This is a genomic window from Rhodococcus sp. 14-1411-2a (assembly GCF_002259485.1).
GTDB lineage: Bacteria > Actinomycetota > Actinomycetes > Mycobacteriales > Mycobacteriaceae > Rhodococcoides.
This window is the reverse complement of the sequence record NZ_NPGA01000009.1, coordinates 457,896-514,604: the sequence shown is the minus strand read 5'-3', so window position 1 is coordinate 514,604 and position 56,709 is coordinate 457,896. Positions and strand designations below refer to the sequence as shown.

Genomic DNA, 56,709 nt, shown 5'->3' with positions numbered 1-56,709 from the left:
TGCATGTTCACACCGCGGTGATCATCGGCAGCGGTTTCGGTGGCCAGTGCGCCGCGAAAGCACTGCTCGATCGGGGAATCGACGACCTCGTGATTCTCGAAAGGCGTCCCTTCCTCGGTGGCACGTGGAAGCAGAACCGCTACCCGGGTGCAGCCGTCGATGTGCAGAGTCCGCTCTACTCGATTGCGTCGGAGCCGTTCGAGTGGACGCGGATGTTCGCCGAACGTGAGGAACTCGATCGGTACACCCAGCACGTGCTCGATTCCAACGGGTTGCCTGCTCGAACACATGCGAACACGGATGTGCAGAAGATCGAATGGGTCGGTGATCACTGGGCAATTTCCACCTCGCGCGGCGAGTATGCGGCGAAGTTCGTGGTCAATGCCTCGGGACCCCTCAGCACTCCCGTCGTGCCACCGTTCCCTGGCCGAGAGAAGTTTCAGGGCAAGCAGTTTCACACGAACGACTGGGACACCGAGTACGGCCACGCCGGCAAGCGGGTGGCCATCGTCGGCAGCGGTGCCAGTGCCGCACAGGTGATTCCTGCGATCCAACCCGACGTGGAACAGCTGCACGTTTTCCAGCGCACCCCGCACTGGGTGATGCCCCGTCACGATCGCGAATTCACGCCGTGGCAGCGCAGGTTGCTGAAGTTGGAACCGATCCGCAGGCTGGTCCGCGCGGGGATCTACTGGAGTCTCGAAACTCGCATCATCGGCTTCAAGTACTCGCGGACTATGTTGAAGGCGGTGGCGCAGCGAACTGCGTTGAAACACATCGAGTCTCAGGTGCCGGATTCCGAGCTTCGAGCGAAGGTCACCCCTGACTACGTCATCGGGTGCAAGAGGGTTCTGCTGTCCAACACGCTCTATCCCGCGCTGGGGCAGGCGAACGTCACCCTGCACGACAAGAACGACGGCATCTCGGAAATCACCGAGACCGGAATTGTCACCACCACAGGCGAACACGTCGATGTCGATCTTCTGGTGTGGTCCACCGGATACGACGCCACCGACGGCGTCATATCGTACCCGGTGATCGGACGTGACGGCCGAGCCCTGTCCGACGTCTGGGATCCCTACCCACGTGCCTACCTCGGTACCACGATTCCTGGATTCCCCAACCTGTTCGTCGTCACCGGGCCGAACACCGGAATCGGCCACACCTCTGCGATCTTCCTCATCGAGGCGCAGATGGAGTACATCGTGCGGGCCGTCGACGCCGTCCGGCAGGTGGGTGCGACGGCCATCGAGGTCACCGCAGCTGCCGAGCAGGAATACACCGACACGATTCATCGCGAGATGGAGGGCACAGTCTGGAAGGACGGTGGCTGCCACAGCTGGTACCAGTCCAAATCCGGACACGTCGTGGCCATGTTCCCCGGGTTCAGCTTCACATTCCGCCGGTGGGCCAAGCGTTTTCGGCCCGAGGCCCATCACATCCACCGGTCGTCCACCGAGGCGACGACGAAGGACGAGGTATCGGCATGAGCAAGCACACCGGCCAGGTCGCGCTGATCACCGGCGCGGCAGGCGGAATCGGTTCCGCCGTCGCCACTGCGCTGCATCGACGCGGTGCCTCGATCGTTCTGGTCGACATGAAGTCGACCGATCTCGAGTCGGTGGCAGCGAAGCTGGGCAACCAGCGCGTGGCGATCGCGTACGCCGACGTCACGGTGCGCGAGCAGCTCGACGCAGCCGTCGCAACCGCGATCGACACCTTCGGCACGCTCGACATGGTGATGGCCAACGCCGGAATCTCCAGTGGTGCACAGGCATCGACCGTTCGCTCCGTGGACGACGGAGTCTTCGATCGGGTCATCGGCGTCAACCTGATCGGCGTGTGGAACACGGTGCGGGCCGCTCTGCCGCACATCGTCGAGTCCGGGGGCTACGTGCTGCTCACCTCGTCCACGTACGCGTACCTCAACGGCCTGGCGAATGCGCCGTACGCGGCTTCGAAGGCGGCGGTCGAGCAGCTCGGTCGTGCTTTGCGGGCGGAACTTGCGGGCACGAAAGCGACTGCTGGAGTGCTGTATCCGGGATGGGTGGCGACGCCGATCGCCGAGGTCGCATTCGGCGGCGACGACGTGGCGACGGCCATGATCGACCGGGCTTTTCCCTCGCCCCTGCTCCGTCCGATCACGCCGGACAAGCTCGCGCGCGTGGCCGTTCGAGGTATCGGACGGCGGGCTGCGCGTATCGCCGTCCCCGGTCGCTGGATCCCGATCTCGATACTGCGCGGCATCGTGAACCCGATCATGGACGCCGCGATGGAGCGGGACGCCCAATTGATCCGTCTGACTGCCGAATTGGATGCCCGACGGTCATGAGCACGGTGTCCGAAGCCGCAGGTCGCGCCTACGGCGGTGAGAGCGCGGCCGACCGCGACGATCGCCGGCGGCGGCAGCTGCTCGACGCCGGGCTACGGGTGTTCGGCAGCGTCGGATACCGCGCCGCGACGGTCCGCGGACTGTGCCGCGAGGCCAAGATCGCCGATCGAGACTTCTATCGGCACTTCGACAAGACCGAGGACCTGCTGCTTGCCGTTTACTCCGAATGCATTGCACGCCTCACCGATTCGGTATCCGACGCAATCGTGCAGGTGGATCGGGACGGTGATCTCAGGGATGTTGCGAAGCAGTTGCTCGACCCCTTCTTCCAGGTCATCGAAGATCCGCACCTGGCCCGAGTGGTGTGGATGGAGGTGCTCGGCGTCAGCCCCCGCGTCGAGCAGACGTACCTGACGGTGATGCAGCAATTCGGAACACTGCTGCTCGGCTACCTTCGCACGTTCGCAGGCGATGTTCCCTCAGGCCCCGATCTGGATGTCGACCTGCTCGCCACCGCGGCCATCGGCGGCATCAGCCACACCGCGATGACCTGGTATCAGAGCGGCTACGCCGCAGACCGACGCATCGTCGTTGCGACCATTGCGACCATGCTGGCCAACATCGTCGCGCCCCTCGCCCTGCCGACCACACGATCTACCTGATGCGCAACGCCATTCGTGGACACAGGCGAACGGCATCCGCGGCTCGTTGTGCGTCGTTTTCGTCGAGTAGGACGGTGCTCCCGCCGTGGCGGGCCAGTGGATAACCCCACTCGTCTCTGAGGAGAGTGTCGGGGAGCAGTTCGGTGCACACGCCGCGTCCGTCGCAGCGTGTCCAGTCGATGTGCAGGACCGCCCCACGTCGGTGGTCGGTGGTCATCGGATCCGTCCTCGGTGAATCTCGCACGTGTCCAGTCGATGCAGGTGTACGTCCTGAGCGAAGACCGACATCGCCGATCGGATCAGGCGGGCGGTTCCGTCGGGGTGATGGCACGCGCCGCGGCCGTCGACCAGTCGCGTGTAGCGCGCGATCTCGGTGATCGCGCCGTCGGCGTCGTCGCCGATCGACAGCCGTGAGAACGCGTCGGCCAATCGCGGCAGACCGTTGAGGCAGGGACCGCATTGCCCGGCACTCTCGTTCGCCAGACAGCGGACGAACTCGGCGGTGGCCAGCAGGCCGCACGAGCCGGTCCCCAGGACATGGACGATGCCCGCGCCGGGTCGAGAACCGATGTCTACCAACGATTCCTGGGACAGAGCGCGCCCGGTCAGTGCGTCACGGTCTACCCAGGTGCCGTGAAATCCGCCGAGTAGCACTGCTCGCACCGAGCGTAGGTCGACGCCCGCACCATGGGTGAGCATCTCCTCGATCGACGCACCGAGAGGGACCTCGGCGACGCCGGGGCGTCGCACTGCGCCCGAATAGGTGACGAGCATGGTGCCGGGCTCCGATGCCGTTCCCCGCGAACGGAACCACTGCGGTCCCAGTCGCTCGATCAGGGAGATGTGGGCGAGGGTTTCGACATTGAGCACCAGGGTGGGTCGTCCACGAACCCCGGCCTCCGACGCGTGTGTCTTCTTGTCCCGGGGTAGTGCCGGACCGCCCTCGATCGCAGAGATCACCGCGGACTTCTCGCCGGAGACGAAGCCGGGAGCGGCCGCGATCACCTGGATCTTTGTGCGATCCCAGCCGGTACGACGTCGTTCGTCGACGGCCGCCTGGACGGCGTCGACCCGCTCCGGGGGCGCATACAGGTAGCACTCTCGGGCACGGATGGCGGACGCTGTCGCGGCGATACCGTCGAGCACCAGATGCACCGACCGATCGAGCAGCACATGGTCTTTGCGGCTCAACGGTTCTCCCTCGGCAGCGTTGGCGACGAGTACTGCCTTGCGGCCGGTGATCGAGCGCATCTTCGCGCCGGTGGGGAATGCCGCGCCGCCGTGCCCCAGAAGGCCGGACCGAACGACGGCATCCACCAGGGACTCGTCAGCGGGTGGACGTGCTCCGTAGAGCTCGGTGTGGCGGCGCAGATCGTTCGTGCCGTCCTGTGCGAGCAGCGAATCGGCGAGATATGTCGGTGCGGTCATTGGCTTACCTTCACTCTGGTGTGCTGGTGTTCTTGGAAGTTGTGGCGCAGTCGCCAGGTCGTGGCCGAGGCGACGACCACCGTGCAGGCGAGCGCGGTGGCCAGGAACCATCCGCTCCCCGAATCGGTTCCGTTGCCGAGAGCGTGGGCCAGCGCGATCGGCCACAGTGCGTACGACAGCCAATGCACTGCCCGGAAAGTACGGAGCCCCATTCGGTGTCGGAGTAGCCCGGTCAGAGTTATCGCGATCAGCAGATCGAATGCGAGGGTGCCCAGTCCGAGCCAGAACGGCTTGTACGCCCCGGCGAAGGGAACGATCGCGTCGATCAGGTGCAGTTGCGCATACGGGTCGAAGAACAGTGACACGATGTGAATGCCGACGAACATCGATCCCAGAAGTGCGGTGCTGCGGTGCAATTCGACGACCCCGAACCGGGGCACGGTCAACAGGGGTCGCCCCGACCGAGTGAGGATTCCCGACGCCACCGCGAGGGTCAGCAAGACCAGGGCGGCCATGCCCGAGCCACGGCCCAGTGCCCACAGTGCCTCACTCATGATCGGTCCTCTCCGTCGTCGGGCCAGTGGCCGCTGTGGATGATCGTGCCGTCGGCGGCCACCGACCGGGCGGGCAGTCCGATCCGGTCGAGCCAGGCCGTCGCGGCCGGCCCTCGAACGATGCACGCGGTACTGACCGTGTTGGCGGTGAGAGCACTGGAGGCAATCACTGTCACTGTGCGCCAGAAGGGTTCGGCCGGACGCGCCAGCTGCGGATCGAGAATGTGATGGAGCATCTGCCCCTCGTGCATCCAGCGTCGTCGGAGGGTGCTCGACGTCGCCACCCCGGTGTCGGATCCGATCTCGACGACGGTCGAAGGTTCGCTCTCTCCGTCGCACACCTCGATACGCCAGCCGTCGTCGGGATACGGCCCACTGGTGGCGATATCGCCGCCGAGGGAGACGAGCACGCCGGTCCCGAGCTCGTCGTGTACTGCGCGGGCACACCGATCGGCCGTCAGTGCCTTGGCCGTGGCACCCAGGTCGAGACCGACGCCGTCGGGGATCGTGACGTGATCCTCGCCCAGGGTGACCATCGACCAGTCGCTTTCCGTGACGAATCCGGTTCTGCCGATGGCAGATTCGATCTCATCGCGGGGCGGGACCGTCGGACCGAGATCAGCGAAATCTCGGTCGTATCCCAGCTGCACCAGTGCCGAACCGACTGTGGGATCGACGTCTCCGCCGGTCAGTCGCGCGGCGGAGAGTGCGGCCTCGAGAAATGCGTGCAGAGTCGGGCTGATGGAGGTGGGACGACCGCCGGCCCGCGCGAGCATCGACAGTTCCGAATCGGGCCTGAATCTGCTGCAGGCGGCATCGACCGCGGCGAGTTCGGCTCGCACGATGCGTTCTGCGTGTTCGATGGTGCCGGGTTCGGTGACCGACAGCTCGGCTGCGCAGCCCCACACCGACCACCTCCTGGAGGCCGTGGTCGTCCCTGCAGCGACGCCGGTCACGATCCCTGGGTCCTGGCGTGTGTGGCACCGGAGCCGGATGTGGTGCCGGGCGTCGTGACGCGAGGGGCCGAACCGAATGTCGGTGCGGTGGCTGCATCGTCGCTGTCCACCGTGTCGGCCACCGTTGCCGTGGACTCGGGTTCGTGTGTGTCGAGGTACGCCAGTGTCGCGGTTCCGCCGAAGACGGTGATGCCGAGGGCTGCGATCGCCGCAGTCGCGATGCGGGTGCGGCGGTACCCCTGCTCCGGTGTGTTCATGGAGACCAGTGTGCGGCGGTGGAGCTGAAGGATCGCTGAAAGATCCTGCACGGATGGGCCGTCGATCTGATGTACTCGTGTTCCCTGCCGCCCCAACGATTCGAGAGGGCGTTGTGCGAGTACTACTGGTCGAGGACGAGAAACGCCTGGCGGAGACCATCCGTCGTGGTCTCGATGCCGAAGGATTCGTCGTGGAAGTCGAGTACAACGGCATCGACGGCTTCGACAGTGCGGTCACCGGCGATTTCGACGCGATGGTGCTCGACATCATGCTGCCGGGAAAGCAGGGGTACGACGTCGTTCGAGACCTGCGTAAGCAAGGGGTGTGGACGCCGATATTGATGCTCTCGGCGAAGGACGGTGAATACGACCTGGCCGATGCCTTCGATCTCGGTGCGGACGACTATCTCGTCAAGCCGTTCTCGTTCGTTGTTCTCGTCGCTCGGCTGCGTGCACTCGTTCGACGGGGTGCACCGGCGCGCCCGGCGGTTCTGACGGTCGGGGACCTCGAGCTCGACCCCTCTCGCCACCGCGTGACCCGGCAGGGGACGGAGTTGGCGCTGACTCCGCGGGAGTACAGCGTGCTCGAATACCTGATGAGGCGAAACGGCGTGGTGGCGAACAAATCCGAGATCGTACGTTCGGTGTGGGACGCCAACTACGACGGAGACGAGAACATCGTGGAGGTCTACATCGGCTACCTGCGCAAGAAGGTGGATCTCCCGTTCGAGACCAGACTGATCGAGACGGTGCGTGGTGCCGGTTACCGCATCGCTGCGGGGCACTGACTCCTGATGCGCCTGCACACAGACATGCTTCGGCCTCGATTGTGGACGGTTCGCGTGCGATCGGCGGTGGCGTCGACGCTCGTCGTGGCTGTGTGCCTGATCGCGGCGGGTGGTGCGCTGGTCGGTGTCCTCTACACCTCGCTCGAGAGGTCGGCCGTGTCTGCGGCCTCTGCCCGCGTGGCGCTCATCGTCCAACAATGGGAATCCGAGGATCGAGACGACGACAGGGGGCCGCGCGTCGAGAACTCTCTGCTCGCGACGGACGGGCAAGTAGGCATCGTGCAGGTCGTCGACGCATCGGGGGCGGTGCTGGAGAGCTCACGCGGTGATGCGACCACACCGCTGACGACGCAGCAGGTTCCGTCGTCGGGGGTGCAAGACCTCGGACGAGTGGATATCCGCGGAATCGGTGAGTTCTGGGTGTTCGCGACGGGAGTGACGTCGGCTCGGGGCGGGGCGACCGTGGTGGTCGGGGCCGACCGGGAGCCGGTCGAGAAGGTGGTGGGCACGGTGGCGCTCCTGCTCGTCGCGGTCGGTCCCTTCGTTGTCGCTCTGGTGGCCTTCGCCACGTATCGGCTGGTCGGTGCCGCCCTGAGTCCGGTGGAGGACATCAGGTCTCGGGTCGCTTCGATCTCGGGAGCTCGACTGACCGAACGTGTTCCGGTTCCCGACACGCACGACGAGATCGCCCGTCTCGCACTCACGATGAACCACATGCTCGAGCGGCTGGAGGCGGGCCAGCGCGCTCAGCAACGCTTCGTCAGCGATGCCTCACACGAATTGCGGAGTCCCTTGGCGACGATCACGGCGGCATTGGAGTTGGCGGAGGCGAGACCCGAACTGCGCGATGCGGCGCTGGTGAACGATTCGTTGCTTCCCGAGGCGCGGCGGATGCGCCGGCTCATCGAAGATCTGTTGGTTCTCGCACGGTCGGACGAAACCGACGCTGCTGCCGTTTCCGGTGACGTAGATCTGGAGGATCTGTTGTACGAGGAGGCCAAACGTGTTCAGGCCACGTCCGATGTCGCGACGGAGTTGTCCATCGTTCCGGTCCGAGTGAGCGGCGACCCCTACGCGTTGGCCCGCATGGTGCGCAATGTCGTCGACAATGCCGTTCGGCACGCGGAGTCACGAATCATGCTGTCCTGCTCGGTGTCCGGAGATGATACGGTGATCGTGATCGACGACGACGGTCCGGGAGTGCCGGCGTCCGAGCGGACGCGAGTGTTCGATCGCTTCGTTCGGCTGGACTCGTCGCGAACCCGGGACGAGGGAGGTGCCGGTCTCGGCCTGGCGATCGTCGCCGATACTGTAGCCGCGCACGGCGGTAGCGTGCGGGTGACGGACGCCGCCACCGGGGGAGCTCGGTTCGAGATCAGGCTTCCCCGGTGAGGGTCTACTGCACCGGCACAACCCTTTTCAGGAATGCGAGTTGTTCCTCGATGATGGTCGGGAACAGTGGCTGCACGTAGGGGTCGAAGTGCCCACCCTTGTGGATGTGCACGGTGGCGTCGGGAATCCTGCGCGCGACCTTCTGGCACACCGCCGCCGGCGTGATGGCGTCCTCCGACATGATCTGCACCAGTACCGGACAGGTGATCTTCGACGCGGTTCTACCCGGCGAGTACAGCCCGATGCGTAGAAGGATCCGTGCTGCAACGGTTTCGGGGTAGGCACCGGATTCGAGCCCGGACTCGGCGAGAAGTTTGTCGCGGCCGGGCGCGGCGTCGGGCGTGGCCATCACAGCGACATCACCGGGGTAGCCGACGGATTCGACGTACCGGGGGGATTTCCCGCGCACTGCGCGGATCTGGTCGATCACTGCCGATGGGGCGAGCTTCATGGTGCGCCGAAGTCCGGTGGCGCGCACGGCAGCGATGCCGTCGACGTGCGGAACCTGAGCGATGACAGCGGCGAAATTCTCTCCGGCACCTGCCCTGGTGAGCACGTGTCCGCCGGCGAAGGAGGTGCCCCAACCGACGATGCGAGCGGAGTCCACACCGTCGAGAGTCCTGGCGTAGGCGACGGCGTTGGTCCAGTCGACGAGTTGCTTGCCGATGTCCAGGAGCTGCCGCGGCTGGCCGTCGCTGTCGCCGAAGTGGCGGTAGTCGAAGACGAGAACCGTGTAGCCGGCGCGGGCGAAGATCTCCGCGTAGGCGAAGAGGCGAATGGCACGCGGGGTGCCGAATCCGTGGGCCATCACCACGGCCGGTGTGTCGGCGGTGGCTCCGGTCGGCCGATACACCGCAGCGGCGCAGCGCACTCCCTCGGAGTCGAACCATTCGTCGGTGCGGGTGTATCCGGCCTGGTCGTCGGCGCTCATGTGGTGGTCCTTCGTCTGGTCCTTGATCGGCATTCAAGAAGCTAGCACTGTCTTGAATGCCGATCAAGATAGGATGTCGAGATGCCGCGCAACCGTCGACCCGTCGATCGCGCCGAGAAGCGCTCCGAGATCGTGAGCGCCGCTCGGTCGCTGTTCGTCGACGACGGCTACGAGCACACGCCGATGGGGCGGATCGCGACTGCGGCCGGAGTGACCACCAATACGATCTACTGGTATTTCGGTGACAAGGACGAGCTACTCGTCGGGGTGCTGGACGAGATTCACACCGATGCGCTTGCTCGGTTCGCCGCGCTCACCGGGCTCTCGGTGAACGAGCAGGTCCTCTGGGTGGTGGAGGAGCTCGAGAAGTATCACCGGCTGGTCGACACAGTGCACTCCCGCACCTCGGTATCCTCGTGTCTCGACAAATGGCACAACAATTTTCACTCGTTGTGGGAGCAGTGGATCGCCGCCGAGCTACGCCGCGAGGAGGTCGGTGAAGCCGAGATCGAACCGACGACTCGCATGATCGTCTTCGTCGTCGAGGCCATGTTGACGCACCCGCAGGACGAGTCGTCGAAGCGGGCGATCATCGATCTGCTCTTCCGCAAGGTCGGCGTCTGACGGTTGTCGGATCGCTGGAACGTCAGTCGTGCATGGTCGTTCGGTTTCGGCCCAGTTTCTTCGACTCGTACAGCGCTCGGTCGGCGCGCTCGAGGGTCGCGCGGGCGGTCTCTCCGTCCTGTCGACAAGCCACCCCTACCGAGATCGTCAGGTCCGCGGGCAACTCCGTCCGCACTCGATCGATGGCGGTGCGCAGCTCGGCACCCGTGCCGGTGATGCACAGTACGGTGAATTCGTCGCCGCCCGAGCGGCTCAGCAGATGCTGCGGCGGGAGGAAGTTGCGTAGTGCATCCGACACGGTGACGAGTGCGTGATCGCCTGCCGCGTGCCCGAAGTCGTCGTTGATCACCTTGAAGTGATCGATGTCCACCACGGCGACGGCGTCGATCTTTCCGCTCGCGACCGTTCCCGGCCGAGCGTCCAGCTCTCTGGTCAATCGCCGCCGATTCGCGAGTCGGGTCAGATCGTCGATCTCGGAGGTCGATGCCACGCTCTGGACCCAGGCCGCAGAGATCGCGATTGCCACGACAACGAGCTCGGCGTTGACCACCAGAACGGGGTGCAGGTCTCCCACCGCGATGCCCAGGTACGCAATGTAGCTCGCGTTGAGAACCGTTGTACGCCAAGCGATACGGGCGGGCAGGACGATGAACGCCGGCGTCACCAACAGTAGCTGGAGAAAGATCCCGGACAACGCCGCGATCTCGCCGCCCGCAGCGGTGCAGAACAAGGCGATACTCGTCAGGCCCGACAGATGCATCAACAGGTACAGCCGCCGGGAAAGTACCGGAGCTGCGGCAATCATGTACACGCCCAGTGCGCACCACAGCACAGCCAGCGCACACAGGACCGCGGCGGCCCGGGGGGACGCCGCGACGACGATGACGACACCGACCAACCCGCTGACGAGGCAATTGACCCCGGACGTCCGCGCTACCGAGGCAGGGGAGTACTGCCAGCCACTGTTCACACCACTAGCCTCTCGCACGGTCCCCACGACCTGCTGCGAGTTTAGCCCCCTACCAGCGTGGGCACGTGTTCTCGAAGCTCGGATCGATGCTCTGCATGTAGCCGGTGTCGTCGCGGTCGCGGATACCGCAGTCGAGGTACTGCTGATGCAGCGCTGCGAGGGCGGCCTCGTCTATCTCGATGCCCAACCCCGGCCCGGTGGGCACGGCCACCGCACCGTCGACGAAGTTCAACACCCCGGGTACGACGACGTCCTCGTTCTTCCACGGCCAGTGCGTATCGCAGGCGTAGGTCAGATTGGGCGTCGCCGCGGCCAGGTGCACCATGGCGGCCAGACTGATGCCGAGGTGGCTGTTCGAGTGCATCGACAGACCCAGCTCGAAGGTCTCGCAGATTCCGGCGAGCAACCTCGATCGTTGCAGGCCGCCCCAGTAATGATGGTCGGACAACACCACCTGCACCGAGTCCTTCACCACCGCGGGCCGTAGATGATCGAACGCGACGACGCACATGTTGGTCGCGAGTGGCATCTTCGCCTCCCGCGCGACCTCGGCCATCCCGTCGAGTCCTGGTGTCGGGTCCTCGAGATACTCGACGATGCCGTCGAGCTCGGCGGCAACGCGGATGGAGGTGTCGACCGTCCACGCCGCGTTGGGGTCCAGCCGGAGCGGAAGCTCGGGGAATGCCTCCCGCAGCGCCTTGATACCGGCGATCTCCTCGTCGGGCGGGAAGACGCCGCCCTTGACCTTGATGGCCTCGAAGCCGTACTCGTCGATCATCTTTCGAGCCTGCCGAACCAGGCCTTCCGGATCGATCGCCTCGCCCCATTCGTCGGGCTGCTGCCCGGGATGCGCAGCCCACTTGTAGAACAGGTACGCGCTGAACGGAACCGAATCGCGCACCTTGCCGCCGAGCAGATCCGACACCGGTCGTTGCAGTACTTTTCCCTGGACGTCCAGGCAGGCGATCTCGAAGGGTGAGAACACACGGTCGGTGGTGCTGGCCGTGGTGATCATTCCGGCGACGCCGTCACCACCGGTGATCGACAGGGTTCCGAGTACGGAGTCGACAGCGTCACGAATCGCGTTGAGTGCGAACACGTCCAGGCCGGTGATGGCCTGGGCCGCCGCGTCGAGACGAGCCAGGTGTGCGGTGTCGGCATAGGTCTCACCGAGTCCGACGATGCCTGCATCGGTATCGAGTTGGATGATGGCGCGCAGTGCGTACGGCTGATGTACACCGACGGTGTTGAGCAACGGAGGGTCGACGAACGCGATCGGGGTGATCCGAGCGCCGGTGATCAGAATCGGATCCTGCATCAGTGCACCGCGAGCTCGTCCGCCAGCACGGCCCGGCCGGCGGCTACGATCGCGGTCAGTTCTTCGAGGTGCGGTGCACTGATGTCCACCAGTGGCGGGCGCACGGGGCCTGCCTCGATGCCCTCCATCGTCACGCCTGCCTTGATGAGAGAGACGGCGTAGCCGGGAACCTTGTCGCGTAGGCGAACCAGCGGGTGGAAGAACTCGCGCAGCAGTGCGGCTGTGAGCTTCTCGTTTCCGCTGTCGAGGGATCGGTAGAACGCCAGCGCAAGCTCGGGCGCGAAGGCGAACGTCGCCGAGGAGTACAGCGTGACACCGATGGCGCGATAGGCCTGCTGCGAGACCTCGGCGGTGGGCAGGCCGTTGAAGAACTGGAAGGGCTTGCCCGACGGCTCGAGGGCATCCAGCACTGCCCGAACGATGCGGCCGACCTGATCGAGATCGCCTGTACCGTCCTTGAATCCGACGACGGTGGGGAGCTGCGCCACCTCGACGGCCGAGTCCTCGGTGAAGCGAGCGTTACCGCGGTTGTAAACGATCAGTGGCAGATCCGAGGCACCGGCAACGGCCTTGGTGTAGTTGACCAACCCGGCCTGCGGCATCGTCACCAGATAGGGCGGGAGCAACAGGATTCCGTCGGCTCCGTTGGTCTTCGCGCTCGCGGCGAATGCTTTTGCCTGGGCGACGGATCCGCCTGCACCGGCGTAGACGGGGACGCGGCCGGCAACGACGTCGACCGCGGTGCGCACGATCTTGCCGAACTCCTCGCTTTCGAGGGCATGGAATTCGCCCGTGCCGCACGCGATGAACACTCCACCGGGTCCCGCATCGACACCCTTCGCGATGTGCGCGGCCAGCAGGTCGTAATCGACCTCACCGGTGGCAGTGAACGGGGTGACGGGGAAGAACAGGACTCCGTCGAGCATGGTGGTCTCCTCGAGAACTAGGTGGGGGTGAGTCAGTCTTGGGTGAGCTGGCCGTCGATGCGGCGAAAGATGCCCTCTGGGTTGCCATCGGCAATTGGATTGGGCAGCAGAGATTTCGGCACGTCCTGGTAGGAAACAGGACGCAGGAAGCGCTCGATGGCGAGAGATCCGACCGAGGTGGTGCGGGAATTGGAAGTGGCGGGGAAGGGGCCGCCGTGGACCATTGCGTGGCCTACCTCGACGCCGGTGGGCCATCCGTCGAACAGGATGCGACCGGCCTTGAGTTCGAGCACCGAGAGGAGTTTGCCTGCCTCGGTGTGATCGGACTCGTCGGCATGGACAGTGGCGGTCAGCTGCCCTTCGAGGAGCGCGGCGACGTCGCGAACCTGCTGTGCATCGGTGCAGCGAACGATGAGGCTCGACGCGCCGAACACCTCGGCCTGTGCTGCATCGGAGGTGAGGAACGTATCGGCGTCGGTGGTGAACAGCGCTGCGCGGCAGGCGTTCGGGGCCTGTGCGTCTGTACCCCTGGCGAGCTCGGTCACGACTTCGCTCAAAGTGTCGACGCCCTCGGCGTAGCTCGCGGCGATGTTCGGGGTCAGCATCGTGGTGGGTGTGGACTCCTGCACAGCGGCAGTGGCCGCCTCGGTGAAGGTCTGCAGGCCCGGGCCGTCGACGGCGATGACGAGACCGGGGTTGGTGCAGAACTGGCCCGAGCCCATGGTGAGCGATGCGACGAAGGCGCGGCCGAGTTCGGCTCCGCGGGTGGCGAGTGCGCCGTCGAGGACGAAGACGGGGTTGATGGAACTCATCTCGGCGTACACCGGGATGGGCTCGCGGCGACCGGCCGCCGCGGCAACGAGAGCCGTTCCGCCCGAGCGTGATCCGGTGAATCCGACGGCCTTGATGCGAGGGTCGGTCACCAAAGCGGTACCGAGTCCGCGGCCGGAGCCGAACAACAGTGAGAACGTTCCAGAGGGCATTCCGGTGGAGGACACCGCGTCGGCGATTGCGCGGCCGACCAACTCGGACGTTCCCGGGTGGGCGTCGTGTGCTTTGACCACCACAGGGCATCCGGCTGCGAGGGCGGACGCGGTGTCGCCGCCGGCGACGGAGAAGGCGAGCGGGAAGTTGCTGGCACCGAACACTGCTACCGGTCCCAGGGGAATCTGTCGCTGGCGGATGTCGGCGCGGGGGAGGGGCGCGCGTTCGGGCTGGGCCGGATCGATACGGGCTCCGTTCCAACTGCCCTCGCGCAGAACGGAAGCGAACAGACGCAGTTGTCCGGTGGTGCGGCCGACCTCGCCGGTGATGCGGGCCAGCGGAAGTCCTGATTCTGCGACGGTGCGCTCGATCAGGGTGTCGCCGAGCGCCGCGATGTTGTCTGCGATGGTCTCGAGGAACTGCGCGCGGGTCTCCGAGGACGTGGCCCGGTAGTCGGCGAAGGCGTCGGCCGCTGCAACACAGGCCTTCTCGACGTCGTTGTTGTCTCCGTGCCCGTAGGCGGGTTCGAGATCTCTGCCGGTGCTGGGGTCGATTCCGTGAATCTGCGCGCCGGCACCGAATACCGGGACGCCGGCGATGATCATCCGGCCGGTGAGAGTGGTGGACTGTGTCGTCGACGCTGTCATGGGGTGACTCCTAGGGCTGTGATGCGGTGCGTGCACTGACGCCGAGGCGTGACCTGGCTCATAGCTCACCACGGTAGAAGGGCGATCGATACATGTCCAAGTCTAAAAAAGTCGCATTCGATCCACTCTCGGTATCGATCGCGCTGCCAGGTGTGATGGGCTCCCGTTGTGCCTACCGATGCCACTACTGCATCGGTCGATGCGCAGATGGTCTTGGACATGAATCGATGGGGAGTCCTAGTGTCGTCTGTGAGCCGAGTCACCCATGGCGTATGAGAGAGGTCGGACATGAACGTCCACACGAGCACCCCCGTCGTCACCGAGATGAGCGTCATTCCCATTGCCGGTCACGACGACATGCTGCTGAACCTCAGCGGAGCGCACGCCCCGTACTTCACCCGCAATCTGGTGGTGCTCACCGATTCGGATGGGCGCATCGGTGTCGGTGAAGTGCCCGGCGGAGAGGCGATCCGGCAGACTCTCGAGGATGCACGGGTACTCGTCGAGGGCCAGGGCATCGGTCGGTACAACGCCGTGTTGGCCGAGATGCGCCGCACGTTCGCGGATCGTGATGCCGGGGGCCGAGGCGCGCAGACCTTCGATCTGCGGATCGCGATTCACGCTGTGACCGCGGTGGAATCGGCGTTACTGGATCTACTCGGCCAGCATCTCGGCGTCAGCGTCGCCGCGTTGCTGGGAGACGGTCAACAGCGTGACAAGGTCCAGGCTCTGGGCTACCTGTTCTTCGTCGCCGATCGCACCAAGACCGACCTCGCCTACCGTGGTGCAGCCGACGAGGCTGCTGGGGCCGACGACTGGATGCGCATCAGGCACGAGGAGGCCATGGATCCCGAGTCGATCGTGCGCCTCGCCGAGGCGGCGCAGGCCCGATACGGATTCCAGGACTTCAAGCTCAAGGGTGGTGCGCTGCCCGCCGCCGAGGAGGCCGCTGCGGTGCGCGCATTGGCCGAGCGATTCCCCGAGGCTCGAATCACGTTGGATCCCAACGGTGGTTGGTTACTGAAGGACGCGATCGAGACGTGTCGTGGCCTGCGGGATGTCCTGGCCTACGCCGAAGATCCCGTCGGACCGGAGGGCGGATTCTCCGGTCGAGAAGTCATGACCGAATTCAAGCGCGCCACCGGGTTGCAGACCGCGACCAACATGATCGCCACCGACTGGCGCGAGATGGGCCACACCATCCGATCCGGTGCCGTGGACATCCCGTTGGCCGACCCGCACTTCTGGACGATGGCCGGTTCTGTCCGCGTAGCGCAGCTGTGCGATGCGTGGGGTCTGACGTGGGGTTCGCACTCCAACAACCACTTCGACGTGTCACTGGCCATGTTCACCCACGTCGCCGCGGCCGCTCCAGGAACGATCACGGCCATCGACACGCACTGGATCTGGCAGGACGGACAGCGAGTGACCAAGGAGCCGTTCACGATCGAGGACGGCTACCTCACCGTGCCCGACAAGCCGGGTCTGGGTGTCGAGCTCGACTTCGAGCAGATCGATGCGGCGCACGAGCTGTACCAGAAGGAAGGTCTCGGTGCCCGTGACGACTCCATCGGTATGCAGTACCTGATCGAGGGATGGACGTTCGACAGCAAGCGGCCGGCCCTGGTGCGATGAGTTCCGGTGCGCGGATGAAGATCGTTGTCGGCGACCGTAATATGCTGCCGCATCGGGAGCAGTTCGAGGCGGGCCTGCCCGCCGATGCCGAGGTGGTCTGGTGCATCCCGTTCGACGAAGACCGAGTCATCGACGAGCTTGCCGATGCCGACGTCTACGTCGGCGGCAAGTTCAGCGCGGCCATGGGTGCCGCTGCGCCGAATCTGCGTATGGTGCAGGTCGCAGGCGCTGGAACGGACAACGTCGATCGTTCCGGTTTGGGTCCCGATGTGCAGGTGTGCAACACCTTTCATCACGAGCAGTCGATCGCCGAGTATGTCGTCGCAGCAACGGTGATGCTGCGACGACAGTTTCTGCAACAAGACCGCGCGCTGCGCAAGGGAGTGTTCGCGACCGCTGTCTACGACCCGAGCATCGCGCAACCGTTGTCGCTGAGCGGTGCTCGCATCGGATTTGTCGGCTTCGGGCATATCGGTCGAAAAACGTGGCAGTTGTTTCGGGCGTACGGGGCAACCGGTGCTGCGGTCACCGGCAGCGGACGAGTTCCGGACGAGGGCCTCGAATGGGTGGCTGATGCAAGGGATCTGACGAGGCTCGCCGATTTCGCGGATGTTCTCGTGGTCTCCGCACCGTTGAACGAGCACACTCGCGGGATGATCGGTGCCGAGGAACTTCGGAGGCTGGGTGAGGACGGGATACTCGTCAACGTCGGCCGTGGGCCCTTGGTGCAGGAACAACCTCTGTTCGACGCACTGTCTCGCAACGAGATCGCCGCAGCTGCCATCGATGTCTGGTACCGCTACCCGGGGCCGGACGGGGTGGGCGAACCGAGTTCTCTGCCGTTCCGTGAACTCGACAACGTGCTGATGACTCCCCACTCGTCGGGCGTCACGCACCACACGTTCGTGGGCCGAGTCGCCGATATCGCGTCGAACATCGATGCTTTGGCGGCATCGTCGAGCCGGTAAAAGGTGTTGGACGTGCATAGTTCGCCGAAATAGGCTGGGAAGCAACATAGTCGACGAACTCAGGAGTTGCACGATGACCATCGCAACGGAAAAGCCCAGCAGTGGCCTCGCCGCACCGGACGCCGCAGTCAGGGCCCTGGCCGCCGGGGCTGCAAGCCTCGACCGCATCGTCGAGGTGACATTGTCCTCGATCGTGTTGCCGCTGAAGAATCCGATCAGCGATGCCAAGGTGCTCACGGGTCGGCAGAAGGCGATGACCGAGGTGGTGTTCCTGTTCGCGGAGATTCGCACCGAACAGGGCCATGAGGGAATCGGTTTCGGCTATTCCAAGCGTGCGGGCGGCCCCGCCCAGTTTGCGCATGCCCAGGAGATTGCTCCGGTCCTCATCGGTGAGGACCCGAACGACATCGGCAAGATCTGGAACAAGCTGGTGTGGGCCGGTGCCTCGGTGGGCCGCAGTGGTGTGGCGACGCAGGCGATTGCCGCGATCGACATCGCGCTGTGGGATCTCAAAGCCAAGCGTGCGGGGTTGCCGCTGGCGAAACTGATCGGCTCGGCGCGCGATTCGGTGCAGACGTACAACACCTCGGGTGGTTTTCTGCACACTCCCATCGAGGAGGTCATGGAGAACGCCGCCATCTCACTGGCCAACGGCATCGGCGGCATCAAACTGAAGGTGGGACAGCCGGATTGGCGTGCCGATATCGCCCGCGTCACGGCGGTCCGCGAATTTCTCGGTGACGATGTCCCGCTGATGGTGGACGCCAATCAGCAGTGGGATCGCCCGACCGCTCAGCGCATGGGCCGAATCCTGGAGCAATTCGACCTCGTGTGGATCGAGGAACCCCTCGACGCCTACGACGCCGAGGGGCATTCGCAGCTCGCTCGCAGCCTGGATACCTCGATCGCGACGGGAGAGATGCTGGCAAGCGTCGGCGAGCACGTCCGCCTCATCGAGGCCGGCTCGGTCGACATCCTGCAACCCGACGCTCCTCGAATCGGCGGAATCACGCAGTTCCTGAAGTTGGCCACGCTGGCAGAGCACCACAATCTGCAACTCGCCCCGCACTTCGCCATGGAGATCCATCTGCACCTCGCGGCGGTGTATCCCCTGCAGACGTGGGTGGAGCACTTCGACTGGTTGGACCCACTGTTCGACGAGCATCTCGAGACGCGAGACGGGCGCATGCATCTCTCCGCGCGCCCGGGACTGGGCTTCACGTTGAGCGAACAGGGACGTGCGTGGACCGTGGCAAAAGTAGTGGTGCGCTGACGCGCAGGTGCGCGGGAGTGGAGCCCGCGGAATGACCCAGGTGCGCGGGAGTGGAGCCCGCGGAATGACCCAGGTGCACGGAAACTCGACCTCTGCTACGAGTTTTCGTGCACGTGCCGCGAAGCGGCTCTTCCACTCACATGGCGCGAAGCGGAGCGTACTGTTTCTCGGGTGACAGACGCTCACCAGGCATCGCGATGGTCCGCGATCTTCAGGCCGACGCCGGTTCGGGTCATGGCCACAGGGTTCGCGCTCGCCATCGCGATAGGTGCGGGCGTGCTGTCGCTGCCGGCGGCGACCGTGCCCGGCAGCGAGACCGGGTTTCTGCAGGCGTTGTTCACGTCCACCTCCGCCGTCAGTCTGACCGGCCTGATCGTGGTGGACACTCCGGTGTACTGGTCGGGATTCGGGCAGGGCGTGATCCTTGCCCTGATTCAGATCGGCGGATTCGGGATCATGACGATCGCGTCCCTGGTCGGTCTGGTCCTGGCCGATCGAATAGGTCTGCGCGGCAGGCTCAACGCGGCCGCGGAGGTGCGCACCTCGGGGCTGGGTGATGTCCGAAGCGTCGTCATCGGCGTGTTCCGCACCAGTCTGATCATCGAGAGCGTCGTGGCGACAGCCCTCGCGGCGCGCTTCTTTCTCGGATACGACGAGCCTCTCGGTCGTGCACTGTGGCTGGGGACCTTTCATGCGGTCTCCGCGTTCAACAATGCCGGCTTCGCGTTGTTCAGCGACAACATGATCGGGTTCGCCACCGATCCGTGGATCTGCATCCCACTGTTGATCGCGGTCGTGTTGGGCGGCATCGGATTTCCGGTTCTCTTCGAGATCGCCCGTCGAGTTCGGTCCCGAGCCAGGGGCGGTCGATCGCCCCACCGCTGGTCGCTGCACACACGACTGACGCTGACCGTCACCGGAGTTCTGTTGGTACTCGGACCGACAGTGGTGATGCTCTTCGAGTGGTCCAGAACGCTGGGAGGATTCGGCTTCTGGGACAAGATGCTCGTCGCGACGTTCCAGGGAATCATGCCCCGAACCGCAGGGTTCAACAGTGTCGATTACGCGGATGTCGACAACGCGACCCTGCTGGTCACCGACGTCCTGATGTTCATCGGTGGTGGCAGCGGCGGAACCGCAGGCGGCATCAAGGTCACCACGTTCGCACTGCTGCTGTTCGTCATCCTGGCCGAGATCCGAGGTGACCGCGAGGTGACGGTGTTCGATCGTCGGATCGACGCGCGCGTGCAACGTCAGGCGTTGACCGTGGCACTGATCGGCGTCGCGTTGGTCATGCTCCCGGTCGTCGCGTTGCTGGCGGGCACGGACTTCGACCTCGACGTCCTGCTGTTCGAGGTCGTTTCGGCCTTCGCCACCGTCGGTCTGTCGACCGGTATCACCGCACAGTTGCCCGGGTGGGGACAGATGATCCTGATCGTGCTGATGTACCTGGGCCGCATCGGTTCCATCACTCTGGTCAGCGCCCTCGCCGCCCGCGACCGCGGTCGGCGCTACACGCTCCCCACGGAAAGGCCGTTCATTGGCTAGGAAACCGTCCTCCGACGTCGTCGTCGTCCTCGGCCTCGGCCGCTTCGGCAAGTCGCTGGCGCTGGAATTGATGGGCCAGGGCGTCGAGGTCCTCGGCATCGACACCGACGAGGCTGTGGTGCAACGTGTCTCGGACCGGCTCACGCATGCGGCCGTGGCCGACACCACCGACGAGGAGTCGTTGCGCCAACTGTCGGTTCACGAGTACGACCGCGCAGTGGTGGGCATCGGATCCGATCTCGAGGCAAGTCTGTTGACCGCGTCCGCGCTGATCAACCTGTCGGTGTCCAACATCTGGGCCAAGGCGATCAGCAACGCGCACGCCAAGATTCTCACCCAGATCGGCGTGCACCATGTGGTGCGGCCCGAGCACGACATGGGCAAGCGCGTCGCCCACCTGGTGCGCGGTCGGATGATGGACTACATCGAATTCGACGACGGTTTCGCCATGATCAAGACCTCTCCGCCCGCCTCCATCATCGGAAAGAAGCTGGGGGAAAGCGGGATACGCACCAAACACCGTGTCACCGTCGTCGCGGTCAAGCGTCAGGGCGAAGGATTCACCTACGCCACGGCCGACACGGTGATCGGTGCAGGCGATACCGTCATCGTCTCCGGTCAGGTTCGAGACGCCGAACGTTTCAGTGAGTCGACCTGAGCGATTCCAGCGTCTCGCGTGCTCCCCGCTCCTGCAGAGACGACAGTTGTTTCGTGTATTCGGCCACGAACCGCTCGTTGTCGATCAGATCCCCGAACACTGCGCGGTTGGCGATGAATGCCGTGGGGTTCTCGCGCTGACTCTGCGCGATCGGCACCAGTGAATCCTTGAGTTGGTCGACGATCTCGATGGGCTCGCCGGACTCGTCCACGGCCTCGGCGTAGCGAGCCCAACTGGCCACCACCGCGGTGGAGCGGGTGATCTGACCGCCGGTCTCGAGGTTCTTGCGGATGACGGGCAAGAGCCACTTGGGAATTCGGTCCGAGGACTCGGCGCACAGGCGAGCGACGGTATCGCGGATCTCGGGGTTGGAGAACCGCTCGATCAACGTCTTCTTGTAGTCGGTCAGATCGATGCCGGGGACCGGCTGCAGCGTCGGGGTTGCCTCCTCGTCCATGTAGGCGAGCAGAAAATCGGCGAACAGCGAATCCTGGCACACCTCGTGGACGAGTCGATAGCCACTGAGGTAGCCGAAGTACGCGAGCGCCTGGTGGCTGGCATTGAGCAACCGCAGCTTCATCAGCTCGTAGGGGGTGACGTCCTCGACCACCTGCACGCCCACCTCTTCCAGCGGTGGACGGCCGAGGGTGAAGTTGTCCTCGAGCACCCACTGCGTGAACGGCTCGCCCGCAACGGGCCACTGATCGTCGATGGCGTACCGCAGCGAAAGTTGCTCGGTCACCTCCGGTGTCGTGACCGGCGTGATGCGATCGACCATCGAATTGGGGAACGCGCCTTCGGCTTGGATCCAGTCGGCCAACGCCGGATCCTTCAGGCGCGCGAACGCGGTGAACGTCGACTGCGCCATGTGTCCGTTGCCCTCGATGTTGTCGCAGGACATGATGGTGAACGGTGCCATGCCGCGGTCCTTGCGCCGAGTCAACGCTTCGATGACGAGCCCGAATGTCGTTGCAGGAACAGCGCCGTCGGCGAGGTCGGCGACGATGGCCGGATTGTCGGCGTCGAACTCGCCCGTCGTCGCGGAGAAGTTGTAGCCACCCTCGGTGATGGTGAGCGAGACGATCTTCGTCGTGTCTGCTGCCATCTTCTCGATCACGGCCTCGGCGTCGTCCGGTGCGAAGAGATACTCGACTATGGAACCGATGACGCGGGTGTCCCACGTACCGTCGGAATGCTTGAGCGCCAACGTGTACAGGCAGTCCTGTGCCTGCATGACGTCGTTCATTCGCCGGTCGCCGGGCAGTACGCCTACGCCGCAGATTCCCCAGTCCAGCGCCTGCCCCTGCTGCAACAGACGGTCGACGTACATCGCCTGGTGGGCGCGATGGAAGCCGCCGACACCGAAATGCACGATGCCGACCGTCACCTCGGATCGGTCGTACGTCGGAACCGCGACGTCCTCGATGAAGTCGGCGAGGTTCTGCGAGTTCAACTTCATGCGTCGTTCTCCTTCGAAAGTCCTGGAATCACTACGGCTTTGATGCTTCCGGGTTGCCTGTCCGCGTTCAATGCATCCTCGACGCCATCGAGCCCGAATCGCGCCGTCACCATCGCGTCGAGATCCACCATGCCCGACGCCACCAGCGCGCGTGCGATCGGCCATGTGTTGGCGTAGCGAAAGACGCCGGTGAGCAGCAATTCTCGGTTCTGGATCAGCGAGATCGGCAGCGGATAATCTGATCCACCCATGCCGACGAGGACGACCGTGCCTGCGGGCCGGACCGCGTGGATGCCGTCGATCACGGCTCGGGCCGCACCGGACGCGTCGATGAACGCATCGACCGTCAGGGAGCGCACGTCCTCGACGGCGGGGTCGAGCACGCGAGTCGCGCCGAACCTCTGCGCGTTGGCCCGGCGGGAAGCGTCGATGTCGGTGACGACCACCTCGGTGGCACCGAATGCGCGAGCGACCTGCGCGGTGACGAGCCCGACGGGCCCCGCTCCCGCGATGAGCACGCTCGAGCCCGCGGAGATCCGCGCTTTCTGGGCCGACGCGATGCCCACCGACAGCGGTTCGAAGAGCGCAGCAGCCTCGTCGGAGATGTCGTCGGGGACGTCATGGGCGAAGGTCGATTGGATCAACACGTACTCCGCGAGCGCGCCGTCGATGGGCGGCGTCGCGAAGAACTCCATGGCCGGGCACAGGTTGTAGCGGCCTGCTCGGGACTGGGCGCTGGTGGGATCTGGGCGCTGCGGCTCGATGGACACGCGCTGCCCGACGCGGGTGTCGGAGACGTCGTTGCCCACGGCCACGATGACGCCCGCGGCCTCGTGTCCGAGGACCAGGGGGCCGTCGACCACGTACTCGCCGATGCGCCCCTCCCGGTAGTAGTGCGCGTCGGAACCGCACACCCCGACCGCCGTGACCTGTACGAGGACCTGATCGGGCGCGGGGGTGGGGACGGGCCGTTCTTCGAGTCGTATCTCCTGTGCTGCGGTGAGGACGCTGGCCTGCATGGACTGTGGCACGGGTCGCCCGCCATCGGGGGGTGTTGTGTAGATCACACCTTAATGTTAGCTTAGTGAGCAGATGAACACGAGCTGAGCATCTGCTCATAACTTGGGAGGCGAAATGGATGGATCGTCATCCGGTCCAGCGGGGTCGAAGTCTCCGCGGTCCGGAGAGGATCTGCGCCTGGCTCTGCGCGCCGCAACCATGTACCACCTCGAAGGCGCGACTCAGGCCGAGATCGCCGTGAAGCTCGGTGTCTCACGCCCCACGGCAGGGCGGTTGGTTGCACGCGCTCGCACCCAGGGACTGGTGACCATCGAGATCAACGTTCCCGACGACCTGCAGGGCACCGTGCACGCCGACATCGAGCGTGAACTCGAAGCGCAGTTCGGGCTGACCGAGGTGCTCGTCGTCTCGGACGTCATCGACGGCACGGACGCCGGCTACGGTTCCCTCGGCCGGGCAGCGGCGACGCTGCTCTCTCGTCGGCTCCAGGACAAGGATGTGCTGGGCTTCACCTGGGGACCCGAGACGGTGGCGGTCGCCAGCTCGCTCAAGACCAGGTCCACCAAATGTGCTGCGGTGGTGCAACTCGACGGTTCCATCACCTCGGCCGACTACCAGACCGGCGTCGAGTACACGCTCGGACGGTGCGCTGCGTACCTGCAGGCGACACCCATCAGGCTCAATGCGCCGCTGTACGCCGATCAGGCGACTGTCGTTGCGTTGGAGCAGGACTCCGTGATCTCTCGCGCACTCAAAGCCGGGACCGATGCCGATGTGATGATGTACGGCATCGGTCCCGTTTCCACGTCCACCACATTGTTCGAGGGCAGCTTCATCGACCTCGAGGTGCTCGACGAACTGCGCCGACTCGGTGCGGTCGGTGAGATCGGCGGACGGTTCTACGACGCCGACGGCAAGGACACCGGAGGATCACTCCCCGGCCGAACCGTGTCGGTGGGGCTCGACGCCATCAGGGCCTGCGATCGGGCGGTGCTCGTCACGGGCGGAAAACGAAAACACGAAGCGCTGCTCGGTGCACTGCGCGGTGGACTGGCATCGATCTTGGTCACCGACATCGAAAGTGCGCGTTGGCTTGTGGATCGATCCACATCAGCGTCGAATGGAAAGGTATCTCAGTGAAAGTTCTACCGAAGGTGGTTGTCGCGACCTCGCTCGCGACGACCTTGGTGGTGTCCGGATGTGCCGGTGCCGGCTCGTTCGGTGGTGATGGTGACGGTACGACGGTCACCGTCGCGATCGTCTCGAATTCGCAGATGTCCGATGCCATTTCGCTTGCTCCGGAGTTCGAGGCGGAGAACCCGGGTATCAACCTGAAGTTCGTGTCGCTCTCGGAGAACGAGGCCCGAGCCAAGATCACGGCCTCGGTCGCGACCGGCGGCGGTGAGTTCGACGTGGTGATGATCAGCAACTTCGAGACCCCGCAGTGGGCCGAGAACGGTTGGCTGACCAATCTTTCCGAGTACGCCGACGCCACGCCGGGCTACGACGAGGACGACTTCATTCCCACGCTGAAGGAGTCGCTGTCGTACGAGGGCAGCATGTACTCGGTGCCGTTCTACGGTGAATCGTCGTTCCTGATGTACCGCAAGGATCTGATGGACCAGGCCGGTATCGACATGCCTGCCGAGCCCACCTGGCAGCAGGTGGCCGACGCCGCAGCCGCTCTCGACAGCCCGGGCCTGTCCGGAATCTGCCTGCGCGGCAAGCCCGGCTGGGGTGAGGTGCTCGCACCGCTCAACACTGTCATCAACGCGTTCGGCGGCCGCTGGTACGACGAGAACTGGAACGCCCAGCTGAACAGTCCCGAGGTACGCGAAGCCGTGCAGTTCTACGTCGACACCGTGCGCGAGCACGGTCAGGCCGGCGCGGCGACCAGTGGGTTCAGTGAGTGCGGAACGCAACTCTCCCAGGGCAACACCGCCATGTGGTACGACGCCACCTCGGCCGTCTCGGTCCTCGAGGACCCGTCGTCGAGCAACGTCGTCGGGCAGATCGGTTATGCCAAGGCCCCGTCGGCGGCCAAGGGCGACAACGGTTGGCTGTACTCCTGGGCACTGGGCATCCCCAAGACCAGTGAGGCCCCCGACGAGGCATGGAAGTTCGTCTCGTGGATGACCAGCAAGGAATACCTGAACAAGGTCGGTAACGAACTCGGTTGGGAGCGTGTGCCTCCCGGAAGTCGGCTCTCGACCTACGAGATTCCCGAGTACGCGGAGGCGTCGGCGGCCTACGGTCAGCTGACCCTCGACTCCATCGACAGTGCCGACCCGAACGACCCCACCGTGGATCCGGTTCCGTACACCGGAGTCCAGTTCCTGACCATTCCGGAGTTCCAGGACCTCGGTACCCGGGTCAGCCAACAGATCAGTGCCGCGATCGCTGGACAGATCAGCGTCGACGACGCGCTCGACCAAGCGCAGCAATACGCCGAAGTGGTCGGCAGGACGTACCAGGAGGACCAGGGATGACCACCACCGAAGAACGGACGGCTCCGGCCGAACCGGAGAAGTTCGTACCGAGACCGAGAACGATCTCCAAGGCAGAGGGGTGGCGTCGACGCGGGCCACTGTTGCCGGCGTTGGTGTTCGCCATCATCGTCACCCAGATCCCGTTCCTGTTCACGCTGTACTACTCGACGCAGTCCTGGAACCTCGTTCGTCCGGGTTCGCGTGAGTTCAACGGTCTGAACAACTACATCGACGTGTTCCGCGACAGTCAGTTCCGCGAGGTCGCGATGAACACCGTGATCATGATCGTCGGAACCGTGATCATCTCGGTGGTGCTGGGTCTGGCCCTCGCTCTGCTGCTCGATCGAAAGTTCATCGGACGCAGCCTGATTCGCACGCTGCTGATCACCCCGTTTCTCGTCACCCCGGTCGCCGGTGCGCTGATCTGGAAGACGACGATGTTCGATCCCGTCTTCGGCCTGATCAACTTCGCGCTGAGTCCGTTCGGAGTCGGTGAGATCGACTGGGTGTCGCGGTTCCCGCTGGCCGCGGTCATGACGAACCTCGTGTGGCAGTGGACGCCGTTCATGATGCTGCTGATCCTCGCCGGCCTGCAGTCCATGCCGAAGGACATCGCCGAGGCTGCGCGTGTCGACGGGGCAGGCCCGTTCAAACTCTTCCGTGAGTTGACGTTGCCGCACCTGCGTCGCTTCATCGAACTCGGCACCGTCCTCGGTGCGATCTATCTGGTCAACACCTTCGATGCCGTCTACATGATGACCTCCGGTGGACCGGGAGTCGCGTCGGCGAACCTGCCGTTCTACATCTACCAGCGTGCCTTCCTCGGCTTCGACATCGGTCAGGCCGCGGCCATGGGTGTCGTCACCGTGGTGGCAACCATCGTTCTCAGCACTCTGGCGCTGAGACTGATCTTCAAGAGCTTCAGCGCAAACGAGGAGGCGGCGTGATGAGCACGGCAACCACAAGCAAGAAGAAGGCCGTCGCGCAGACCTCCGACGGGCAGGAGATCCGGAAGAAGAGCAAGTGGGGCCCGGGCACGATCTGGTCGTTCGTTGCCTGGGTGGCCGGTATCGCATTCTTCTTCCCGGTTCTCTGGATGGTGATCACCGGCTTCAAGCAGGAGGCCGACGCCTACTCCAACCCGCCGAAGCTGATCTTCACCCCCACCCTCGATCAGTATCGAGGTGTCCTCGAGAGCGGCATCGGCACCACCCTGCTGAACTCGGCGTTCGCGACCATCGTCTCGACGATTCTCGTTCTGCTGCTGGGTGTTCCGGCAGCATTCGCGCTGTCGCTGCGGCCGGTGAAGAAAACCCAGGACGTGCTGTTCTTCTTCATCTCCACCAAGATGCTGCCCGTCGTGGCCGTCATCGTTCCGCTGTACGTCATCGTCGGTGACATCGGCATGCTCGACAACATCTGGGCACTGGTGATTCTCTACACCGCGATGAATCTGCCTATCGCCGTGTGGATGATGCGCTCGTTCTTCATGGAGGTGCCGTCGGAACTGCTCGAGGCCGCCAGCATGGACGGTGCGTCGCTGTGGACGTCGGTCCGCGAGGTGATCCTGCCGCTCGTCTCTCCCGGTATCGCAGCGACGTCGTTGATCTGCGTGATCTTCTCGTGGAACGAGTTCTTCTTCGCCGTCAACCTCACTGCCGTTCAGGCCCAGACGATTCCGGTGTACCTCGTCGGATTCATCACCGGCCAGGGCCTGTACTGGGCCCAGCTTTCCGCCGCTGCGACGTTCGCAGCACTCCCCGTCGTCCTTGCCGGATGGTTCGCGCAGAACAAGCTCGTGCGCGGTCTGTCCTTCGGCGCCATCAAATAGGAGAAAGTCTCATGGCTGCAATCACGTACAAGAAGGCATCCTGCGTCTACGAAGGTGCCGATTCGCTCGCCGTCGATTCCCTCGACCTCGACATAAAGGACGGCGAGTTCGTCGTCCTGGTCGGACCGTCCGGCTCCGGCAAGTCCACCGCACTTCGGATGCTCGCCGGTCTGGAGGAGATCGACGGTGGCGCAATCGAAATCGGCGGCAAGAACATGGTGGGCGTCCCGTCCAAGGACCGCGACATCGCCATGGTGTTCCAGAACTACGCGCTCTACCCCAACAAGACCGTCGGCGAGAACATGGGCTTCGCACTCAAGATGCGCGGAGTGAGCCTCGAGAAGCGTCAGGCACGCGTGGCCGAAGCGGCCCGTCTGCTCGATCTCACCGAGTACCTCGATCGCAAGCCCGGCAAGCTCTCGGGTGGCCAGCGTCAGCGAGTTGCCATGGGCCGCGCCATCGTTCGTGAGCCGCAGGTGTTCTGCATGGACGAGCCACTGTCCAACCTCGACGCGAAACTGCGAGTGCAGACGCGTACGCAGATCGCGGCGTTGCAGCGTCGGCTCGGCACCACGACGGTCTACGTCACCCACGATCAGGTCGAGGCCATGACGATGGGTGATCGCGTCGCCGTCCTGCGTGGTGGCAAACTGCAGCAGTTCGCCTCTCCCACAGACCTGTACGACCACCCCGTCAACGCGTTCGTCGCAGGATTCATCGGCTCCCCGGCGATGAACCTGATGACGGTACCCATCGGCTCGGGCGGCGTGCAGATCGGTAAGTTCCTGCTCCCGCTCGAGCGCGACGAGCTGACCAAGCTCGCGAGCCTGGGGATCGACGAGGTCACCATCGGAATGCGGCCCGAGAACATCGGCATCGTCCACGGCGGCGGCGAAGGCTTCGAGGGCAAGGTCGATCTCATCGAGGAGCTCGGCAGCGAGTCGTACGTGTACGCGCACCTCGACGACCCGAAGGTGAAGGGACTCGACGGGGGACCCGTGTCGCTCGTCGCCCGCTCGGCAGTGCGTGCCCCGGCGAGGATCGGCGAGAGCATCGGACTGAAGCGCCTCGACGGAGCGATCCACCTCTTCCATCCGGAAACAGGCGAGCGCATCTAGCGCGGCTGGTACGGCGCTTTCCGAGAGAGGATCAGCGCCGTCAGAAGGGCGGCACCCCAGAGCAGGAAGATGCCGTCGAAGAACAGGTGCCCGTACTTGACGCTTCGGTTCTCGTCCGAGGCGATCAGGCCGATCACCGCTCCGACGAACGACGCTCCGCCCCAGAGAATCAGCAGCACCGAGCCGGGCCAGGATATGCCGAGGACGATTGCCGGCAGCCTGGTCCGGTTCTGTGCTGCCAGGCGCGGCCGGTTCATGTAGGCGAGGGCGGGAAGAATTGCCGCTGCAAGTTTGACCAGCGTGAGCACCAGCAGTGCCGTTCGCGCAGTCTGCGGTTCGGTCTCGACCCATTCCGTGGCGAATGATCCGACGGTGTTCAACATCCATTGGCCACCTGCAGCCCAGTAGCCGGAAAACGCGGCGTGAACTATCCCCAGTGCACCTGCGATCGCGAAGTATCCGATGGCCACGGTGATCGAGGCTAGCCGAGTTCTCACCCCCGTTCAGGGGTAGCGAGGGATTGTTCATCTCCCCTACCGTGGCGGTGATGAGCATCACAGGCTACGGAGGAAGCATGGCCGAATCGGCACATACGGCATTCAGGAACGCTCGCGACCTGCTGCTCGACTCCTACGGCGAGTACGACCGCGCCGTAGAGACTTTCGAGTGGCCGTCGTTCGGTGAGACGTTCAACTGGGCCATCGATTGGTTCGACGCGATCGCCCGTGGAAACGACGGCACTGCGCTGTGGATCGTCGAAGAGGACGGCAGCGAGGCCAAGTACAGCTTCGACGACATCGCGCGTCGTTCCGACCAGGTTGCCAGGTGGCTCGAGCAACAGGGCATCGGCCGCGGCGACTCGGTGATCCTTATGCTCGGCAATCAGGTGGAACTGTGGGAAGCGATGCTCGCGGTGATGAAACTGGGCGCGGTGTTGATGCCGACCACCACTGCCATCGGGTCCGCAGACCTGACCGACCGTGTGGTGCGCGGCAATGCGCGCGCCGTGATCGTGAACCCCTCGGACACCGGCAAATTCGACGACGTACCCGGGGACTACCTGCGCATCGCCACCTCCGCTCGAGATGGTTGGGTCGACTATGCCGAGGCTCGTTCTGTCGAGGCCGTACCGTTCGAGTCCGTGACGGCTCCCACCGACCGTCTTCTCATGTACTTCACCTCCGGCACCACCAGCAAGCCCAAGCTCGTCGAACACACTCAGATCTCCTATCCCGTCGGGCATCTGAGCACGATGTACTTCCTCGGTTTGCGGCCTGGCGACGTGCACCTGAACATCAGCTCGCCCGGGTGGGCCAAGCATGCGTGGAGTTGCTTCTTCGCGCCGTGGATCGCCGAGGCGACGATCTTCATCTACAACTACGGCAAATTCGACGCGAAAGCGTTGCTCGAGCAGATCCGCCGGGCCGAGGTGACGACGTTCTGTGCTCCACCGACGGTGTGGCGCATGCTGATTCAAGCCGATCTCGCCGGTGGCGGTGGTTCGCTACGCGAGGCCATCGGAGCAGGTGAGCCACTCAACCCCGAGGTGATCTCGCGGGTGCAGCAAGAGTGGGGCCTGAACATCCGCGACGGGTTCGGCCAGACGGAAACCACTGCGCTGGTTGCCAATACACCCGGCGCGGTACTGAAGTCCGGCTCGATGGGGAGGCCGCTGCCGGGCGTACCGGTGGTGATCGTCGACCCCACCACCGGCGAACTCGCCGACGAAGGTGAGATCTGCCTCGACCTGGCGCAGCAGCCGTTCAACCTGATGACCGGATATCTCGGCGACCCCGAACGCAACGCCGCTGTCATGGCCGACGGTTACTACCACACCGGCGACGTCGCATCACGGGACTCCGAGGGCTACATCACCTACGTCGGCCGCACCGACGACGTGTTCAAGGCCTCGGACTACAAGATCTCCCCGTTCGAGCTCGAAAGCGTGCTCATCGAACACCCCGCCGTTGCCGAGGCCGCGGTGGTGCCCGCCCCCGACGAGACGCGACTGGCCGTCCCCAAGGCGTATGTGGCATTGGCGTCGGGCTGGGAACCCAACGAGGACACAGCGTTCGAGATCCTCAAGTACGCCCGCGAGCACCTTGCGCCGTTCCTGCGTGTGCGCCGAATCGAGTTCTTCGAGCTACCGAAAACCATCTCCGGCAAGATCCGCCGAGTGGAACTGCGCGCCCGCGAGGACGCGGCCGTCGGACCGCTGGAGACCGAGTGGCGTGACGACCAGTTCCCTGCACTGAAGAGGTGATGTGACACCGAGGTCACTCGTCCCAGAACCGTTCGAGGATCCCGAGCACTTCCGGGGTGGCGGCCATCGTCGTCGCGTGGTCGAATCCGCGGATGACATGCAATTCGGAGTTCGGTACCAGCGCTGCGGCAGCTCGGGTGTCGTCGAGCCTGGTGCCGTCCTGACTGCCGACGTAGAACAGCGACGGCTGGGTGAACTGCTGCAACGCGTCGTCGGGTAGGCCGGGATCGGCGTCGGACGCCCGAATGTACGCGGCCATGGCCTGGGCGTCGTTGGCGGAGAACACCGCTCGGGTGCCGTTGTCGATCGGGAACATGCGGTGGTTGTTCCATGCCTCGAGGAACCCGTCCATGCCGCCCTGCTCCAACACGTCTGCGCATCCGGGGAAGAACAGGCGATCGAACGCGCCGGCCTGAGCGCCGTGACTACCGCCGCCGACGGCCAGTGATCGCACTCGCTCGGGAATCGCTGCCGTCAGCGCCAACCCGGCCCGAGCCCCGAACGAATACCCCAGATAGTCGACGGTCTCCGCGCCCACGGCGTCGAGCACCGCCGTCAGATCGCCGACGATCGTGCTCATCGCATACGCGTCGGGAGTGCGGGGTTTCTCGCTGCGGCCGTGCCCGCGACTGTCGATCAGAATCAACTGCCGAGCCCCGCGCAGCGCCTTCACATAGCCGAACGTCCGCCAGATCGTGTGCGTCAGAAAACTGCCGTGCACCATCAACAACGGCGGCCCGGACCCCACCACCGTGTACGCGATCCGTGTCCCATCGTCTGCATTCGAGGCATACTCCACCCCGCAATCCTCGCCCCAGAAGTCCACTGAATGTGACATTGACCCCCAAACTGCGCCTGTGGGTCGTTTCGCAGGCTCCACTCCCGCGTCCACTGGATGTCACATTGACTCCCCACTGGCGGGCGTTTGTTCGGCGGACTCGGGAGACTCGGCGGTCGGGGTGAGGTCGACGGTGCGGGTGGGTCCGATGGCGTCGAGGAACGGTCGATCATGGCTGGCGATGATCAGTGCACCCTCGAATGTGTCGAGCGCGTCGATGAGGTGTTGTCGGCTGGTGATGTCGAGGTTGTTGGTCGGCTCGTCGAGTATCAGGAGCTTTGGAGCAGGCTCGGCCAGCAGTATTCGGGCCAGTGCGGCCCGCAGTCGTTCGCCGCCGGAGAGGGTGGCGACGACGGCGTCGGCGTCGGATCCGCGGAACAGGAAGCGGGCGAGTTGGCCGCGGATCTGTTCGGCCGTGGCCTGCGGAGCGACGTCGGCAACGTTCTCGGCGACGGTGCGGGATTCGTCGAAGATGTCGAGTCGCTGCGGCAGATACTTCCACGGCACCTCTGCCCCGGTGGCGTCCACGGCCCGCAGCAGCGTGGTCTTGCCGCTGCCGTTCGGTCCGATCAGCGCAATGCGCTCAGGGCCCACGATGTGCACGGCCTCGTGCGTCAGAACCACCTGCCCGGGATGGACTTTCGTCGCCGGGAGGTCGACGCGTATCTCGCGGTCGTCGCGCAGGAGATCCTCGGCGGCCGACAGGGACGATCGGGCGTCGTCGACGCGGTCGCTGTGGGTTCCGTGGAGTTTGCCTGCCGATTCTTGGGCCGCCCGCTTGCGTCGGCCCGCAAGGATCGGTGGCACGCGCTTCTGCTCTTCCATCTTCTTGCCGAAGCGCAGACGTCGGTCGAGTTTGATTCGGGTGTCGATCAATTCGCGTTCCTGCTTGCGGACATCGTTCTTCGCATCGCGGATCGTCGCCCGTGCCGCCTGCTGTTCCGCGTCGATCACCTCTCGGTAGTGCTGGTAGTTGCCGCCGAACATGCGCAGCCGGGACACTCCGCTGCGCTCTGCTCGCACCTCGGCGACGGTGTCCACGCGTTCGAGCAACTCGAGGTCGTGAGTGCACACGATCAGCACACCCGGGTAGCTGTCGACTGCCGTGTACAACCGTTCTCGCGCAACGTGATCGAGATTGTTGGTCGGCTCGTCCAGTAGCAGTACCTCGGGCTGGGTGAGCAATTGCGCGGTGAGTGCCAGCAGCGTCGTCTCACCGCCCGACAGGGTGCCGACGCGGCGATCGAGGTCGCCCACAGAGCCGACGATGCTGCCGAGGCCGAGCTTGTTCAGCAGGGCCAGAGCGCGCTCCTCGACGTCCCACGCCGATCCGACGACTGCGAAGTCGTCCTCGGTGGAGGAGCCGGATTCTATGCGATGCAATGCTTTTCGCACCGAATCGATGGCCAGCACCCGATCCACGGGCAGATCGGGGTCCAGTGCGACGTCCTGGCGCAGATGGCCCAGCACGCCGGGAATCGAGATGGAACCGCGCTGCGGCGTCAACTCCCCGGCGAGCAATCTCAGCAGGGTCGACTTGCCGGCACCGTTGGAACCGATGAGACCTGTTGTGCCGCTGGGGAAAATGGCCGACATGGCGTCGAACACGGGGTCGCCGTCCGGCCAGGCGAACGTCAGATTCGAGACAGAGAGGGAGGATGAATGAGGCATGGTTGCTCCAAAGGTGTGCATGCGGACGATCTGCAGGCGTCTAGAACCTTTGGAAGAGCAATGGCCTCTCCGAATCTGTGGGCAGCAAGGCGAAGGCCACGCTAGCCCCGAACCCGATGGCCACGCAAGCGAATTACACCGACGGGCCCTTCTTACGTAGTTCGTCGACCGTCGTCATGGCGCCACGCAATTCGTCGAGCCACTCCTGGGTGTGCTCGCCGACGAGCTTCACGGCCCAGGCCAGAGCGTCGGCCCGGGAGCGGGCGACGCCGGCGTCGACGAGAGTGTCCAGCACGCGACGCTCGGGCTGACGCAGGCGTGTCATGACCGGGACGGCGAGGTGGGTGAACAGGACCACCTCGGACCCGGTCCGAACTCCCCACGCGACCTTGCGGCCGTAGCGCTTCTCTGCCTCGTCGGCGATCTGCATGCGGTCGCCCCGGGTGGTTTCGCGGAATCGCGCGATGCGGCCCTCGGTGGCTGCGGATGAACTGTCCTGCTCCACGGGCAGTGTTCCGACGACGACGATTTCCTCTCGGTCGACCTCGACCGAGGCGGCACCGTCGAACCAGGTGTCCGGGAGGCGGCCACCGAACCAATCGGCTGCATCGGTGGCATCCGGAATGTCTGCGTGCTGCCAGCCGCCGGGGCGACCGAACGAGCGTCCGTTGGGTTTCATGGGGACTCCTCGATGGATGTTGTAAGACTGATTACATAATTACACCTCATTTCGAGATCGTGCCACCGGTGTTTCGCGGATGCACTGGGGCATGATCGACCCCGTGCGCACTTCGAGAAGACCGACGACTCTGGCCGCGATCGTGTCCGTACTGGCATTGGTGCTCGCCGCTTGCGGGCAGAGTGGGCCGGATCAGCCGCAGACTGTCGCCGAGCAGTTCGCGGAGGCGGTGAACAGCTCGAACATCGATCAGGCGGCCGCGTTGACCACCGACCCGGCCGGCGCGACGGCGGCGCTCACCGGGCTGTACGACGGGCTTTCGGCCGGCGGTACGGTGACGGCCACTCCCGATTTCGAGGCAGTCGACGCCAACGAGGATGCGGGCACGTTCACGTTGAATGCCGGCTGGCGCTTCTCGACGACCACCGACGGCACCGCCGAACCCGACGGCGAACCGAAGGAGTGGAGCTACACCACCTCTGCGACAGCGGCCGAGACCGAGCAGGGCTGGAAGATCACCTGGGATCCGGCGATGTTGGTTCCGGGCCTGACCGCCGACTCGTCGGTGCGTTTCACTCCCACCGATGCGCTCGTCGCACCGCGCATCTTCGACGGTAACGGCGTCGAGCTGATGTCGCAGCAGGTGGTGACCCTAGTCAACGCCGATGCGACGGCCGATCCGGCAGCGGTCGCGAATCTCGTCGGCTCCGTCGTTCCGGGTGTCACGGCCGAATCGGTGGCAGCGACTGTTGCCGGCGCGCAAGGTGACTCAGCGACGATCGTCACCCTTCGTCAGTCCGATATCGACCCCATCGGTGCTCAGCTCGCGACCGTCCCCGGAGTCACGCTGGCTCCGCAGACGCGGCTGCTCGCCACCGACCGGAACCTCGTTTCGCCGGTCCTCAACGACCTGACGACGCTGTGGGAGCAGGAGCAGGCCGCCAATCGTGGATGGGCTGTGCAGGCCGTTGCCGCGGACGGCTCCATCACCCCGCTTGCCGGCCGCGACGCCGCAACGGGAGACGACATCGCGACCACCCTGGATTCGGCACTGCAGCTCAAAGCCGAGAATGCCCTCGCGTCGCTGCCGCAGCAGGCGGCCATCGTTGCACTTCGGCCGTCGACGGGTGCGGTTCTCGCCGTGGCGCAGAACGCCGCCGCGGACGCCGAGGGTCCGATCGCCCTCACCGGTCTGTACCCGCCGGGGTCGACGTTCAAGACGGTGACCACCTCGGCTGCACTGCAGTCCGGTGCAGTCACCCCCGATACCGTGCTGCCGTGCCCGGCGACCGAGAACATCGAGGGTCGGCAGATCCCGAACGACGACAACTTCGATCTCGGCAACGTGCCGCTGCACACCGCTTTCGCCAGGTCCTGCAACACGACGATGGGCCGCCTGGGCGTGGCACTCCCACCGAACGGACTGACCGACGCGGCCGCGCAGTACGGCCTCGGCGTCGACTACGTAACCCCCGGTCTGACGACCGTCACCGGGTCGGTGCCGTCCGCCGACACCCCGGCGCAGCGGGTCGAATCCGCCATCGGTCAGGGGCAGGTGACCGCGTCGCCGTTCGGAATGGCGCTGGTCGCGTCGTCGATCGCGAACAACGGATTGCTCCCACCGACGGTGGTCCCCAGTGAGCCGGGAGTGGGAAACATGCAGCCGGCAGCGGTGAACCCCCAGGTCACCGAGCAGATCAAAGCCATGATGCGCGAGACGATCACCGGCGGAACGGCCACAGCGCTGAACGACATCCCAGGGTTGCTCGGCAAGACCGGCACCGCCGAATTCGGTGCGAACAACGAAGGAGCGCACGGCTGGTTCGTCGGTATCTCCGGCGATCTCGCGTTCGCGGTGTTCGTCAACGACGCAGGCAGTTCGACGCCTGCCGTCGAGGCTGCGGGTCGTTTTCTGCGCTAGTAGAGGCCGAAACCGACCGGGGCGTATCCCAATCGTGACCGGCTCGTATGAATCCCGTGCTTGTTACTCGTGTGACTACAGTGAATATTGTGACTCATGAGTTCTATGAGTCGTGCCCGTCGTGGCCCGCGCAAGGTCCGCGGTCGCTACCTCGTCGCCGTTGCAGCATCGGCGACGTTGACGGTCTCGGCAGCGTTCTGGATGGTCGATCGCCCACCGAGCGAGGCAGAGGTGCTGGTCTCGAAATTCGTCGATGCCCTGGACAACCGAGACGTCGCTGCTGCTGCCGCGATGACGACCTACCCCAACGCCGCGACGGCCGCGCTGAACCAGATGTTCGACGGCTTGTCGGCCGACGGCATGTCCACCGGGGATTTCGACCTCACCCAGTACATGGACCTCTCCGACGAAAGTGGCTACTTCACTCTCGCGTCGGCGTGGAACTTCGGTGAGGGCAAGGACTGGAAGTACAGCGCTCAGGGCTCGACCAAGAAGCTCAGCGTCGGTTGGCGCATAGCGTGGGATCCGGCCACTCTCGTCCCGGACCTCACCTCGGGCGGATCGGTTCGATACACCCGGACCGACGCTGCCCCGCCGCTGATCTTCGACGCCGCGAACAACGTGCTGATGAGCGAGCGAACCATCAACGCCATCTCCCTCGACCCGGCGCAGACGAGCGATCCGGCGGCGTCCACCGCGCAACTCGCAGACGTCATCGATGTCGTCGCACCGCTCATCACCTCCGAATCGATGCTGGCCGAGCTGAACTCGTCCGGCGGTGCACCGATCACCGCAGTGACCCTGCGTGACGACGATTTCGCCGTCCTCGAAGACGACCTGCGCGCCGTGCCGGGAGTGGTGGTTTCTCCGCAACCCAAGCTCATCGTCGACGACCGTCGGATCACCTCACCCGTGCTCGACTCGTTGCGAAGTGCATGGCAGGAAGGGCGCGACGCCACCGCAGGCTGGGCCGTCGACACCTACACCGTCGACGGAATCGGTGAGCGCCGTGTCGGTTTCCAGGGCCCTGGTGGTCCTGACCTGCACGCAACGCTCGATCCGCGCGTTCAACTCGCCGCCGAGAATGCGGTGGTCATGGCGGGGTCGTCGGCGTCGATCGTCGCCCTGTCCACCTCGACCGGTGCGATTCTCGCTGCGGCACAGAACAGTTACGCGAACGAGCAGGGCGACGTGGTGTTCGGGGGCTCCTACCCGGCCGGCACCGCGTCGGAGTTGGTCAAGGCGGCACAGTCCGATCGCGGCGACGACAGCGCCGAGGATGCAGCTGCGGCACTGGGTCTCGGTGTCAGCTACTCGATGCCCGGACTCGACGCCTACACCGGAACTCCCGCCGACAGTCGCAGCGCGATCGACGGCATCAGGGCCGTGTCGACCGCCTCCGGTGACGAGGCGACCGTGACTCCGTTCGGTCTCGCACAGATGGCGGCCGCGATCTCACGGGGCAGCGCTCCGACTCCGACGATCGTCGCCGGTCAGACCGCGGTCGCCAATCGTGAGTCCCGGGCACTCGGGTCGGATGCAGCAAATCGGTTGCGCGGCATACTTGCCGACTCGTCCCGCACCAGCGGTCTCGACACGTTCGACGGGGTGCAGGGATTCGCCGGGGAAAGTGGCGACGATCGCTTCGTGCTCGCCACCAGCGGTGATGTCGCGTTCGCGGTCTACATCGAGGATGCGGACGGCGGGGATCAGGCAGTGCGCATGACGAGCCGGTTGCTGCAGGAGATGGCGAACCCCGTCGAGTAGGGCAGGAATGGAGCCTGCGAAATGACCAGGGATTCGGGTCGATCGTTAGGCACGGTAGTTTTATTCGGTGACTGTGCTCGATTTCGGACTCCTGGTGGTGGCCGGGTTCTTCGCCGGGCTCATCGGGTTCGTCACCGGGCTCGCATCGCTGGTCTCCTACCCTGCGCTGCTTGCGGTGGGTCTGCCAGCGGTGTCTGCGAACGTGACGAACACGGTCGCCTTGGTCGCGGCCGGTGTCGGGGCGACGGCGAGTTCCTCGGCCGAGCTCGCCAAGGACGGCAAGCAGCTGGTTCGGTACGCGATCTACTCGGCTCTCGGCGGTACCACCGGTGCGGTTCTGTTGCTCAATACGCCGGACGGTTCGTTCGAGGTGGTCGTACCGTTCCTGGTGGCGATGGCAGCCATCGCGCTCCTGCTGCAGCCGAGTATTCGAAAGCTGTCCGGCGGCAGAGAGTTTCCGACGCTCTATCCGCTGGCCCTGTTCGCCGTGGCGATCTACGGCGGCTACTTCGGGGCCGGGGCAGGCGTCATCTTTCTGGCGTTGGCGTTGATCTGCACTTCGGATACCTTCTGGCGCGCAAGCGTTCTGAAGAGCTTCTTCCTCGGCATTGCCAATCTGATTGCGGCGATCATCTTTTCGTTCTTCGGTCAGGTGCACTGGTGGGCGGCACTTGCGCTGGCCATCGGATGTTTCGTCGGCGGTGCCTGCGGGCCACCGACGGTCAAGGTGATCTCGCCGATCATCCTGCGCGTCGGCGTCGGGATTCTGGGACTGGGTCTCGCCGGATGGCTGGGGTATCAGGCCTTCGGCTGACGGACGGTCAGATCACCTGTTCGCTACTTGCGCGACGGTGCGCCGAGAGTGATCAACTCCGGCGCAGCAGGGGCACCGCAGCAACCGCCGCTCGACGGGGCGTCGGGCTCGTCGAACAGGCCCGCGCCGCCGCAGACGCCGGTGTCGGGCAGTGTCAGCTCGACCTTTCGTGCGCCCTCGTGGTCTCCGGCGAGTTCGGCTGCGATGCTGCGAACCTGCTCGTATCCGGTCATTGCGAGGAACGTCGGCGCGCGGCCGTAGCTCTTCATACCCACCAGGTAGAAGCCGGGCTCGGGTTGGGTGAGTTCTTCGACTCCGTGCGGTGACACCGATCCGCACGAATGCATGTTGGGGTCCACCAATTCGGCGACGAACTTGGGTGCCTGCAGGGTGGGATCGAGATCGAGGCGAACCTCGGACAACCACGACAGATCCGGTCGGAAGCCGGTGAGTGCGACCACGCGATCGACATTTCCGATGCGAGCGCCGGTATCGCCGACGAGGGTCATCCGATCACCCTCGACCGCAACGGTTTCGGTGCGGAATCCGGATCGCACGGTGAGGAAGCCGTCGTCGACGGCTTTCTTGGCGCGTTGCCCCAGAGCGCCGCGGGCGGCGAGTTCGTCGGCTTCGCCGCCGCCGAACACGTCTGCGGTGACGCCTCGGCGCACGGCCCAGGTGAGCGTCGTTCCCGGTTCATCGGCCGCGAGTTCGGCGAAGGTGATGATGGCGGTCAGGGCGGAGTGGCCGCTGCCTGCGATGACCGTGTGCTTGCCCGCGAACTGGGCGCGAATCGCCGGATCGGTCAGGTCGGGGACCCGGTAGTCGATTCTGTCGGCGGAGAACTTCTCGCCGATGGCCGCAAGCCCTTCGCTACCCAGTGGATTCGGCGATCCCCAGGTGCCCGACGCGTCGACGACCGCGCGGGCGAGAACACGTTCCTCGCTGCCGTCGGAATGCCGGATGTGCACGGACAGCGGCTCGGTGTCGCGGCCGGCGTCGACGACGCGGTCGCGTCCACGGCGGGCTACACCGACCACTTCGGAATCGACTCGAACAGCGTCTCCGAGGACAGCGGCGAGGGGCGCGAGGTACCGCTCCACCCATTCGCGACCGGTGGCGTAGGTGTCGCCGTCCGGTGCGGTCCAGCCGGTCGGCTCGAGCAACCGTGCGGCAGCGGGGTCCACTACCTCGGACCACGGGGAGAACAATCGCACGTGGTTCCATTCGGACACTGCCGCGCCCGCGGACGGCCCGCGTTCGAGAACGACGACGGCAGAGCCGGTTTCGGTGAGATGTGCTGCGGCGGCGAGACCGATGGGTCCTGCGCCGATCACTACTACGGGGTATTCGTTCATGACTGATCTACCTTTCCTCGTCGAGCGAGAGTGTTCACTGCTGCGCGTGCGGTACGGCCGACGCCGATGAGCGTTGCCGATGCCGGTCCGGTCCAGTCGCCGTACCCCAGGAACATAAGGGTCGGCTCGTCGTGAATATGATTGTCTTCCAACGTGATCCGAGGTCCGTCGGTGTGCAGATGCAGCGGCTGCAGATGCCGCAGCGCGGGCCGAAAGCCGGTGCACCAGACGATCGCATCCAGTTTCTCCGTCGTGTGCCCGTCCGTCACGCCGTCGGTTGTGATCGCCGTGAACATCGGCCGGGCCTGCAGGACGCCGCGATCCCTGGCCTCCTTTACCGGCGGGACCATGACGATGTCACCCAAGCCTGCGACCCCGCCGGTATCGGAGTCACCCGCTGCCAGCGCTCGGGCGCGGTCGCTGGCGACATCGAACAGCACGCGCCCATCGACGTCGTCGGGCAGGAATTTCGGTTCGCGGGCGGTGAACCACGGGGTCTCGGCCACGGTGGAGATCTCGGCAAGTATCTGAGCAGCCGAGTTTCCGCCCCCGACGATTCCTACTCGCTTGCCCACGAATCGATCCGGTGTGCGGTAGTCGGCGGCATGCAGTTGGGTCCCATCGAATTCACGCATGCCCGGGTAGCTCGGCCAGAAGGGCCGAGACCATGTTCCCGTCGCGTTGACGACTGCTGTGGCGGTGTACGACTCACCATCTGTGTCGATTCCGTAGCCGCCCGGGACCCGATGCACGGCCGTCACCCGGACGGGCCGGTGCACCGGCAGTTCGTACTTCTTCTCGTACGCTCGCATGTAGTCGACCACATGAGACGCGGGTGGGAAACCGTTGTGCCACGGAGGCATCGGCCAGCCGGGGAGTCGCGAGTACTCCGCCGGTGAGAACAGGTGCAGCGACGGCCAGTAGTCCTGCCAGGACCCTCCGGCATGCGTCTGGTCGTCGAGAACGACGAAGTCGAGCCCGGCTCGTCGCAGGTAGTAGCCGGCGGCCAGTCCTGCCTGACCGCCGCCGATCACCACCACGTCGTACTTCATTCGAGTCAAGCGTCGGTGCCGCGCATGCGAGATGCGAGTTCCTCGACGCGAGCGGCAATATCGTCGCGGACCAGACGCATGCGTTCGATGCCGTCGATACCGCGCTCGGACGGCTCGTCGGTGTTCCAGTTCTCGAACGTCGGACCGTCCACTGGTTCCACATGTGCCTCGCTGCCGAGGGTGACGACGTAGTCCATGCGGGCGAGCAGATCGGGATCGATCGGCTTGGGTGCTTCGCCCGACAGGTCGACGCCGACTTCGAGAAGAGACTCGGCCGACAGTGCGTTGACGGCACCTCCCGGTTTCGTTCCGGCCGAGTGCACCTCCACCGAACCGCCCGCCGCCTTACGCATCAGACCGGCGGCCATCTGAGACTTGCCGCCGTTCTTGACGCAGACGAACAGCACGCTGGGTGTCGTCATGACGCGGAACTCTGCTTTGCCGGAACCAGTTCGGCGATCAGGTCCTCGATTCGGCCTCTGATCTCGTCGCGAATCGGCCGCACCGCCTCGACGCCTTTGCCCGCCGGATCGGCCAGTGCCCAATCGCGGTAACTCACTCCGGGGAACACCGGGCAGGCGTCGCCGCAGCCCATGGTGATGACGACGTCGGATGTCTCGACGGCCTCGGGTGTGAGGATCTTCGGAGACTGCGACGAGATGTCGATGCCGACCTCGGCCATGGCCTCGACCGCCGCGGAATTGATGGTCTCTGCGGGTGCGCTACCGGCAGAACGCACTTCGACGGTATCGCCGGCGAGGTGGGACAGAAAACCGGCGGCCATCTGAGATCGACCGGCGTTGTGGACGCAGACGAAGAGAACACTGGGTGTGTCGGACATGGAGTCGTATGCCTTTCGAGCGCGGAGGCCGATGCCTCAGGCCGGTACGGTGGTGGTGGTCAGCTCGGTGAGCAGTTGGCGGACACGCGCGTCGAGATCATCGCGGATGCGACGCACTTCGTCGATGGATTTGCCGTCGGGGTCGGTCAGTTGCCAGTCCAAGTAACGCTTGCCGGGGTAGACCGCGCACGCATCGCCGCATCCCATGGACACCACGACATCTGCGGCGGCGACGACGTCGTCGGTCAACGGCTTGGGGAATTCGCTGCCCAGGTCGATGTCGAGTTCTTCCATCGCCTGCACGACGATCGGGTTGATTTCGTAGGTCGGGGCCGAGCCCGCGGATCGGACGTGGACCAGTCTCCGTGCGTGGTGTTCGAGCAAGGCCGCGGCCATCTGGGAGCGTCCGGCATTGTGGACGCAGATGAACAGCACCTCGGGCACGAGTTTCGGTGCGTCACCCTGTGATTGGGCGAGTGCAGTGAGACGGTCCGCGGCGAACTTGCCGGCCAGAGTGGTCAGGTGCGTGTGAATCTTCGAGGTTCGACGCAGTGCGGTGTAGGACTCGAAGACGTAACGCTCGACGGTTTGGGTGGAGAAGATGCCCTCGTATTCCGCAGCGAGTCTCTCTGCGGTGCGCGAGAGAATTGCTTGGGGCATCAACAGTTCGGGCTGGGCGCGGTGGCTGCTGGGAGAAAGGTTGTCGGACATCAGGACTCCTTTGTCGCTGTGGTCGCGGACGAACTCGGGGCGAAGCGTTTACGCAGTGCGAGCGAGACGTAGACGAGGCCGACCAGTACCGGCACCTCGATGAGTGGTCCGACGACTCCGGCGAGTGCCTGCCCGGATGTCGCGCCGTAGGTCGCGATCGCGACGGCGATGGCGAGCTCGAAATTGTTGCCTGCAGCGGTGAACGCGAGGGTGGTGGTGCGCTCGTAGCCCAGACCCATCGCGGCACCGAGGGCGTAGCCGCCGCCCCACATCACCGCGAAGTACACCAGTAGAGGCAGCGCGATACGCACCACGTCGAAGGGCTGTGACGTGATCTGATCACCCTGCAGCGCAAAGAGAATGACGATGGTGAACAGCAGGCCGTAGAGCGCCCACGGGGCGATCCTGGGGATGAACTTCTCCTCGTACCACTCGCGGCCCTTGGCGCGTTCACCGAAGAAGCGCGAGGCGAATCCCGCAATCAGCGGGATTCCGAGGAAGATCAGCACCGATTTCGCGATCTGCCAGGGCGAGGCTTCGATGGTCGTCTGTTCCAACCCGAGCCAGCCGGGCAGGACCGACAGGTAGAACCATCCGAGGATGGCGAACATGAAGACCTGGAACACCGAGTTGATCGCCACCAGAACCGCGGCGGCTTCTCGGTCGCCGCAGGCGAGGTCGTTCCAGATGATGACCATCGCGATGCATCGGGCCAGACCGACGATGATGAGCCCGGTGCGGTATTCGGGTAGATCCGGCAGGAAAAGCCATGCGAGAGCGAACATCAGGGCCGGACCGAGGATCCAGTTGAGGACCAGCGACCCGATCAGTAGTCGCTTGTCGCCGGTGACGGTGTCGAGGCGGTCGTAGCGCACCTTGGCCAGCACCGGGTACATCATGATCAGCAGGCCGATGGCGATCGGGAGCGACACGCCGTCGATGGAGATGGACGACAGTGCGTCGTTCAGACCGGGGATCATGCGTCCGAGAATCAGGCCGACGACCATGGCCACGCCGATCCATACGGGCAGGAACCGGTCGAGGGTGGAGAGCTTGCCGACTACGGCGGTATCGGTCGTCGTACTCATACCATGACCTCCGTTGACTCCGCAGCGTTCAGCACTGCCGACAGTTGCTGCAGCGCAGCGGGAACGACCGAGTAGTAGACCCAGGTGCCGCGTCGTTCGCAATCGAGCAGCCCCGCCTCGCGCAACACCTTGAGGTGATGGGAGATGGTGGGCTGCGACAAGTCGAATGCGGGGGAGATATCGCAGACACACGCTTCGCCGCCTGCATGGCTGGCAACGAGGCTGAGCAGACGCAGGCGGACTGGATCTCCCAGTGCCTTGAACATCCGGGCCAGATCTCCGGCCCAATCCTCGGTCAGGGGTTCGTGGATCAGCGGCGAGCAGCACTCGCCGTCGACGGACGACCGGTCTTGGTTCGACATGCGTCTATATTGACGTTCATCGAACCAGCCGTCAAGTGAACAGTTGCCGAACGCGGATCAGTCGGTAGGCGACACCGAGCACGACCACGACGGTTCCGACGGCAATGGAGGTGGCGGGCAGCGTCGCAATCAAGACGACGCAGCCGATACTGCCGACGATCTGCAGAACCTTGGGGTACCGCCGGTTCTCGGTGTCCTGGGTATGGGCGCTCAGGTTCGCAACCAGGTAGTACAGCAACACCCCGAACGACGAGAAGCCGATGGCATTGCGCAGATCGATGACGAGAACGAGGACGCAGACGATCACTGCCAGAGTGATCTCGGCGCGATGCGGAACCGAGTAGCGGGGATGGACCGCGGTCAGATACGACGGCAGGTCGTCGTGGCGGGCCATTGCCAGCGACGTGCGGCCGATACCTGCGATCAGCGCGAGGAGGGCTCCCAGCGCGGCCAACGCCGCGCCGATGCGCATCAGCGGTGACGCCCACGAATGTCCGGATGCCACAACCAGATCGACCAGAGGAGCCGACGACGACGCCAGTGAGTCGGAGCCCAGTACCGACAACAGGATCAGTGCAATCACCGCATAGACCAGTAGTGCGATACCCAGGGCGGAGACGATGGCGCGCGGAATGGTGCGCTCGGGCCGGACGACCTCCTCGCCCAGGGTGGCAATGCGCGCGTAGCCGGCGAAGGCGAAGAACAACAGGCCGGCCGACTGCAGAATTCCGTACCACCCACTGTCGGCGAACGAGCCGAGCCCGGCGACGTTCGGCTCGATCGAGCCCGTGAGTCCCAGGACGACACCCACGACGAGCACGGTGAGCACGGCGGCGACCAGAATCTTCGTCAGCACGGCCGTGCGGGTGATGCCGAAGTAGTTCACTGCCGTCAACGCAACGATGGCAAGCACAGCAACGACTTTCGTGTACCCGACAGGTGCGACGTAGGCCGCGAACACCAGCGCCATGGCTGCGGAGCTGGCGGTTTTGCCGATTACGAAGCTCCACCCGGCCAGAAAGCCGGGCCACTCGCCGAGCCGCTCTCGGCCGTAGATGTACGTTCCGCCCGACGTCGGATACTGCGCGGCGAGTTGAGCCGACGAGGTGGCGTTGCAGAACGCGACGACCGCGGCGATGGCGAGACCGATCAGCAGACCCGCGCCCGCGACGGCCGATGCGGGAGCGAACGCCGCGAACACCCCGGCTCCGACCATCGAACCGACACCGATGGCGATGGCGTCGAACAGCCCGAGTCGACGGCTGAGCGATGGCGGATTCGTCATGCCGGGAACCGATCGTCGATCACGGCGACAACTGTAGGTGCTGCACTCGACTCGGCGTCGATCCTGTCAGCGCAGTTCCTGGAACTCCGACAGCAGCGCGAAGGTGGCCTCGCACAATTCGGTCTGCGTCAGCAGGATGCCGACCGTCCCGTCCGGGTCGACGAAGAAGTCGGTGCCCTGCCCGCCGGACCATCCGTAACGGCCGAGGTGCTCTCCTTCGGTGACGACCGAGACGCCGAATCCCCACCCCGTACCCGGCCAGAAGCCCGGGTAGAAACTCTCGTCGGTCTTGATCGACGCGGGCACCTGGTCGTGTGTCATCAGCTTCAGGTGCTCGGTCGACACGGACGTCGGGATCGCACGGAGAAAGCGGTGAAAATCGGTCGCGGTCGACACCAGCTCGCCGTGACTCACGTCGACTGGGGGCGGTCCCGCATAGGGTCCGCCCGCGGCGGGTTCGGTTTCGATCAACGACCCGTCCTCGTACCGGTAGGCCGCCGTCAGGCGATGGCATCGGTCGGTGGGTACCCACAGTCCGGTGTCGGGCATGTCGAGCGGCCCGAACAGGTCGTCGCGGAGATGATCCTGCAGAGACCGGCCGACGATACGAGAGACGAGGATGCCGAGGATCGCGAAGCCGTGGTGGTAGCGCCACCCGGTACCGGGCTGAAAAGTCAGCGGAAGATCCGCCATGCGTGCCAACCACTCGTTTGCGCCGAGCGGAGACGGCGCGGGGCCGGCCTCCGTGTCGTTGGCCCGCATCGCCCGAGCAAGCGGGGTGTCTCCCATCTGAATTCCGTACCCACTGGTGTTGGTGAGCAAGTGCCGCAACGTGATCGGCCGGTCCTGCGGAACGGTGTCGTCGAGTGCAGCGTCGGGACGGGTGAGCACAGGGCGGTCGGCGAGTTCGGGAAGCCAGGGTACGACGTCGTCGTCGAGCGTCAGCCGGCCCGCCTCCACGAGCCGCAGGGCGGCCACGCCGGTGACGATCTTGGTCATCGACTGAATCCGGACCAGTGCGTCGACCGCCATCGGTGGACCGCCGACCGCCGATGACCCGACCGCGACGGGTTCCGCATCGGGGTCACCCAGGAGCGCCGTTGCCCCCGGCATCAGTCCAGCGTCGATGTGCCGGGTCAACAGTTCGCGCACGGTCTCGCTCACGGACTCATCGTGTCACCGCAGCGGTCCGGATTCCAGCGCTGGCTACTTTTGATACACGTCCGGGATGCCGTCGTGGTCGTCGTCGCGGGTCTCTTCGGTGTGGATGTCGCGGTAGGCCTTGTTGCGGCTGCGCAGGATGATGGCGGCCAACGATGCCGCGATGATGGAACCGGTGAGGACGCCGACCTTGACGTGGTCGTCGCGCTGAGTTCCCTCGCCGAAGGCAAGGTCGCCGATCAGCAGCGAGACGGTGAATCCGATACCCGCGAGCATCGAGACGCCCAGGACGTCGAGCCATTTCAGTCCGGCGTCCAACGTCGCCCGGGTGAAACGGGATACGAGGTAGGTGGTGCCGAAGATGCCGATGGCCTTACCGATGACGAGGCCGGCGATGATGCCGATGGCGATCGGATCGGTCAGTGCGCTGGCCAGGCCGGAGAATCCGCCGACGGTCACACCGGCCGCGCAGAATGCGAACAGGGGGACCGCGATGCCCGCCGAGATCGGCCGAATCTTGTGCTCGAAGTGCTCGGCGAGGCCGGGGCCCGCTTCGGGACCACCGTTGGCCTTGCTGCGCATCACGGGAACAGCGAAGCCGAGCAGCACGCCCGCGACGGTGGCGTGAACGCCGGACTCGTGCATGAGTACCCAGGTCACGACCGCCAGCGGGATGAGAATCCACCACGAGCGGACGCGCATCTGTACGGCCACCGCGAACAGGGCGAGCGGAATCAGTGTCAGGCCGAGCGCGATGAAGTTGATGTCGTCGGTGTAGAAGATGGCGATGACACTGACGGCCAGGAGGTCGTCGACCACAGCCAACGTCAGTAGGAAGGTACGCAGCGCGGTCGGCAGGTGGGTGCTGATCACGGCGAGCACGGCAACGGCGAACGCGATGTCGGTCGCGGTGGGGATTGCCCAACCGAGCAGTGCGCCGTCTCCGGTGCCGAGGTTGATCAGCACGAAAATGACTGCCGGAACTGCCATTCCGCCGATCGCCGCGGCGACAGGAAGGGCCGCACGTGCGGGATCGCGGAGATCGCCTGCGACGAATTCTCGCTTCAGTTCGAGTCCGACGACGAAGAAGAAGATGGCCAACAGTCCGTCGGCGGCCCATGTCGAGAGCGTCAGATCGAGATGCAGCGCCGACGGTCCGACGCGGGTGCTCATCAGCGAGTCGTAGGCAGCGGACCACGGTGAGTTGGCCCAGACCAAGGCGATGAGGGTGGCGACGAGGAGCAGTGCGCCACCGACGGTCTCCTTGCGGAGGATCTGTGCGACGCGATCTGCCTCGGACCAGGAGCCCCGGGAGAACAGCGGCAATCGCGTTTTCGGGGTTGATGAATCTGTCACGGAGAGAACGCCTTTCGGTAGCTTCGTCGAGCTGCGAACCGACCGAATATCAGACAGTGGGTACGCAGCACAGAGTTGTTGCCGACCAGACTTCCCGGCGCACCGTGGATCATCCTATCGCGTCGAGGCCGTTCCCGACGAACTCGGCGTCAACGAACGCTCGGCACGAATTTCGCCAGTGCACGCCAACCCAGTAGCAGAACTGCCGTGGCCAGCGTTGCCACGACGATGAACGACCCGGCTGTTCCCTGCCCGGTCAGTGCACGCAGCACCATGCCCACGACAACCGTCATCACCCACACGACGATGCCCGTCGGGACGATGAGAAAAGCGTCGAACTTGTTGCGGTACAGAGCAAACGCGACGACCCAGCCGATGGCGGCACCGACGACGAACGGCCAGGCGGTGTGGAACAGGCCGGACAGTGCGGTGGCCTCGGCGTGACTGCGCCGACCGATCGCGGCGAACAGCAGAACCATGGCCAGATCGAGGACGCCGGCAACTACGGGAGAACGAAACTTCACGCGCACCACTGTAGACACCGACGGCGAAAGGCCCGCACCGACGATTGCGATGCGGGCCTTTCGCGGGTCCACCCAGGGCGGATCAATGTGGGTTTCAGTCAGTTGGACTGCAACAAAGCCGCATTGATCCGGCGGGGGTGAAGCGGGGGAGGGGTGATGCGGGGCGGGATTACGCCTGCAGGCCCGCTTCGATTTCGAGGTTCAGCGTGATCTTGTCGCCGACGACAGCGCCGCCACCCTCGAGGGGCATGTCGATGCTGATGCCGAAGTCCTTGCGGTTGATGACGGTGCTGGCCTCGAAGCCGGCGACCGGTCCGTTGCCCATGCCGGCGTTGACGCCGTTGAACTCGAGCTTCAGGTCGATGGAGTTGGTGACGCCGTGGAGGGTGAAGTCGCCGGTGACGACGAAGTCTCCGCCGTCGGCCTTGACCGAGGTGGACTTGAACGTCGCGGTGGGGAACTTCTCGACCTCGAAGAAGTCGGCGGTCTTGAGGTGGCCGTCGCGCTGCGCGTTGTCGGTGGTGATGGACGCGACGTCGATCTCGGCGTCGACGGACGGGGTGCCGTCGGCGTCGACGGTGATGGTGCCGCTGAAGTTCTGGAAGCGGCCACGGACCTTGCTGACGACAAGGTGGCGGACGGTGAATCCGACGGTGGAGTGGGTTGCGTCGATGGCCCAGGTGCCTGCGGTGAGCTCGGGCAGTGCGATGGCGGTGGTCATGAGGACTCCTAGATGGGTTGAAGGTTCAAACTCATAGTACACAAGCGGACCGGGGTCCGTATATATTCCGGATGAACAGGAAGTGACGGACGCCATACCGCGCGGGGTAGCTACGCGGGTTCCGGATCGCCCTTGGTGTCGCGGATGCCCTCGGTGCGCCGCAGCTCGGCGGTCTCCTGCTGCTCGAGCGCTGCGGTCTCCTGCTGTTCCAGCGCGATGTCGAATTCCAGATCGGCGTGCTGATGCCCCCGGAACAGCACGAGGAACACGATCCATCCGACGATGGCGACGAGAATGAAGCTCACGCCGCGATACACCAACGCCGAGGCCACGGCCTGCGATGCGCTGATCGAGGCAGCACTGGTGAGGAACGCGATGAGGGTCGCGTCGACCACCACCAGGCCGCCGGGTGCGAGAGGAACCGATCCCACGGCCTTGCCCGCAGCGAACGCGATCAGCAATCCCGACAACCGGGGATCCGCGCCGACGGCGAAGCATGCGAACGCCAGGCAGGCGACGTCGGCGAGTCGATGCACGGCGGACCACGACAGAGTGAGCGCGCCGTCGCGCTTGCCGAGTTGGACGGACTGGATCTGACCGATGATCTTGTCGATGCCCTCGGCACCGGCGTCGAGCTCGTGGTTGCGGAACGCGTTGTATCGACGCAGTCCCCAGCGCGCGATGTTCTTGATCGACTGCGGATGGTTCGAGATGTAGCGAACGGCGACGACGATCGCGATGACACCGGCGATCGGCAGAACCAGCGTGAAGGTGTTGAACGAACTTCCGACCACCAGTCCGCCTGCCACGCCGAGGACGGCAAGACCGGCAGCGGCGATCACGCCCGAGATGGCCAGTTGCCACGACGCGACGACCGGGCTCGCACCCCAGCGGCGGGTCTCGCGGTAGGTGAACGCGGTGGAGAACACCTGGCCTGCGGGGAGGGTGAGCGCCATTGCGGTGCTGCCGTAGATGACGGACACGGACTTGCGTTGGCGTACCTTCACACCGCCTGCGTCGAGCAGTTGCTTCTGCACTCGGCCGAATGCACTCAGCGACACGGCCTGGGCGAAGACGCAGGCCGCCAGCCAACCCCAGTGGATTTCGCGGACGGCGGTCCAGGATTCGTGCAGCCGCGGCCAGAGATAGATCGCCTCGCCCACCAGCAGGGCCACCAGGGCGATTCCGGCGATCCACTTGACCCACCGGAGTCGGTTGCGCGGACGCCGTACTGCGGGTCCGCTGGTGGAGCTGGGGTCGGGCACCCTGTCAGACTAACCGTCGCTGGAAGAGGAGTCGGGATACTCCACCGGCCAGGCCAGATGGGTGGCACGTCGTCGACCACGTAGTTGTACCTGGTCTCCCAGCTCCCACTGTTCCTGTTCCTCGTCGTCGGCGAAGTACAGGGCCGAGGTCGACGCCAGGACGCGTCCGGGACGCAGTTTTGCCAGCTCGGTCAGTCGCGACGCCTCGTTGACCGGGTCTCCGATGACCGTGTACTCGAAGCGCTCCGACGCACCGATGTTGCCTGCGACGGCCAGTCCTGCCGATACGCCGATGCCGATGTCGAGGCCGGTGATCTCGTCCAACGCGAATCGCAGTTCACGCGCGGCGGCGAGCGCGGCGGTCGGCGCGTCGGGACGATCCAGTGGGGCACCGAAGATCGCGAGGGCCGCGTCGCCCATGAATTTGTTGACGAACCCGTGATGGCGTCCGACGACGTCGACGACCACCCGGAAGAACTCGTTGAGCAACACCACGACCTCGCTCGGTGGGCGCTCGGAGGCGGTGGCGGTGGAGCCGACCATGTCGACGAACAGCACTGCGACGAATCGTGTCTCGCCGCCGAGCTCGGTTCCGAACTGCAATGCCCGACGCGCCACGTCCTCACCGACGTGCTGGCCGAACAACTCTCGCAGGACGCGTCGTTCGGCCGATTCCTCCATCATGCGGTTGAAGCCCACCTGTAGGCGTCCGATCTCGGAACCGTCGAACACGTCGACCTCGACATCGGTCTCGCCGCGCTGAACTCGCTCGATGGCACTGTGCAGCTGACTGATCGGGTCGGAGATCTGGCTCGCGGTCAGCATCGAGAGTACGAATGCCTGCACGATGGCCAGCACGCTGAGCAGGATGATGGCCACGGCGAGCGCGTTGGGGGAGAACACCAGATCGGTGGTCAGCTGCGTGGCGCACAGCAGAATGATGCCGATGACGGGCATCAAGGTGCCCAGGCCCCAGGTCATCGCCATGCGGGTACCGACGCCGGGGGTCATCGTGCGGTCGAATCTGCCCTCGCTCAACGCCAGGGCCGCGACCGGTCGCAGGATGCGCTCGCCGAGCATATAGGTGAATCCGAACGTCACGGTGGCCGCCATACCGACGGTGACGATGACGGCGATGGACAACGACGGCATCTCCGCGATGGTCAACAGCACGAAGATGATGCCGCCGATGATCCACAGAATGAGGTGAACGATCGCCTGACGCAGCGGCGCGTGCAGCGTCGTCATCTGCTCCTTGCGGGTGGGTGGGCCACCGCGGAGCTGCCACCGGATCACCGAGCGCAGGAGGAAGTACGCGTAGATCAGGCTGACGACCAAGGCCACCAGGAGGTACGCCCCGAAGATGTACACGTTGCGGACGCGGTCGGCGACGATCGATTGCGATTCGGGGATGGGCAGGCCGTATCGCACGAAGGCGAACACGAGCACCGCACCGAAGACGTTGGCGATGAGCATCGAGAGCATATAGAGCGGCCAGCGACTCTTCAGGGTGAGCGAGACCGCTCGGAAAGATGCCAGCACGGGTTAAATTTAGCGGGTGAGCACCGACGAGTTGCGGGCGCAAGGTACGGGGGCGTCCCCGGGCCCCGGTTCGGCTGCGGATTCGGTGCATCCGCTGGTGCGGGTCGGCGCGGAATGGACATGGCGACTGCTTGTCCTGTTTGCCGGATTCATCACGTTCTGCCTGGTGGTGGCCAAACTCAGCACCGTCGTCATTCCGCTCGGTCTTGCGCTCCTGGCGTCGGCGATGCTCGTTCCCGTCGTCGATTGGATGCACCGACGCGGAGTGCCACGCGCCGTCGCGGTGATCGTCGTGATCATCGCCAGCATCGGTGTCGTCGCCGGCATCATGACCTTCATCGTCGAGCAGTTCATCGAGGGCCTACCGCAGGTGGGTGATCAGTTCACCCAGTCCATCAACGGCATCGAGGAATGGCTCAGCAACGGCCCGCTGCACATCAGCGAGGATCAGATCAGGCAGGCCACCGACAGCCTCGTGAAGGTCGTTCAGGACAATCAGGAGGCCGTCACCAGCGGAGCGCTGACAACTGCGGCGGTGATCGGCGAGATACTCACCGGCGCGTTGCTCACACTCTTCGTCCTCATCTTCTTCCTGTACGGCGGAGATCAGATCTGGCAGTTCGTCACCCGGCTGGCACCGACCGCGGCCCGCAGAAAAATCCGCACCGCGGGCATCCAGGGCTTCGGGTCGCTGGTGGGATACGTCCGGGCGACGGTTGCCGTCGCGGCCGCCGATGCCATCGGCATCGGAGCCGGGCTGGCCATTCTCGGTGTACCACTGGCACTTCCGTTGGCCTCGTTGGTGTTCATCGGCGCGTTCATACCGATCATCGGTGCGGTGCTGACCGGATTCGTCGCGGTGTTCATCGCACTCGTCACCAAGGGCCTGATCACCGCGGTCATCACCCTCGGCATCGTGGTGGCCGTCATGCAGCTCGAAGGCCATGTGCTGCAACCACTCCTGCTGGGCCGTGCCGTGCGGCTGCACCCGCTGGCGGTAGTCCTGTCCATCACCGTCGGCATTCTGCTCGCGGGCATCGTCGGAGGCCTGCTGGCCGTACCGATCGTCGCCGTCCTCAACACCGCTGTGCGGTCGCTGCTGGCCGCCGACCCGGACGAGGTCTACGAGGAACTCGAGGTGCCCGACCCGCTGTACTCCGCCGAGCCGAGCGACCCGCACACTCCTCCCGGAAGCGACGAGCCGGAGCGACTCCCCAAGCGAGAGTTGAAGACTCCGAACAAGAAGACCGATGCAGACGGCTGATCGGGTCGGGACCACGCTCACCTCGTCCGATCCCGACACCCCGCTGTGGCGTGCCTCCCAGGTCTTTCGGCTGGTCACCCTCGTCTACGCCGTCGGCTACCAGGTGGCCACCGTCGACAACTATACCAATCCGCGGTTGAGCTGGATGTTGGTGGCGTCGATGGCCGTGTGGTCGGGGGCGTCGGCTCTGATGCTCGCGCGCGCATCGCTTCCGCGCTGGCAGGTGGTACTCGCCGATCAGATCATCGTCGTCGCCCTGATGGCGTCGACACGGCTGGTGGCCGATTACGACTGGTACAGCACCCGGCAAACATTGCCGACCACACTGTGGGCCACCAACGCGGTCATCTCCGCCGCAATCCTGTTGGGCCCCAAGGGCGGGATCGCGTCGGGAGTGGCGATGTCGGTGGTCAGCGCACTCGTCCGCGACCGCTTCGACTCCGACCTCTGGTCCGACGCCACCGCCCCGGTGCTGCTCTCGGCCGGACTGGCGCTGGGGATGGCGTCGAACACCGCCCGGCGGGCCCACGAAGAACTGCGTCGGGCAGCACGGTCGGCGGCGATCACCGAAGAGCGGGAACGGCTGGCGCGGCAGGTGCACGACGGAGTGTTGCAGGTACTGGCTCTGGTGCGACGGCGCGGGCTCGAAATAGGCGGGCCGGCAGCCGAACTCGCCGAGCTGGCCGGCGAGCAGGAGGTCGCTCTGCGGGTGCTGATCTCGGAACAGGCGGCTCCGCGTGGCGATCACGCCGATTCGATCGTCGACGTGCGGGCGCTGCTGCGAACTCAGGCGGGTTCCTCAGTGGCTGTCTCGACTCCGGCCGATCCGGTGCTCGTCGACTCCGACGTCGCCGAGGAGCTCGCCGCTGTCGTGGCGACCGCACTGTCCAACGTCGAGCTGCACGCCGGTGCCGATGCGAAGGCCTACGTGCTGCTCGAGGACGTCGACGGGGAATTGATCGTCAGCATTCGCGACGACGGCCGCGGAATCCCGGCCGGACGGCTCGCCGCCGCCGAAGCGGAAGGCCGGATGGGCGTCTCGAAATCGATACTCGGCCGCGTCGAATCTCTCGGTGGTACTGCGATACTCGACACCGAGGAGGGCGAGGGAACCGAATGGGAGATCCGCATTCCTCGAACGAAGGGACTTCGATGACCGAGGACACGAATGCCGACATCGCGGTGATGGTCGTCGACGATCACCCGATGTGGCGCGACGGCGTCGCCCGAGATCTCGACGCTGCCGGATTCAGGGTTGTCGCCACGGCAGACGGTGTCGCCGCTGCCGGCCGCCGCGCGCGAGCCACCACTCCCGACGTCGTGCTGATGGACATGCATCTGCCGGACGGCAACGGAGCCGACGCCACCGTCGCCGTCCTGGAGGCGTCGCCGCAGACGAGGATTCTGGTGCTCTCGGCGTCCGCGGAACGCAACGACGTGCTCGACGCCATCAAGGCGGGAGCGACGGGTTACCTGGTCAAGAGTGCATCGGCCGAGGAGCTGTTCGACGCGGTCCGCGCCACGTCGGCCGGGCAGGCGGTGTTCACTCCCGGCCTCGCGGGCCTGGTGCTCGGAGAGTTCCGGCGGATGTCGTCGTCGCCGCAACCGGAATCCGACACCCGTCCGACGCTGACCGACCGCGAAACCGAAGTGCTACGCCTGGTCGCAAAGGGTCTGAGCGCCAAGCAGATTGCGACCCGACTGACGCTGAGCCATCGCACCGTCGAAAATCACGTCCAGGCGACCCTGCGAAAATTGCAACTGGCCAACCGCGTCGAACTGACCCGATACGTCATCGAAAAAGGGCTGTGAGGGTTTGCGTCGGTAGCTCAGGGGCACTCTGCATCCCATGACCGACAACGAAAAATCAGTGGACACCACCGTCGACCCGGCGAAGCACTCGAAGGGTGTCGACGCCGATCTCGATCGGACCGGCGACGAGCGTGACGAGGCGATCGACGAATTCGACGGCCATCTGGACGGGTCGGGTGAGGATTCTTCGCTACCGACGCCCGAGCCGACCGACGTCGCCGACAAGTCGGACGAGAAGACCGTCACACGGTCCGAGTAGCTACTGGGCGCACAACCTGCCGAGCGCGAACTTGGCGACCGGCACGTACGGCAGAACCAGCGGCAGTGGGCCGTCGATCGTCAGCCACGCCCTGGTGCCGCTGGGGCGTGAGACCACGCCGTGCGTCAGGTCGACCCCGATGGCCTGGTTCTGGAACCACGCCGACCACGCCCACGTCCACGACTGCTCGTCGACCGAATGCACCCGGAAGTCGATCGGCACGCCCAACGGCCCCAGTACTCGGCCGGTGGTGTCGGCGTCCAGCCGCTCGCCGCGGTACTCGACGCCGATGATCTGCGGTGCCCAGGTTCTCCAGGCCGTCGGTTCCATGTAGCGCTCCCAGACCTCGGCGGCGGGGGCGTTACCGGTGGATTGCAGTGTCACTCGCATCTGTTCCACCTACCCGTTGGTAGCGATCCCCACACAGAAATTCCGCGAAGGTTCGGTCACCATCCATCGCCGCGCCGTCGGGCGGACTTGTCGCTGGGAAGACTGGTCGAGTGCGCATCGTCCAACTCGCCAACTTCTACGGACCGAGGTCCGGGGGATTGCGGACGGCCGTCGACCAGCTCGGATCGGGGTACGTCGCGAGCGGCCACGAGGTGATTCTGATCGTGCCGGGAGATCGACGGAGCGAGACGCTTCTGCCGTCGGGAGTGGTGCGCATCGAGGTGCCTGCACCGCAGATCCCGCTCACCGGTGGGTATCGAGTGGCCGACCCGCGCCGGGTGTCCTCGGTGGCAGCCGGACTGCGGCCCGACGTGATCGAGGTATCGGACCGTCTGACGCTGCGCGGCATGGGCGGCTGGGCAGCGCGTCGAGACGTACGGAGCGTGATGATCTCCCACGAACGCCTGGACCGACTGCTCGCCCAGACGATGCCGATGCGCTGCGCCCGTCCGTTGGCCGATCTGGCCAACCGGCGTACCGCCGAACAGTACGACGCCGTCGTGTGCACCACCGAGTTCGCGCAACAGGAGTTCGAGCGCATCGGCGTTCGGAACGTGCAACGGGTACCGCTCGGTGTGGATCTCGACCTCTTCCATCCGCGTCGCCGCATTGCCGGCGAACGGTCCGCATGGCTGGGCAGCGCCGACCGGCTGCTCGTGCACTGCGGCCGACTGTCGGTGGAGAAACACGTCGAGAGAAGCATCGATTCGGCTGCTGCACTCTGTGATTCGGGAATGCGGGCACGGCTCGTCATCGCCGGCGACGGCCCCCGCCGAGCCGGCCTCGAACGACGCGCCCGCGGTCTACCCGTCGAATTCCTCGGGTTCGTCGACGGCAGAGCGGCCGTCGCAGCCCTGCTGGCTTCCGCGGACATCGCTCTCGCGCCGGGACCGCACGAGACATTCGGGCTCGCCGCGTTGGAATCGCTCGCCGCAGG

At 65.1% G+C, this 56,709-nt stretch carries 56 protein-coding genes (2 of these 56 running past the window's edge); 25 read left to right on the top strand and 31 right to left on the bottom strand.

The features are described 5' to 3' along the window. The 3 genes in view from CH291_RS07970 to CH291_RS07960 are tightly spaced (each overlapping or abutting the next) and all read left to right on the top strand, a layout consistent with a single transcriptional unit that may run on beyond the window. On the top strand, positions 1-1,490 hold the 3' portion of the coding sequence (locus CH291_RS07970; protein ID WP_255183305.1) for a flavin-containing monooxygenase. The gene continues 49 nt to the left of window position 1, outside the view; the window shows 1,490 of its 1,539 coding nt (coding positions 50-1,539); its start codon lies off the left edge, out of view; it ends in the stop codon at positions 1,488-1,490. Continuing rightward, positions 1,487-2,332 (top strand): SDR family NAD(P)-dependent oxidoreductase, encoded by an 846-nt coding sequence (locus CH291_RS07965; protein ID WP_094687111.1) that lies wholly within the window; start codon positions 1,487-1,489, stop codon positions 2,330-2,332. Before CH291_RS07970 ends, CH291_RS07965 begins: the two co-directional genes overlap by 4 nt. Then, positions 2,329-2,994, top strand: a complete 666-nt coding sequence (locus CH291_RS07960; RefSeq protein ID WP_094687110.1) for a TetR/AcrR family transcriptional regulator — start codon at positions 2,329-2,331, stop codon at positions 2,992-2,994. The genes CH291_RS07965 and CH291_RS07960 overlap by 4 nt, the downstream gene beginning before the upstream one ends. On the opposite strand, the gene CH291_RS07955 is transcribed toward CH291_RS07960, so the two are convergent. Genes CH291_RS07955 through CH291_RS07935 form a run of 5 tightly spaced genes read right to left on the bottom strand, consistent with a single transcriptional unit; the run spans position 2,987 to position 6,189 of the window. After that, positions 2,987-3,211, bottom strand: coding sequence for a ferredoxin (locus CH291_RS07955; protein ID WP_094687109.1), 225 nt, complete (start codon positions 3,209-3,211; stop codon positions 2,987-2,989). The two genes, CH291_RS07960 and CH291_RS07955, sit on opposite strands and share 8 nt — an antisense overlap. Next, complete coding sequence (locus CH291_RS07950; RefSeq protein WP_094687108.1) at positions 3,208-4,422, bottom strand: NADH-ubiquinone oxidoreductase-F iron-sulfur binding region domain-containing protein; 1,215 nt, start codon at positions 4,420-4,422, stop codon at positions 3,208-3,210. The genes CH291_RS07955 and CH291_RS07950 overlap by 4 nt, the downstream gene beginning before the upstream one ends. After that, positions 4,419-4,976 carry a ferric reductase-like transmembrane domain-containing protein gene (locus CH291_RS07945; RefSeq protein ID WP_094687107.1) on the bottom strand — a complete coding sequence of 186 codons (558 nt, stop codon included), beginning with the start codon at positions 4,974-4,976 and terminating at the stop codon, positions 4,419-4,421. Before CH291_RS07945 ends, CH291_RS07950 begins: the two co-directional genes overlap by 4 nt. Continuing rightward, positions 4,973-5,932, bottom strand: a complete 960-nt coding sequence (locus CH291_RS07940; protein WP_094687106.1) for an FAD:protein FMN transferase — start codon at positions 5,930-5,932, stop codon at positions 4,973-4,975. The genes CH291_RS07945 and CH291_RS07940 overlap by 4 nt, the downstream gene beginning before the upstream one ends. Next, complete coding sequence (locus CH291_RS07935) at positions 5,929-6,189, bottom strand: hypothetical protein (RefSeq protein WP_143545901.1); 261 nt, start codon at positions 6,187-6,189, stop codon at positions 5,929-5,931. Before CH291_RS07935 ends, CH291_RS07940 begins: the two co-directional genes overlap by 4 nt. Before the next feature lie 113 nt (positions 6,190-6,302). Between CH291_RS07935 and CH291_RS07930 the strand changes: the two genes are divergently transcribed. Then, entirely contained in the window at positions 6,303-6,977 is a 675-nt protein-coding gene (locus CH291_RS07930) for a winged helix-turn-helix domain-containing protein (protein ID WP_094687104.1), read from the top strand. A 6-nt stretch (positions 6,978-6,983) separates the two neighbouring features. Further along, positions 6,984-8,369, top strand: coding sequence for a sensor histidine kinase (locus CH291_RS07925; RefSeq protein ID WP_179276472.1), 1,386 nt, complete (start codon positions 6,984-6,986; stop codon positions 8,367-8,369). 4 nt (positions 8,370-8,373) lie between these two features. Here CH291_RS07925 and CH291_RS07920 read toward each other — a convergent pair whose 3' ends face one another. Further along, positions 8,374-9,300, bottom strand: a complete 927-nt coding sequence (locus CH291_RS07920) for an alpha/beta hydrolase (RefSeq protein WP_094687167.1) — start codon at positions 9,298-9,300, stop codon at positions 8,374-8,376. Between the two features lie 81 nt (positions 9,301-9,381). Here CH291_RS07920 and CH291_RS07915 point away from each other — a divergent pair, with 81 nt between their 5' ends. Next, positions 9,382-9,924 carry a TetR/AcrR family transcriptional regulator gene (locus tag CH291_RS07915; RefSeq protein ID WP_094640476.1) on the top strand — a complete coding sequence of 181 codons (543 nt, stop codon included), beginning with the start codon at positions 9,382-9,384 and terminating at the stop codon, positions 9,922-9,924. A gap of 22 nt (positions 9,925-9,946) precedes the next feature. Here the strand turns inward: CH291_RS07915 and CH291_RS07910 are convergent, their stop codons facing one another. From CH291_RS07910 to CH291_RS07895, 4 genes are read right to left on the bottom strand one after another with little or no spacing between them, the layout of a single operon-like run. Continuing rightward, a complete protein-coding gene (locus CH291_RS07910) occupies positions 9,947-10,894 on the bottom strand; it encodes a GGDEF domain-containing protein (RefSeq protein ID WP_143545900.1) in 948 nt (315 codons plus the stop codon). A 49-nt stretch (positions 10,895-10,943) separates the two neighbouring features. Then, positions 10,944-12,212, bottom strand: a complete 1,269-nt coding sequence (locus CH291_RS07905; protein ID WP_068048975.1) for a glucarate dehydratase family protein — start codon at positions 12,210-12,212, stop codon at positions 10,944-10,946. Continuing rightward, positions 12,212-13,138 carry a 5-dehydro-4-deoxyglucarate dehydratase gene (locus CH291_RS07900; RefSeq protein WP_068048978.1) on the bottom strand — a complete coding sequence of 309 codons (927 nt, stop codon included), beginning with the start codon at positions 13,136-13,138 and terminating at the stop codon, positions 12,212-12,214. Before CH291_RS07900 ends, CH291_RS07905 begins: the two co-directional genes overlap by 1 nt. A gap of 32 nt (positions 13,139-13,170) precedes the next feature. After that, the gene (locus CH291_RS07895) at positions 13,171-14,769 is read right to left on the bottom strand and encodes an aldehyde dehydrogenase (NADP(+)) (protein ID WP_094687102.1); all 1,599 of its coding nucleotides are present in this window, start codon (positions 14,767-14,769) and stop codon (positions 13,171-13,173) included. A gap of 288 nt (positions 14,770-15,057) precedes the next feature. Here CH291_RS07895 and CH291_RS07890 point away from each other — a divergent pair, with 288 nt between their 5' ends. The 5 genes from CH291_RS07890 (at position 15,058) to CH291_RS07870 (ending at position 20,851) form a co-directional block, all read left to right on the top strand. Next, complete coding sequence (locus CH291_RS07890; protein WP_094687101.1) at positions 15,058-16,404, top strand: enolase C-terminal domain-like protein; 1,347 nt, start codon at positions 15,058-15,060, stop codon at positions 16,402-16,404. A gap of 14 nt (positions 16,405-16,418) precedes the next feature. Further along, entirely contained in the window at positions 16,419-17,372 is a 954-nt protein-coding gene (locus CH291_RS07885) for a 2-hydroxyacid dehydrogenase (RefSeq protein ID WP_094687166.1), read from the top strand. A gap of 73 nt (positions 17,373-17,445) precedes the next feature. Next, positions 17,446-18,645, top strand: a complete 1,200-nt coding sequence (locus CH291_RS07880) for an L-talarate/galactarate dehydratase (RefSeq protein ID WP_094687100.1) — start codon at positions 17,446-17,448, stop codon at positions 18,643-18,645. Positions 18,646-18,879: 234 nt separating this feature from the next. After that, positions 18,880-20,193, top strand: a complete 1,314-nt coding sequence (locus CH291_RS07875; RefSeq protein WP_094640481.1) for a TrkH family potassium uptake protein — start codon at positions 18,880-18,882, stop codon at positions 20,191-20,193. Next, positions 20,186-20,851, top strand: coding sequence for a potassium channel family protein (locus CH291_RS07870; RefSeq protein WP_082898696.1), 666 nt, complete (start codon positions 20,186-20,188; stop codon positions 20,849-20,851). Before CH291_RS07875 ends, CH291_RS07870 begins: the two co-directional genes overlap by 8 nt. On the opposite strand, the gene CH291_RS07865 is transcribed toward CH291_RS07870, so the two are convergent. Both CH291_RS07865 and CH291_RS07860 read right to left on the bottom strand, forming a co-directional pair. Continuing rightward, entirely contained in the window at positions 20,835-22,310 is a 1,476-nt protein-coding gene (locus CH291_RS07865; RefSeq protein WP_094687099.1) for a mannitol dehydrogenase family protein, read from the bottom strand. The genes CH291_RS07870 and CH291_RS07865 overlap by 17 nt on opposite strands. Next, the gene (locus tag CH291_RS07860; protein ID WP_094687098.1) at positions 22,307-23,329 is read right to left on the bottom strand and encodes an NAD(P)-dependent alcohol dehydrogenase; all 1,023 of its coding nucleotides are present in this window, start codon (positions 23,327-23,329) and stop codon (positions 22,307-22,309) included. The genes CH291_RS07865 and CH291_RS07860 overlap by 4 nt, the downstream gene beginning before the upstream one ends. A 115-nt stretch (positions 23,330-23,444) precedes the next feature. Between CH291_RS07860 and CH291_RS07855 the strand changes: the two genes are divergently transcribed. From CH291_RS07855 to CH291_RS07835, 5 genes are read left to right on the top strand one after another with little or no spacing between them, the layout of a single operon-like run. Continuing rightward, positions 23,445-24,470 carry a sugar-binding transcriptional regulator gene (locus tag CH291_RS07855; RefSeq protein ID WP_094640484.1) on the top strand — a complete coding sequence of 342 codons (1,026 nt, stop codon included), beginning with the start codon at positions 23,445-23,447 and terminating at the stop codon, positions 24,468-24,470. Beyond that, positions 24,467-25,819, top strand: coding sequence for an ABC transporter substrate-binding protein (locus CH291_RS07850; protein WP_441347262.1), 1,353 nt, complete (start codon positions 24,467-24,469; stop codon positions 25,817-25,819). Before CH291_RS07855 ends, CH291_RS07850 begins: the two co-directional genes overlap by 4 nt. Then, a complete protein-coding gene (locus CH291_RS07845; RefSeq protein WP_037196012.1) occupies positions 25,816-26,766 on the top strand; it encodes a carbohydrate ABC transporter permease in 951 nt (316 codons plus the stop codon). Before CH291_RS07850 ends, CH291_RS07845 begins: the two co-directional genes overlap by 4 nt. After that, on the top strand, positions 26,766-27,650 hold the full coding sequence (locus tag CH291_RS07840) for a carbohydrate ABC transporter permease (protein ID WP_068049004.1): 885 nt from the start codon (positions 26,766-26,768) through the stop codon (positions 27,648-27,650). Before CH291_RS07845 ends, CH291_RS07840 begins: the two co-directional genes overlap by 1 nt. An 11-nt stretch (positions 27,651-27,661) precedes the next feature. After that, entirely contained in the window at positions 27,662-28,768 is a 1,107-nt protein-coding gene (locus CH291_RS07835; RefSeq protein WP_094640485.1) for an ABC transporter ATP-binding protein, read from the top strand. Here the strand turns inward: CH291_RS07835 and CH291_RS07830 are convergent. Continuing rightward, the gene (locus tag CH291_RS07830) at positions 28,765-29,238 is read right to left on the bottom strand and encodes a DUF3995 domain-containing protein (RefSeq protein WP_218829017.1); all 474 of its coding nucleotides are present in this window, start codon (positions 29,236-29,238) and stop codon (positions 28,765-28,767) included. The genes CH291_RS07835 and CH291_RS07830 overlap by 4 nt on opposite strands. A 77-nt stretch (positions 29,239-29,315) precedes the next feature. Between CH291_RS07830 and CH291_RS07825 the strand changes: the two genes are divergently transcribed. Beyond that, positions 29,316-31,031 (top strand): AMP-binding protein, encoded by a 1,716-nt coding sequence (locus CH291_RS07825; protein ID WP_373455113.1) that lies wholly within the window; start codon positions 29,316-29,318, stop codon positions 31,029-31,031. 13 nt (positions 31,032-31,044) lie between these two features. On the opposite strand, the gene CH291_RS07820 is transcribed toward CH291_RS07825, so the two are convergent. The 3 genes from CH291_RS07820 to CH291_RS07810 all read right to left on the bottom strand — a co-directional run bounded on the left by CH291_RS07820 (position 31,045) and on the right by CH291_RS07810 (position 34,219). Further along, positions 31,045-31,869 (bottom strand): alpha/beta fold hydrolase, encoded by an 825-nt coding sequence (locus tag CH291_RS07820; RefSeq protein ID WP_256980763.1) that lies wholly within the window; start codon positions 31,867-31,869, stop codon positions 31,045-31,047. 60 nt (positions 31,870-31,929) lie between these two features. Beyond that, a complete protein-coding gene (locus CH291_RS07815; RefSeq protein ID WP_094687097.1) occupies positions 31,930-33,540 on the bottom strand; it encodes an ABC-F family ATP-binding cassette domain-containing protein in 1,611 nt (536 codons plus the stop codon). Positions 33,541-33,673: 133 nt separating this feature from the next. Further along, positions 33,674-34,219 (bottom strand): hypothetical protein, encoded by a 546-nt coding sequence (locus CH291_RS07810; protein ID WP_068049016.1) that lies wholly within the window; start codon positions 34,217-34,219, stop codon positions 33,674-33,676. Positions 34,220-34,310: 91 nt separating this feature from the next. On the opposite strand from CH291_RS07810, the gene CH291_RS07805 reads away from it, so the two are divergent. From CH291_RS07805 to CH291_RS07795, 3 genes are all read left to right on the top strand, one after another. Beyond that, on the top strand, positions 34,311-36,140 hold the full coding sequence (locus CH291_RS07805) for a penicillin-binding transpeptidase domain-containing protein (protein ID WP_094687161.1): 1,830 nt from the start codon (positions 34,311-34,313) through the stop codon (positions 36,138-36,140). 105 nt (positions 36,141-36,245) lie between these two features. Beyond that, positions 36,246-37,907: an NTF2-like N-terminal transpeptidase domain-containing protein gene (locus CH291_RS07800; protein WP_176460201.1), complete on the top strand. Its 1,662-nt coding sequence runs from the start codon at positions 36,246-36,248 to the stop codon at positions 37,905-37,907. Between the two features lie 67 nt (positions 37,908-37,974). Further along, entirely contained in the window at positions 37,975-38,721 is a 747-nt protein-coding gene (locus CH291_RS07795) for a sulfite exporter TauE/SafE family protein (RefSeq protein WP_068049019.1), read from the top strand. A gap of 23 nt (positions 38,722-38,744) precedes the next feature. Here CH291_RS07795 and CH291_RS07790 read toward each other — a convergent pair whose 3' ends face one another. The 14 genes from CH291_RS07790 to CH291_RS07725 all read right to left on the bottom strand — a co-directional run bounded on the left by CH291_RS07790 (position 38,745) and on the right by CH291_RS07725 (position 51,930). After that, positions 38,745-40,079 (bottom strand): FAD-dependent oxidoreductase, encoded by a 1,335-nt coding sequence (locus tag CH291_RS07790; RefSeq protein ID WP_094687096.1) that lies wholly within the window; start codon positions 40,077-40,079, stop codon positions 38,745-38,747. Further along, the gene (locus CH291_RS07785) at positions 40,076-41,131 is read right to left on the bottom strand and encodes an ArsO family NAD(P)H-dependent flavin-containing monooxygenase (protein WP_094687095.1); all 1,056 of its coding nucleotides are present in this window, start codon (positions 41,129-41,131) and stop codon (positions 40,076-40,078) included. The genes CH291_RS07790 and CH291_RS07785 overlap by 4 nt, the downstream gene beginning before the upstream one ends. Positions 41,132-41,136: 5 nt before the next feature. Continuing rightward, entirely contained in the window at positions 41,137-41,553 is a 417-nt protein-coding gene (locus tag CH291_RS07780) for an arsenate-mycothiol transferase ArsC (protein ID WP_068049029.1), read from the bottom strand. Further along, positions 41,550-41,972 (bottom strand): arsenate reductase ArsC, encoded by a 423-nt coding sequence (locus tag CH291_RS07775; protein ID WP_068049031.1) that lies wholly within the window; start codon positions 41,970-41,972, stop codon positions 41,550-41,552. Before CH291_RS07775 ends, CH291_RS07780 begins: the two co-directional genes overlap by 4 nt. 36 nt (positions 41,973-42,008) lie before the next feature. Continuing rightward, positions 42,009-42,683 (bottom strand): arsenate reductase/protein-tyrosine-phosphatase family protein, encoded by a 675-nt coding sequence (locus tag CH291_RS07770; protein WP_094687094.1) that lies wholly within the window; start codon positions 42,681-42,683, stop codon positions 42,009-42,011. Then, on the bottom strand, positions 42,683-43,771 hold the full coding sequence (arsB, locus tag CH291_RS07765) for an ACR3 family arsenite efflux transporter (RefSeq protein WP_068049037.1): 1,089 nt from the start codon (positions 43,769-43,771) through the stop codon (positions 42,683-42,685). Before arsB ends, CH291_RS07770 begins: the two co-directional genes overlap by 1 nt. Then, positions 43,768-44,133 carry an ArsR/SmtB family transcription factor gene (locus tag CH291_RS07760; protein ID WP_094687093.1) on the bottom strand — a complete coding sequence of 122 codons (366 nt, stop codon included), beginning with the start codon at positions 44,131-44,133 and terminating at the stop codon, positions 43,768-43,770. Before CH291_RS07760 ends, arsB begins: the two co-directional genes overlap by 4 nt. A gap of 31 nt (positions 44,134-44,164) precedes the next feature. Further along, positions 44,165-45,418 (bottom strand): APC family permease, encoded by a 1,254-nt coding sequence (locus tag CH291_RS07755; protein WP_094669592.1) that lies wholly within the window; start codon positions 45,416-45,418, stop codon positions 44,165-44,167. 66 nt (positions 45,419-45,484) lie between these two features. Further along, positions 45,485-46,582, bottom strand: coding sequence for a serine hydrolase domain-containing protein (locus CH291_RS07750; protein ID WP_218829016.1), 1,098 nt, complete (start codon positions 46,580-46,582; stop codon positions 45,485-45,487). Positions 46,583-46,624: 42 nt separating this feature from the next. Beyond that, entirely contained in the window at positions 46,625-47,935 is a 1,311-nt protein-coding gene (nhaA, locus tag CH291_RS07745) for a Na+/H+ antiporter NhaA (RefSeq protein ID WP_068049049.1), read from the bottom strand. Between the two features lie 149 nt (positions 47,936-48,084). Then, on the bottom strand, positions 48,085-48,465 hold the full coding sequence (locus tag CH291_RS07740) for a DUF3054 domain-containing protein (protein WP_373455117.1): 381 nt from the start codon (positions 48,463-48,465) through the stop codon (positions 48,085-48,087). Positions 48,466-48,628: 163 nt separating this feature from the next. Then, the gene (locus CH291_RS07735; RefSeq protein WP_068049052.1) at positions 48,629-49,180 is read right to left on the bottom strand and encodes a YceI family protein; all 552 of its coding nucleotides are present in this window, start codon (positions 49,178-49,180) and stop codon (positions 48,629-48,631) included. 110 nt (positions 49,181-49,290) lie between these two features. Beyond that, positions 49,291-50,445: a TIGR00374 family protein gene (locus CH291_RS07730; protein WP_068049054.1), complete on the bottom strand. Its 1,155-nt coding sequence runs from the start codon at positions 50,443-50,445 to the stop codon at positions 49,291-49,293. Positions 50,446-50,454: 9 nt separating this feature from the next. Continuing rightward, on the bottom strand, positions 50,455-51,930 hold the full coding sequence (locus CH291_RS07725; RefSeq protein WP_068049088.1) for an adenylate/guanylate cyclase domain-containing protein: 1,476 nt from the start codon (positions 51,928-51,930) through the stop codon (positions 50,455-50,457). 142 nt (positions 51,931-52,072) lie between these two features. Between CH291_RS07725 and CH291_RS07720 the strand changes: the two genes are divergently transcribed. The 4 genes from CH291_RS07720 to CH291_RS07705 are packed head-to-tail and all read left to right on the top strand — an operon-like array spanning position 52,073 to position 55,322. Further along, the gene (locus CH291_RS07720; protein ID WP_094639231.1) at positions 52,073-53,251 is read left to right on the top strand and encodes an AI-2E family transporter; all 1,179 of its coding nucleotides are present in this window, start codon (positions 52,073-52,075) and stop codon (positions 53,249-53,251) included. After that, positions 53,238-54,407 carry a MacS family sensor histidine kinase gene (gene macS, locus CH291_RS07715; protein WP_068049057.1) on the top strand — a complete coding sequence of 390 codons (1,170 nt, stop codon included), beginning with the start codon at positions 53,238-53,240 and terminating at the stop codon, positions 54,405-54,407. The genes CH291_RS07720 and macS overlap by 14 nt, the downstream gene beginning before the upstream one ends. A 29-nt stretch (positions 54,408-54,436) precedes the next feature. Further along, entirely contained in the window at positions 54,437-55,063 is a 627-nt protein-coding gene (locus tag CH291_RS07710) for a response regulator (RefSeq protein ID WP_179272218.1), read from the top strand. Positions 55,064-55,100: 37 nt separating this feature from the next. Next, on the top strand, positions 55,101-55,322 hold the full coding sequence (locus tag CH291_RS07705; protein WP_094687092.1) for an autophagy-related protein 2: 222 nt from the start codon (positions 55,101-55,103) through the stop codon (positions 55,320-55,322). Here the strand turns inward: CH291_RS07705 and CH291_RS07700 are convergent, their stop codons facing one another. Beyond that, entirely contained in the window at positions 55,323-55,712 is a 390-nt protein-coding gene (locus CH291_RS07700; protein ID WP_068049094.1) for a MarR family transcriptional regulator, read from the bottom strand. It abuts the gene before it with no gap. A 110-nt stretch (positions 55,713-55,822) separates the two neighbouring features. Between CH291_RS07700 and CH291_RS07695 the strand changes: the two genes are divergently transcribed. Beyond that, positions 55,823-56,709 carry the 5' portion of a glycosyltransferase gene (locus tag CH291_RS07695; protein ID WP_094687091.1) on the top strand. It continues 226 nt past the right edge of the window, so the window shows 887 of its 1,113 coding nt (coding positions 1-887); its start codon is at positions 55,823-55,825; its stop codon lies off the right edge, out of view.

Coding starts and splice junctions, on each gene's coding strand:
- CH291_RS07905 (WP_068048975.1), bottom strand. CDS start 12,212: ATGCAGGATCCGATTCTGATCACCGGCGCTCGGATCACCCCGATCGCG.
- macS (WP_068049057.1), top strand. CDS start 53,238: ATGCAGACGGCTGATCGGGTCGGGACCACGCTCACCTCGTCCGATCCC.
- CH291_RS07815 (WP_094687097.1), bottom strand. CDS start 33,540: ATGCCTCATTCATCCTCCCTCTCTGTCTCGAATCTGACGTTCGCCTGG.
- CH291_RS07875 (WP_094640481.1), top strand. CDS start 18,880: ATGGCCACAGGGTTCGCGCTCGCCATCGCGATAGGTGCGGGCGTGCTG.
- CH291_RS07770 (WP_094687094.1), bottom strand. CDS start 42,683: ATGTCCGACAACCTTTCTCCCAGCAGCCACCGCGCCCAGCCCGAACTG.
- CH291_RS07700 (WP_068049094.1), bottom strand. CDS start 55,712: ATGCGAGTGACACTGCAATCCACCGGTAACGCCCCCGCCGCCGAGGTC.
- CH291_RS07835 (WP_094640485.1), top strand. CDS start 27,662: ATGGCTGCAATCACGTACAAGAAGGCATCCTGCGTCTACGAAGGTGCC.
- CH291_RS07895 (WP_094687102.1), bottom strand. CDS start 14,769: ATGACAGCGTCGACGACACAGTCCACCACTCTCACCGGCCGGATGATC.
- CH291_RS07920 (WP_094687167.1), bottom strand. CDS start 9,300: ATGAGCGCCGACGACCAGGCCGGATACACCCGCACCGACGAATGGTTC.
- CH291_RS07725 (WP_068049088.1), bottom strand. CDS start 51,930: ATGCTCTCGATGCTCATCGCCAACGTCTTCGGTGCGGTGCTCGTGTTC.
- CH291_RS07780 (WP_068049029.1), bottom strand. CDS start 41,553: ATGACGACACCCAGCGTGCTGTTCGTCTGCGTCAAGAACGGCGGCAAG.
- CH291_RS07885 (WP_094687166.1), top strand. CDS start 16,419: ATGAAGATCGTTGTCGGCGACCGTAATATGCTGCCGCATCGGGAGCAG.
- CH291_RS07790 (WP_094687096.1), bottom strand. CDS start 40,079: ATGAACGAATACCCCGTAGTAGTGATCGGCGCAGGACCCATCGGTCTC.
- arsB (WP_068049037.1), bottom strand. CDS start 43,771: ATGAGTACGACGACCGATACCGCCGTAGTCGGCAAGCTCTCCACCCTC.
- CH291_RS07880 (WP_094687100.1), top strand. CDS start 17,446: ATGACCATCGCAACGGAAAAGCCCAGCAGTGGCCTCGCCGCACCGGAC.
- CH291_RS07955 (WP_094687109.1), bottom strand. CDS start 3,211: ATGACCACCGACCACCGACGTGGGGCGGTCCTGCACATCGACTGGACA.
- CH291_RS07735 (WP_068049052.1), bottom strand. CDS start 49,180: ATGACCACCGCCATCGCACTGCCCGAGCTCACCGCAGGCACCTGGGCC.
- CH291_RS07860 (WP_094687098.1), bottom strand. CDS start 23,329: ATGCAGGCCAGCGTCCTCACCGCAGCACAGGAGATACGACTCGAAGAA.
- CH291_RS07705 (WP_094687092.1), top strand. CDS start 55,101: ATGACCGACAACGAAAAATCAGTGGACACCACCGTCGACCCGGCGAAG.
- CH291_RS07840 (WP_068049004.1), top strand. CDS start 26,766: ATGAGCACGGCAACCACAAGCAAGAAGAAGGCCGTCGCGCAGACCTCC.
- CH291_RS07820 (WP_256980763.1), bottom strand. CDS start 31,869: ATGTCACATTCAGTGGACTTCTGGGGCGAGGATTGCGGGGTGGAGTAT.
- CH291_RS07925 (WP_179276472.1), top strand. CDS start 6,984: ATGCGCCTGCACACAGACATGCTTCGGCCTCGATTGTGGACGGTTCGC.
- CH291_RS07945 (WP_094687107.1), bottom strand. CDS start 4,976: ATGAGTGAGGCACTGTGGGCACTGGGCCGTGGCTCGGGCATGGCCGCC.
- CH291_RS07825 (WP_373455113.1), top strand. CDS start 29,316: ATGAGCATCACAGGCTACGGAGGAAGCATGGCCGAATCGGCACATACG.
- CH291_RS07845 (WP_037196012.1), top strand. CDS start 25,816: ATGACCACCACCGAAGAACGGACGGCTCCGGCCGAACCGGAGAAGTTC.
- CH291_RS07805 (WP_094687161.1), top strand. CDS start 34,311: ATGATCGACCCCGTGCGCACTTCGAGAAGACCGACGACTCTGGCCGCG.
- CH291_RS07800 (WP_176460201.1), top strand. CDS start 36,246: ATGAGTCGTGCCCGTCGTGGCCCGCGCAAGGTCCGCGGTCGCTACCTC.
- CH291_RS07890 (WP_094687101.1), top strand. CDS start 15,058: ATGAACGTCCACACGAGCACCCCCGTCGTCACCGAGATGAGCGTCATT.
- CH291_RS07865 (WP_094687099.1), bottom strand. CDS start 22,310: ATGAAGTTGAACTCGCAGAACCTCGCCGACTTCATCGAGGACGTCGCG.
- CH291_RS07710 (WP_179272218.1), top strand. CDS start 54,437: ATGGTCGTCGACGATCACCCGATGTGGCGCGACGGCGTCGCCCGAGAT.
- CH291_RS07915 (WP_094640476.1), top strand. CDS start 9,382: ATGCCGCGCAACCGTCGACCCGTCGATCGCGCCGAGAAGCGCTCCGAG.
- CH291_RS07775 (WP_068049031.1), bottom strand. CDS start 41,972: ATGTCCGACACACCCAGTGTTCTCTTCGTCTGCGTCCACAACGCCGGT.
- CH291_RS07960 (WP_094687110.1), top strand. CDS start 2,329: ATGAGCACGGTGTCCGAAGCCGCAGGTCGCGCCTACGGCGGTGAGAGC.
- CH291_RS07965 (WP_094687111.1), top strand. CDS start 1,487: ATGAGCAAGCACACCGGCCAGGTCGCGCTGATCACCGGCGCGGCAGGC.
- CH291_RS07935 (WP_143545901.1), bottom strand. CDS start 6,189: ATGAACACACCGGAGCAGGGGTACCGCCGCACCCGCATCGCGACTGCG.
- CH291_RS07855 (WP_094640484.1), top strand. CDS start 23,445: ATGGATGGATCGTCATCCGGTCCAGCGGGGTCGAAGTCTCCGCGGTCC.
- CH291_RS07785 (WP_094687095.1), bottom strand. CDS start 41,131: ATGAAGTACGACGTGGTGGTGATCGGCGGCGGTCAGGCAGGACTGGCC.
- CH291_RS07760 (WP_094687093.1), bottom strand. CDS start 44,133: ATGTCGAACCAAGACCGGTCGTCCGTCGACGGCGAGTGCTGCTCGCCG.
- CH291_RS07900 (WP_068048978.1), bottom strand. CDS start 13,138: ATGCTCGACGGAGTCCTGTTCTTCCCCGTCACCCCGTTCACTGCCACC.
- CH291_RS07950 (WP_094687108.1), bottom strand. CDS start 4,422: ATGACCGCACCGACATATCTCGCCGATTCGCTGCTCGCACAGGACGGC.
- CH291_RS07810 (WP_068049016.1), bottom strand. CDS start 34,219: ATGAAACCCAACGGACGCTCGTTCGGTCGCCCCGGCGGCTGGCAGCAC.
- CH291_RS07755 (WP_094669592.1), bottom strand. CDS start 45,418: ATGACGAATCCGCCATCGCTCAGCCGTCGACTCGGGCTGTTCGACGCC.